The organism is Roseovarius arcticus (genome assembly GCF_006125015.1).
Taxonomy (GTDB): domain Bacteria; phylum Pseudomonadota; class Alphaproteobacteria; order Rhodobacterales; family Rhodobacteraceae; genus Roseovarius; species Roseovarius arcticus.
Map to the genome: position 1 here is coordinate 2,732,678 of NZ_SZZN01000001.1, position 57,499 is coordinate 2,790,176.

50 protein-coding genes, 1 tRNA gene, 1 pseudogene and 1 riboswitch (1 of these 53 only partly in view) are annotated in these 57,499 nt (G+C 60.7%); of the genes and pseudogenes, 25 read left to right on the top strand and 27 right to left on the bottom strand.

All coding sequences use genetic code 11. From position 1 onward, the window contains the following. The first annotated feature begins 656 nt into the window (after positions 1-656). From MK6180000_RS13105 to MK6180000_RS20900, 4 genes and pseudogenes are all read left to right on the top strand, one after another. Positions 657-1,085 carry a precorrin-2 dehydrogenase/sirohydrochlorin ferrochelatase family protein gene (locus MK6180000_RS13105; RefSeq protein WP_425466843.1) on the top strand — a complete coding sequence of 143 codons (429 nt, stop codon included), beginning with the start codon at positions 657-659 and terminating at the stop codon, positions 1,083-1,085. 107 nt (positions 1,086-1,192) lie between these two features. Then, positions 1,193-1,393 (top strand): annotated as a pseudogene (locus MK6180000_RS13110) (tyrosine-type recombinase/integrase); the annotation flags it as partial. Between the two features lie 645 nt (positions 1,394-2,038). Continuing rightward, positions 2,039-2,497: a copper chaperone PCu(A)C gene (locus MK6180000_RS13115; RefSeq protein WP_484335613.1), complete on the top strand. Its 459-nt coding sequence runs from the start codon at positions 2,039-2,041 to the stop codon at positions 2,495-2,497. Between the two features lie 49 nt (positions 2,498-2,546). Beyond that, positions 2,547-2,672: a hypothetical protein gene (locus MK6180000_RS20900; RefSeq protein WP_281284709.1), complete on the top strand. Its 126-nt coding sequence runs from the start codon at positions 2,547-2,549 to the stop codon at positions 2,670-2,672. A 368-nt stretch (positions 2,673-3,040) separates the two neighbouring features. Here the strand turns inward: MK6180000_RS20900 and MK6180000_RS13120 are convergent, their stop codons facing one another. The 10 genes from MK6180000_RS13120 to MK6180000_RS13165 all read right to left on the bottom strand — a co-directional run bounded on the left by MK6180000_RS13120 (position 3,041) and on the right by MK6180000_RS13165 (position 12,640). Next, positions 3,041-3,799 carry an ABC transporter ATP-binding protein gene (locus tag MK6180000_RS13120; RefSeq protein ID WP_171054624.1) on the bottom strand — a complete coding sequence of 253 codons (759 nt, stop codon included), beginning with the start codon at positions 3,797-3,799 and terminating at the stop codon, positions 3,041-3,043. After that, positions 3,796-4,824, bottom strand: a complete 1,029-nt coding sequence (locus MK6180000_RS13125) for a FecCD family ABC transporter permease (protein WP_246040519.1) — start codon at positions 4,822-4,824, stop codon at positions 3,796-3,798. The genes MK6180000_RS13120 and MK6180000_RS13125 overlap by 4 nt, the downstream gene beginning before the upstream one ends. Positions 4,825-4,895: 71 nt before the next feature. Beyond that, complete coding sequence (locus MK6180000_RS13130) at positions 4,896-6,002, bottom strand: ABC transporter substrate-binding protein (protein ID WP_138935137.1); 1,107 nt, start codon at positions 6,000-6,002, stop codon at positions 4,896-4,898. A 79-nt stretch (positions 6,003-6,081) separates the two neighbouring features. Then, on the bottom strand, positions 6,082-6,423 hold the full coding sequence (locus MK6180000_RS13135) for a DUF2946 family protein (RefSeq protein WP_138935138.1): 342 nt from the start codon (positions 6,421-6,423) through the stop codon (positions 6,082-6,084). Between the two features lie 443 nt (positions 6,424-6,866). Then, positions 6,867-7,598 (bottom strand): proteasome-type protease, encoded by a 732-nt coding sequence (locus MK6180000_RS13140; protein WP_138936501.1) that lies wholly within the window; start codon positions 7,596-7,598, stop codon positions 6,867-6,869. 34 nt (positions 7,599-7,632) lie between these two features. Next, positions 7,633-8,430 (bottom strand): transglutaminase family protein, encoded by a 798-nt coding sequence (locus MK6180000_RS13145; RefSeq protein WP_138935139.1) that lies wholly within the window; start codon positions 8,428-8,430, stop codon positions 7,633-7,635. After that, positions 8,430-9,371, bottom strand: a complete 942-nt coding sequence (locus MK6180000_RS13150; protein ID WP_138935140.1) for an alpha-E domain-containing protein — start codon at positions 9,369-9,371, stop codon at positions 8,430-8,432. Before MK6180000_RS13150 ends, MK6180000_RS13145 begins: the two co-directional genes overlap by 1 nt. Position 9,372: 1 nt before the next feature. Further along, positions 9,373-10,797: a circularly permuted type 2 ATP-grasp protein gene (locus MK6180000_RS13155; protein WP_138935141.1), complete on the bottom strand. Its 1,425-nt coding sequence runs from the start codon at positions 10,795-10,797 to the stop codon at positions 9,373-9,375. A gap of 397 nt (positions 10,798-11,194) precedes the next feature. After that, complete coding sequence (locus tag MK6180000_RS13160; RefSeq protein ID WP_138935142.1) at positions 11,195-12,121, bottom strand: MYG1 family protein; 927 nt, start codon at positions 12,119-12,121, stop codon at positions 11,195-11,197. A gap of 207 nt (positions 12,122-12,328) precedes the next feature. Next, positions 12,329-12,640 carry an ETC complex I subunit gene (locus tag MK6180000_RS13165; RefSeq protein WP_138935143.1) on the bottom strand — a complete coding sequence of 104 codons (312 nt, stop codon included), beginning with the start codon at positions 12,638-12,640 and terminating at the stop codon, positions 12,329-12,331. Between the two features lie 150 nt (positions 12,641-12,790). On the opposite strand from MK6180000_RS13165, the gene MK6180000_RS13170 reads away from it, so the two are divergent. From MK6180000_RS13170 to MK6180000_RS13195, 6 genes are all read left to right on the top strand, one after another. Continuing rightward, complete coding sequence (locus tag MK6180000_RS13170; protein WP_138935144.1) at positions 12,791-13,669, top strand: LysR family transcriptional regulator; 879 nt, start codon at positions 12,791-12,793, stop codon at positions 13,667-13,669. A 175-nt stretch (positions 13,670-13,844) separates the two neighbouring features. Beyond that, positions 13,845-15,296, top strand: a complete 1,452-nt coding sequence (locus MK6180000_RS13175; protein WP_138935145.1) for an aldehyde dehydrogenase family protein — start codon at positions 13,845-13,847, stop codon at positions 15,294-15,296. A gap of 2 nt (positions 15,297-15,298) precedes the next feature. After that, positions 15,299-16,312, top strand: a complete 1,014-nt coding sequence (locus tag MK6180000_RS13180) for a membrane dipeptidase (RefSeq protein WP_425466860.1) — start codon at positions 15,299-15,301, stop codon at positions 16,310-16,312. 41 nt (positions 16,313-16,353) lie between these two features. After that, positions 16,354-17,898: a BCCT family transporter gene (locus tag MK6180000_RS13185; RefSeq protein WP_138935147.1), complete on the top strand. Its 1,545-nt coding sequence runs from the start codon at positions 16,354-16,356 to the stop codon at positions 17,896-17,898. Between the two features lie 62 nt (positions 17,899-17,960). Next, positions 17,961-19,652 (top strand): hypothetical protein, encoded by a 1,692-nt coding sequence (locus MK6180000_RS13190; RefSeq protein WP_246040520.1) that lies wholly within the window; start codon positions 17,961-17,963, stop codon positions 19,650-19,652. Next, the gene (locus MK6180000_RS13195) at positions 19,649-20,290 is read left to right on the top strand and encodes a DUF3726 domain-containing protein (protein WP_171054625.1); all 642 of its coding nucleotides are present in this window, start codon (positions 19,649-19,651) and stop codon (positions 20,288-20,290) included. The genes MK6180000_RS13190 and MK6180000_RS13195 overlap by 4 nt, the downstream gene beginning before the upstream one ends. 62 nt (positions 20,291-20,352) lie before the next feature. On the opposite strand, the gene MK6180000_RS13200 is transcribed toward MK6180000_RS13195, so the two are convergent. Then, positions 20,353-20,940, bottom strand: coding sequence for a riboflavin synthase (locus tag MK6180000_RS13200; protein ID WP_138935149.1), 588 nt, complete (start codon positions 20,938-20,940; stop codon positions 20,353-20,355). A gap of 153 nt (positions 20,941-21,093) precedes the next feature. On the opposite strand from MK6180000_RS13200, the gene MK6180000_RS13205 reads away from it, so the two are divergent. The 3 genes from MK6180000_RS13205 (at position 21,094) to MK6180000_RS13215 (ending at position 25,670) form a co-directional block, all read left to right on the top strand. After that, positions 21,094-22,386: a capsule biosynthesis protein gene (locus MK6180000_RS13205; RefSeq protein WP_138935150.1), complete on the top strand. Its 1,293-nt coding sequence runs from the start codon at positions 21,094-21,096 to the stop codon at positions 22,384-22,386. 123 nt (positions 22,387-22,509) lie between these two features. Further along, entirely contained in the window at positions 22,510-23,655 is a 1,146-nt protein-coding gene (locus MK6180000_RS13210; RefSeq protein WP_246040521.1) for a polysaccharide biosynthesis/export family protein, read from the top strand. Further along, positions 23,655-25,670, top strand: coding sequence for a capsular polysaccharide biosynthesis protein (locus tag MK6180000_RS13215; RefSeq protein ID WP_138935151.1), 2,016 nt, complete (start codon positions 23,655-23,657; stop codon positions 25,668-25,670). The genes MK6180000_RS13210 and MK6180000_RS13215 overlap by 1 nt, the downstream gene beginning before the upstream one ends. A 78-nt stretch (positions 25,671-25,748) precedes the next feature. On the opposite strand, the gene efp is transcribed toward MK6180000_RS13215, so the two are convergent. Next, complete coding sequence (gene efp, locus MK6180000_RS13220) at positions 25,749-26,312, bottom strand: elongation factor P (protein ID WP_138935152.1); 564 nt, start codon at positions 26,310-26,312, stop codon at positions 25,749-25,751. Between the two features lie 216 nt (positions 26,313-26,528). Between efp and MK6180000_RS13225 the strand changes: the two genes are divergently transcribed. Next, a complete protein-coding gene (locus tag MK6180000_RS13225; protein ID WP_138935153.1) occupies positions 26,529-26,852 on the top strand; it encodes a DUF6280 family protein in 324 nt (107 codons plus the stop codon). A 121-nt stretch (positions 26,853-26,973) separates the two neighbouring features. Beyond that, positions 26,974-28,428 (top strand): cobyric acid synthase, encoded by a 1,455-nt coding sequence (locus MK6180000_RS13230; RefSeq protein ID WP_138935154.1) that lies wholly within the window; start codon positions 26,974-26,976, stop codon positions 28,426-28,428. Positions 28,429-28,478: 50 nt separating this feature from the next. On the opposite strand, the gene MK6180000_RS13235 is transcribed toward MK6180000_RS13230, so the two are convergent. The 4 genes from MK6180000_RS13235 to MK6180000_RS13250 form a co-directional block, all read right to left on the bottom strand. Beyond that, positions 28,479-29,411: a hypothetical protein gene (locus MK6180000_RS13235; RefSeq protein ID WP_138935155.1), complete on the bottom strand. Its 933-nt coding sequence runs from the start codon at positions 29,409-29,411 to the stop codon at positions 28,479-28,481. A 78-nt stretch (positions 29,412-29,489) separates the two neighbouring features. Beyond that, positions 29,490-30,947, bottom strand: a complete 1,458-nt coding sequence (locus MK6180000_RS13240) for a TolC family outer membrane protein (protein ID WP_138935156.1) — start codon at positions 30,945-30,947, stop codon at positions 29,490-29,492. 52 nt (positions 30,948-30,999) lie between these two features. After that, a complete protein-coding gene (locus MK6180000_RS13245; protein ID WP_138935157.1) occupies positions 31,000-31,653 on the bottom strand; it encodes a protein-L-isoaspartate O-methyltransferase family protein in 654 nt (217 codons plus the stop codon). Between the two features lie 153 nt (positions 31,654-31,806). Further along, positions 31,807-33,771 carry a polysaccharide biosynthesis protein gene (locus MK6180000_RS13250; RefSeq protein WP_138935158.1) on the bottom strand — a complete coding sequence of 655 codons (1,965 nt, stop codon included), beginning with the start codon at positions 33,769-33,771 and terminating at the stop codon, positions 31,807-31,809. 308 nt (positions 33,772-34,079) lie between these two features. Between MK6180000_RS13250 and MK6180000_RS13255 the strand changes: the two genes are divergently transcribed. Both MK6180000_RS13255 and MK6180000_RS13260 read left to right on the top strand, forming a co-directional pair. Then, positions 34,080-35,252, top strand: coding sequence for a lytic murein transglycosylase (locus MK6180000_RS13255; protein WP_138935159.1), 1,173 nt, complete (start codon positions 34,080-34,082; stop codon positions 35,250-35,252). A gap of 482 nt (positions 35,253-35,734) precedes the next feature. After that, a complete protein-coding gene (locus tag MK6180000_RS13260; RefSeq protein ID WP_138935160.1) occupies positions 35,735-36,709 on the top strand; it encodes a DNA topoisomerase IB in 975 nt (324 codons plus the stop codon). A 40-nt stretch (positions 36,710-36,749) separates the two neighbouring features. Here MK6180000_RS13260 and MK6180000_RS13265 read toward each other — a convergent pair. From MK6180000_RS13265 to MK6180000_RS13275, 3 genes are all read right to left on the bottom strand, one after another. Continuing rightward, positions 36,750-36,823 (bottom strand) — tRNA-Cys (locus MK6180000_RS13265). A 103-nt stretch (positions 36,824-36,926) separates the two neighbouring features. Next, a complete protein-coding gene (gene dacB, locus MK6180000_RS13270) occupies positions 36,927-38,354 on the bottom strand; it encodes a D-alanyl-D-alanine carboxypeptidase/D-alanyl-D-alanine endopeptidase (protein WP_342777722.1) in 1,428 nt (475 codons plus the stop codon). A 150-nt stretch (positions 38,355-38,504) separates the two neighbouring features. Beyond that, entirely contained in the window at positions 38,505-39,116 is a 612-nt protein-coding gene (locus MK6180000_RS13275) for a nicotinate-nucleotide adenylyltransferase (protein WP_138935162.1), read from the bottom strand. 196 nt (positions 39,117-39,312) lie between these two features. Between MK6180000_RS13275 and MK6180000_RS13280 the strand changes: the two genes are divergently transcribed. The 4 genes from MK6180000_RS13280 to MK6180000_RS13295 all read left to right on the top strand — a co-directional run bounded on the left by MK6180000_RS13280 (position 39,313) and on the right by MK6180000_RS13295 (position 43,803). Beyond that, on the top strand, positions 39,313-40,233 hold the full coding sequence (locus MK6180000_RS13280) for a GGDEF domain-containing protein (protein ID WP_138935163.1): 921 nt from the start codon (positions 39,313-39,315) through the stop codon (positions 40,231-40,233). Then, a complete protein-coding gene (locus MK6180000_RS13285; RefSeq protein ID WP_138935164.1) occupies positions 40,157-41,188 on the top strand; it encodes an EAL domain-containing protein in 1,032 nt (343 codons plus the stop codon). The genes MK6180000_RS13280 and MK6180000_RS13285 overlap by 77 nt, the downstream gene beginning before the upstream one ends. 82 nt (positions 41,189-41,270) lie before the next feature. After that, the gene (ettA, locus tag MK6180000_RS13290) at positions 41,271-42,938 is read left to right on the top strand and encodes an energy-dependent translational throttle protein EttA (protein WP_138935165.1); all 1,668 of its coding nucleotides are present in this window, start codon (positions 41,271-41,273) and stop codon (positions 42,936-42,938) included. 658 nt (positions 42,939-43,596) lie between these two features. Continuing rightward, positions 43,597-43,803, top strand: coding sequence for a cold-shock protein (locus MK6180000_RS13295; RefSeq protein WP_138935166.1), 207 nt, complete (start codon positions 43,597-43,599; stop codon positions 43,801-43,803). A gap of 69 nt (positions 43,804-43,872) precedes the next feature. On the opposite strand, the gene MK6180000_RS13300 is transcribed toward MK6180000_RS13295, so the two are convergent. Beyond that, positions 43,873-44,601, bottom strand: a complete 729-nt coding sequence (locus MK6180000_RS13300) for an arylesterase (RefSeq protein ID WP_246040522.1) — start codon at positions 44,599-44,601, stop codon at positions 43,873-43,875. Here MK6180000_RS13300 and MK6180000_RS13305 point away from each other — a divergent pair. Both MK6180000_RS13305 and MK6180000_RS13310 read left to right on the top strand, forming a co-directional pair. Then, entirely contained in the window at positions 44,600-45,268 is a 669-nt protein-coding gene (locus tag MK6180000_RS13305) for an ABC transporter ATP-binding protein (RefSeq protein WP_138935167.1), read from the top strand. The genes MK6180000_RS13300 and MK6180000_RS13305 overlap by 2 nt on opposite strands. Beyond that, the gene (locus tag MK6180000_RS13310) at positions 45,265-47,775 is read left to right on the top strand and encodes an ABC transporter permease (protein ID WP_138935168.1); all 2,511 of its coding nucleotides are present in this window, start codon (positions 45,265-45,267) and stop codon (positions 47,773-47,775) included. The genes MK6180000_RS13305 and MK6180000_RS13310 overlap by 4 nt, the downstream gene beginning before the upstream one ends. 65 nt (positions 47,776-47,840) lie before the next feature. Here the strand turns inward: MK6180000_RS13310 and gcvP are convergent, their stop codons facing one another. The 3 genes from gcvP to gcvT form a co-directional block, all read right to left on the bottom strand. Beyond that, the gene (gene gcvP / locus MK6180000_RS13315) at positions 47,841-50,690 is read right to left on the bottom strand and encodes an aminomethyl-transferring glycine dehydrogenase (protein ID WP_138935169.1); all 2,850 of its coding nucleotides are present in this window, start codon (positions 50,688-50,690) and stop codon (positions 47,841-47,843) included. Between the two features lie 104 nt (positions 50,691-50,794). Beyond that, positions 50,795-51,154 carry a glycine cleavage system protein GcvH gene (gene gcvH / locus MK6180000_RS13320; protein ID WP_138935170.1) on the bottom strand — a complete coding sequence of 120 codons (360 nt, stop codon included), beginning with the start codon at positions 51,152-51,154 and terminating at the stop codon, positions 50,795-50,797. Positions 51,155-51,176: 22 nt separating this feature from the next. Next, a complete protein-coding gene (gene gcvT / locus MK6180000_RS13325) occupies positions 51,177-52,301 on the bottom strand; it encodes a glycine cleavage system aminomethyltransferase GcvT (protein ID WP_138935171.1) in 1,125 nt (374 codons plus the stop codon). 164 nt (positions 52,302-52,465) lie between these two features. Beyond that, positions 52,466-52,552: riboswitch (glycine riboswitch) on the bottom strand. Positions 52,553-52,687: 135 nt separating this feature from the next. Between gcvT and MK6180000_RS13330 the strand changes: the two genes are divergently transcribed. After that, entirely contained in the window at positions 52,688-53,263 is a 576-nt protein-coding gene (locus tag MK6180000_RS13330; protein WP_138935172.1) for a gamma-glutamylcyclotransferase family protein, read from the top strand. A gap of 26 nt (positions 53,264-53,289) precedes the next feature. On the opposite strand, the gene gltX is transcribed toward MK6180000_RS13330, so the two are convergent. After that, positions 53,290-54,615: a glutamate--tRNA ligase gene (gltX, locus tag MK6180000_RS13335; protein WP_138935173.1), complete on the bottom strand. Its 1,326-nt coding sequence runs from the start codon at positions 54,613-54,615 to the stop codon at positions 53,290-53,292. Between the two features lie 76 nt (positions 54,616-54,691). Next, complete coding sequence (locus MK6180000_RS13340) at positions 54,692-55,390, bottom strand: NYN domain-containing protein (protein ID WP_138935174.1); 699 nt, start codon at positions 55,388-55,390, stop codon at positions 54,692-54,694. Positions 55,391-55,608: 218 nt separating this feature from the next. On the opposite strand from MK6180000_RS13340, the gene MK6180000_RS13345 reads away from it, so the two are divergent. Then, positions 55,609-56,166: a hypothetical protein gene (locus MK6180000_RS13345; RefSeq protein WP_138935175.1), complete on the top strand. Its 558-nt coding sequence runs from the start codon at positions 55,609-55,611 to the stop codon at positions 56,164-56,166. Positions 56,167-56,169: 3 nt separating this feature from the next. Here the strand turns inward: MK6180000_RS13345 and yghU are convergent, their stop codons facing one another. Both yghU and MK6180000_RS13355 read right to left on the bottom strand, forming a co-directional pair. Continuing rightward, positions 56,170-57,036, bottom strand: a complete 867-nt coding sequence (yghU, locus tag MK6180000_RS13350; RefSeq protein WP_138935176.1) for a glutathione-dependent disulfide-bond oxidoreductase — start codon at positions 57,034-57,036, stop codon at positions 56,170-56,172. Positions 57,037-57,199: 163 nt separating this feature from the next. Then, positions 57,200-57,499: the final stretch of an S-(hydroxymethyl)glutathione dehydrogenase/class III alcohol dehydrogenase gene (locus MK6180000_RS13355; protein ID WP_138935177.1), read on the bottom strand. Its footprint extends 813 nt past the window's final position; the window shows 300 of its 1,113 coding nt (coding positions 814-1,113); the start codon falls outside the window, past its right edge; its stop codon occupies positions 57,200-57,202.

Consider the following 57,499-nt stretch of genomic DNA (forward strand, 5'->3'; position numbering starts at 1 on the left):
TTGTAAATCCGATCATAGTTATCTCGGAAGAGCTCGAAATTACAAGCGAAGACAACGCCTTCACTTAAGCCCCATCAGAATGGGAGCAAGGATCTCGCGAAAATCGGGGCAAGAGTTCGCGAACCCCAAGAAAAGGCAAAAAAAAGCACGCGAAAGCGGGCGGCTTAATTTATACTTTTTGGTCTAGTTCAGGACGCTATTTTCATGTCCATGATGGCGTGCACATCAACATAGATGGACCCGATTTCTAACTTTTTGGGGAGCGCGAAAGCAGGGGATCCTCCCATCCAGAACATCTACGAAAACCTCCTTAAACGGGGCCAGCCCCACACTGGCAGGCGAATGCAATCGGGTGATAGTTCGCGCCTACTCCGGCGGCGCGCTCCGGAATGCATATAACTTTGCGAGGAGGTTATCGAGGTGCTGCCGACCAAAGATGACGTGACGAACCGATCCACGGCCAGTTCTGGGAACAAGCGGGTTCACGACGCCTGCACGATAAAGAACTTTGATCTACCGTTTGCTGGCTCCGAGATATTCGGGAACGTCCTGTAGTGGCATGCAATGCCCCCACTGATGTGGTCCCCCTTTTGGAGAGAATTGTCTCGTTTTGCGGACGACGAAATGGCTGGCAAGCGAGAGAAGCCAGAGGATTGGTGAACGTCGTAGATCAACCAGACCTGTGCGATGCAAATGCGCCGTCAATCGCGGATCGCTCTCCGGTCGTTTTGGCGATTGGCACAGAAGGCACAGAAGGCACAGAAGGCACAGAAGGCACAGAAGGCACAGAAGGCACAGAAGGCAAGGCCCCTGTGTTGGCTCGCCAAATCAAGACACGGCTGGAGGAAACGTTGGAACCTCGTTTGGGGGACCTCCCGGCCCTCGCCGGACGCCTTCGCGACCGCGCCGCGATGCGCCATGGCCCGCGTGAGCAGCGCGATTTGTGGCGGTGGGTTTTTGGCTCGTCACTTCATCACCGCATTGAACATCCGCTCTCGACTGTTTTTCCAGCCATTTGCACCGATCGCAACGTCGTGCGCTTTGGGGTCAAAGCAGCCCTTCGTCGCACCGGCGTTGCATCGTGAGGTGCCGACATTGAGTCGGCGCTGCGGCTGGTTGGGTTGGCGGAGGATCTGTCATGGTTACCGCAAACCTGCCCGCTATCCGGCTCTGTCGCCCCATTCGGAATCGGGTCATCTTGATTGGGCTTGAAGCGACAGCCTACGGCACGCACTCGATGCGCCGAACGAAGGTCACGCAGATCTACAAGAAGACGGGCAACCTGCGAGCCGTGCAACTGCTCTTGGGGCATACGAAAATGGACAGTACCGTCCGGTACCTCGGTATCGAACTGGAGGATGCCTTAGCGATCGCAGAAGCTATCGAGATTTGAAGGGCTGGGTCGCCTCCGCAGGCGACCCTTTGCGGCCATTGACCGGCTCGTCCAGCGCTGCGGTGCAGCTTCACCAGACCAGCCGTTCGCGTGTTAAGCAGCATTTTGTCGACAGAAACGTCGGTGTGCAGGACGTTGCTGCCCTTTGCTACTTTCTGCGTAGATTTTAGCGATCATGGCCGGTATAGCGAAATTATGGTTCCGGCCGAGACCAACGACCCTTACCTCAACTAGATATCATGATAAAAGACGCTTTATAATCCAATGCGTCGCAAGATTGCTTCTCATACTTACAGTGGTAATCGGCATCGTCGCGCCGATGAGTTCTGCCGCGTTGGCTCGGCCTAGCTTTGTAGACAGTCGTGTCATGGTCATTTGCACAGGAGACGGCCTGCGCACGATCACCATGGATGCCGACGGTAAGCCGATAAAGGTATCTGACTAAGATGAGCAATGCGCGCTCGTCCATACGGCGGCAACGGCAGCGTCCACCGTCGTGCCAGCGTATGTGGGGCCTCACTTTCTCGCCGATGCACCCATCTCCGCGAAGCATTTGCGCCTCACGTAGCTTCCCCATTCATCTTCTCTCCTGCGAGCGCCGCCGCAGCTTTGAGGCGTCTTTAATTTTCTGCGAAATCTCCGCCTCTGGCACTTGCGGCCGCACACGACTTCAAAAAGGGCGATTTGCAAATTGACCATCCGATGGCAGTTGAAACCGCCGCAACCGCTAAGTCCACTGGCGGCTATCTAACGATTACCAATCACGGCGACGCGGAGGATGCTCTGGTCGGTACAAAGGCTGATTTTGCAAAGGTGATGCTGCACCAGTCCGAAGAAAAGGACGGTGTGGCCACCATGACCCACGTGGAGCGACTCGTCGTTCCTGCAGGAGAAACCATCAAGCTCGCTCCGTGTGGGTATCACGTGATGTTCATGGGGCTGTCCGATCCCTTCGAGGGAGGTACGGAAGTTCCCGCCACCCTGGCCTTCGAGAAGGCGGGCGATATCGACGTCGTCTTCAACATCGAAGAGCGTGGCGCTGATACGGACCATGGTGACATGGACCATTCGAGCCACGAGCGGATCGCGAGCCGAGACCCATAATCAAATAAAACCGGCACCCTATGGGGGCCGATAAGGAAAGCTATATCCAATGAAGAACTCAATCGTCGCGGCGTCGGCGCTCTGCGCCGGGCTGGCTGCACCTGCGGCATTGGCCGACACCAAGTACGGAAACGACCGAGAACAGGACTACAATCAGCCGCATCGCGCTGGTTGATGACCGTGATCCCCTACATCTCGAAGTCCATGAAATACCGCAAAGAAGATGCCATTCGGCACTATGTGTTCAAGAATCCGCTCAGGGCCGTACCGCGACGAGACGCGTCTCGCTCCGGGCGCGGAGTCGCTTTGGCACGGGACGGACAGTTGCTGGCTCAAAGCCGTCTTCTGCAAGGCAGCAAAACTGCGACCCAGAGTAAATTTTTCCAAAGCGCGGGCGGCCCATAGCCGCCGTTCACCGCTTGCTGATTTTTTGATTGCGTGCCTGCCAACGTGGCCGCTTGTGATGACTGGTTTAGCAATTTAAGCCTTCACAGACGATCGCAGTGCGCCCAGCTGAACTCGGCGTTCCACGTTCAATGAGCGTTAGACTGCTTGGAGTGGTGTCACGTGCAGGTGTCCCAATGGGCCGCGGCTGATGTCAGCTTTGATCCCATACATTGTATGCAAATTCTGTGGAGTCAGCACGTCATCAGCAAGGCCTGAGGCGATGACGCGACCATCCTTGAGGCCGATCATACGATCTGAAAACTGCGCAGCGAGCGTTAAATCATGCATTGCGATTGCAACACAGGCCCCGCTGGTGCGTGCGTAGTTGCGAACGTGTTCCAGAACCAGCAGCTGATGCCGCAGATCGAGCGCTGCCGTCGGTTCGTCGAGGAGCAAGACTTGGGGTTTGCGGAACAACGCCTGAGCGAGGTACACCAGTTGCCTCTGTCCTCCGCTGATTTCGGTTAACGTGCGACCTTCCTTTTCCTCAAGGCCGAAGGCTTCGAGAGCAGCGGTTGCCTCCTCAACCAAGGACGGTGGCAGGCGCATTCCCAGAGATCCGAGGCGACCGAGAACAACAACCTCCAATACGCAAAGAGAAGACGTCGCATCAATGTCTTGCGGCATATATGCAATGTGTTGGCGGCGTTCCCGCGCAGACAAGGGGCGCTCTGCGAGCTTCAGTTGGCCCGCCATTGGCGACAAGCCAGCCATCGCCCTGAAGAGCGTTGATTTCCCCGCGCCATTACAGCCGATCACTGCGGTAACCTGGCCCGCTGGAAACGTCTCGGTGAAATCGCGAACTATAGACGCAGAGCCATAACATACGCCGAGGTTTTCGGTTTGCAGGCTCACCAGTGCCTCCTTTGGCCGCGAAGTATGAGGAAAAACAAGAAAGGCACGCCGATAAGCGCGGTAACGATGCCGATGGGGATCACACCGCCGGGCGATACCAGCTTGGACAGGACTGATGCCCCGGTCATTGTGATCGCTCCGGTTAGCGCGGCCATTGGCAACAGGATACGTTGATCCTCGCCAACCAGCATGCGGGCAATATGAGGCGCGACAAGGCCGACAAAGCCGATGGTGCCGACAGAGGCAACGCCGCTGGCTGTGAGCAAAGCGACAATGGCAAATAGCTTGATGCGCAGTGCTTTTACGTCGACACCAACCGAGGCGGCGCGCGCATCGCCCAACCTCAACGCTGTGAGCTGCCAAAGATTGGGAAGAACCATGAGGCTGCAGAACACAAAGCTAACAGCGACGATTGGCACGTTATTCCAGCTCGCTTTGAGCAGCGAACCGAACAGCCAGAACACGATGGATTGCAGCACTTCCGGCGAGGCCAGATATTGCACCATGGATTGCGCGGATTGGAACATGAAGAGCGTGGCAATGCCTGCGAGCACCATGATCTCGGGGCTCATCCCACGGATATTTGCGAAGGCAAACACGAGCGCTGCCGCCAAGGCACACATTACGAAAGCCGCTAAAGGGACAGTCAGCCATGGTGCGAAGGGCAAGGTAACGCCTGTGAGAATAGCGAGGGCCGCGCCAAACCCTGCTGCGGCCGAGAAGCCGAGCGTGTAAGGGCTGGCCAGAGGGTTTGCGAGAATCGTCTGCATATGAACGCCAGCCGTCCCAAGTGACATGCCGACCAGAATGGCCATCAGTGTCATCGGTAAACGGATGTCATGCACGATCACCTGCACCATCGCACTGGCTTGGGTAGGTGTAAAAAGCGCGCTGAGAACGTCGCCAACTGATAAGAATGCGGGGCCAATGAGAATGTCGGCGACAATGAGCGCCGCGAGGGTTGCAGTTGTCGCAGCGAGATGGACGATGCGCCGCGTCATCAACCGTTTGTAAACTGGCTGCATAGGGGCAGCTTGCGCCGCCCCTTGTGTTGTTATGTCAGGTGCGCAGATCTCGCGCCCTGAAGGCTGCCCGCTCATGGCAGCTGTGTCATGTAGGTGCCTTTGAACTCTACAGGCATATAGGTTGCAAAGAACCGCTCCAACGAGGCCTGTGGGTCAACGTCTGCAAAGGCGTCGGGGTAAAGCCCCTTGGCTACAAACTGCAGAAAAGCGTAGTCATAAAGCGTACGGTTCCCACCGTGGTAGATGCCAAAGACCTTGCCGTTTTTGACCGCATCCAAACCGTCCCAGCCAGGGCGGCCAAGGTAGGCTTTCATGCGCTCATGCGTCAGCGCGCTGTCAACGTTTGGCCCCATGATCACAGCCTCATCACGACCAGACCAGCCAGACCCCGCCAGCAAGATCGCCTGAGGGTTTTGCGCCAACACATATTCCGGGCTAAGCGGGCCCCAGTTGCTGATTTGACCATCAGCAATGTTGATCGCGCCGACTTGGTTGATCACGCTACCCCATTGGGTTCCTGAGTAAGAGTTGTCGACAGTGTCTTTGCCTTTGCGCGCCAACTCGACATAGACTTTGGGCGCATCCCCTTTGGGCAGGGCTGCGAGACGGTCTTCGATTGCGGCAACCTGAGAGGCATACTCATCAGCCAACGTCCTGGCGCGCTCTTGCTCGCCCATGATCTGGCCAAAAAGCTGTGTGGACTGGACGTGCTTTTCAACAGTTTGGGCGTTGTAGTCGAGCACAACAATAGGAATTCCAGCGGCTTCGATGCGGTCTGCAACCTCACCAAGCGCCTGGTATTGCCATGCCGCCAAAATCGCGAGATCAGGCTTGGCTGCAACAACTGCTTCCAGCGAGAAGGTGCCAGAATCAACTTCGCCAACATCGGCCAGTTCCTCTAGACGCGGGATGGCCGCTGCATAGGTCTTCCACTGAAGATTGCGCCATCCGGCCCAAGTGTCTTTGGAGATCGCAACAACGCGGTCGTAGGCATCGGGGCCCGCCACAGCAAGGAAGTCTTCGTAGTAGAAGCCCAGCAGAATGCGCTGTGGATCTTCTGGGATTTCGATTGTGCGATCGAGTGTGTCCGTCACGGTGATGTTTTCTGCCCATGCAGGCAAGGCGAATGAGGCCAAAAAGGCCGCTGCGGCAACGCCGCGAGCGAATGTTTTGAACATAGGGTTTCCTTTGGTTCACAAGGCTGTTCGAACTGCCCACGCAGGGAAATTCGTTTTGTTGGTTAGGTATTGTGAAAGCTCAAAGGAGAGGTGGCGCGCGACTTTGAAAATCCGCGACAAGGCGCATGGGGCCAAACATTGGCGGCAATACGGGCAACCGTCGTGTGTGGTCTCGTTCAAACTCGGACCATGTTACATCATTGCGCGTGGCCATATCGACCATGACGCCAAAAGACTGGCACCAATCGCAGCCGTTGCCGACGGCTTGCTCAACTGGCTCACCCGTTTCAGGGTCAATTGAAATTGTCTGAATTCCAAAGGAGGAGCAAATCTCGACTTGCATCGCATTGGCAGACGATCCGAGCATAACCCCAGCCATGCTGAACTGAATAAACAGCCACGCCAAAGCCGGGAGAAGCATCCAGCCTCTATATCGAGGTGATCTCTTCAATGTGAATTGCGAAATTTGTCCATCGAGAGATACTTGCAGGTTGTGCTCCGAAAGTTCAACGCAATTCTCGGTCACAGCTGAGCCACAAGCGACAGCGAAGTCAGCTTTTCGAGCAAGTCTCGCGCATGCGGCGGATGTCTGCTTTCTGCCCTCCGTGATTGATGCAGCTTCCGGCCCAAAGCTGACCTTCGTTAGAAACACGTCGAATGAGCAGTCCCGCCTCGAAGCGGACCTTAACTCGCATTCGCATTGCTGAGCGTTTTGAGAAACTTGTGGCAGAGAGCGGTATTCCGTTGCACATTCGAATTAATCGAAAATAATTCCCAGAGATGGTCATTTTTACAACAGGGTGGTCCTTACATACTCCGGCATTCATGCGCCAGCACTTGGTGGCGCAAATCTAGCTGCAATGGTCAAAGTTTGTAACTCGGTAGCAGCTGAAATGCTTCGCGCAGGGCATTTCCCCAGCCTTTCGCGATTGCCTCATACACTGCATCGTCTGCATTGATCCGCTTGGTGCGGTCGTAGGAAAAGGAATCGTTCTCGTAAACGTGAAGGTCGAAAGGCAAGCCGACGGATAGGTTCGATTTTACGGTTGAATCGAAAGACACGAGCAGCAATTTGATCGCATCTGCGAAATCCATCCGGCTGTCATAGGCCCGCACAAGGATTGGCTTGCCATACTTGGTTTCACCAATTTGAAAGAACGGGGTGTCATCGGTGATCTCGATAAAGTTCCCTTCGGGGTAGATCATAAAGATCGTCGGTTTACCGCCTTTAATCTGACCGCCCAATATGACTGAAGCGCCAAACTGGTCATCCGAGGTTTGCCCCGTAGGTGAAGAACCAGCAATCACCTCGCGCAATGTAGCCCCAACCAACCGCGCAACCTGAAACATGGTAGGCTGGCGCAGGATGCTTGGATCTCGATCTTCTTCTGAAACGGAGCGTTCCCGCAAGAGGCTGATCAGCGACTGTGTCGTCGCAAGATTACCGGCCGTCATAACGGTGATGGATCGCTCATCCGGCACCTGCCAGTTGAACATTTTCTTACTGACCGCAAAATTGTCAACACCTGCACTGGTGCGTGTGTCCGCCATAAAGACCAGACCGTGATTCAGTCGCATACCGATGCAATACGTCATTTCATTCCATCCGAAAAGAAGCCTCGGTATTCCTTTACTGCTGAACTTGTAAAGACACCATGAGGGTTTCATCTGCATTGCCCAACCGTAATCCTTCGACGGGGGCCGCATCGCGCGCATCCCGGCCAATCGCGATACGCACGTATTTTTCATCGGGCGATACCCCGTTCGAGACGTCAAAGCCGACCCACCCAAGCCCTTCGATACAGACCTCTGCCCAAGCGTGGGTTGCTTCCTGATCCACCTGTTCATTGATCCGCAGATACCCGCTGACATAGCGCGCGGGCAGCCCCGACAGCCGTGCGGCGGCGACAAAAATCTGTGCGTGATCCTGACAAACGCCCGCGTCACCTTGCAACGCTTCCTCGGCTGGGGTGTCCACCGCGGTGCCACCTGTCTTGTAGGGAAGTGCCTCCAGAATGGCGGCAGAGAGTTTGTGCAAATCGGCGAGCTGTGTGCCGGGATCAGATGAAATTTCCGGCAAGGCCTTGATCGCATCACCCGCCATCGTAAGCGCGGTTGGTTGCAGAAAATGCCACAGCGGCGCGCGGCCATACACCGGGCCAAGCACGCCGGTGCCGTTCAACGTTCGCACCTGCCCACTGGCGCGAATGCTCAACACGGTGGCACCCGGTTCAATGCTCACCAAATCGACGTGGTTGCCGTAGTGATCAAAATAGCTGGCTTCAATCTTGCCACCTGTAACGTCAACTTTCCAATCTGTCACATCCTGCATGACCGATGATAAGGGGCGCAGACGCACCTTTTGCAGCGCGTAATTCACCGGGGCGCTATAGGCATATTCGGTTGTATGATTGATGCTGAGGTCCATTATCCCGCGAACCTATAGTCGACTTCGATCTGCCGGGCGAGGTCGGCGGTGGTGTCAATCATTCCGCTCACAAATTCGTGCAGGCCCTCTTCAAAAATCGAATTGATGTCCGGGTTAACCAACCGCGCCCTCAGCGCGTCGGCCATGTCGTGCGAAGCCTGTCTTGTCCCATAATCCTCTGTCAGACGCGACAGGCTGTTCACGATCTGACCTGCGCTGAACGACAGCGACCTAGGCATCCGCCGATCAAGGATCAGAAACTCGGCAATGGCGGGGGCGGTGAAATCCTCGTCAACGGCCCAGCGGAACGACCGATGCGCCGAAACTGAGCGCAGGATCGTTTCCCATTGCACGTTGTCAAGACGGCTGCCCACAAACGATGGTGCAGGCAGCAGCGAATAATATTTGACGTCAATGATCCGCGCTGTGTTGTCCATGCGTTCAACAAATGTGCCAAGGCGACAAAAATCGTAAATGTCATTGCGTAGCATGGTCCCGTGCAAGGCCCCGCGCACCAGAGCGGATTGTTGGCGGATGGTTGCAAGTACGGCAGGCAGTTCAGTTTGGGGGATCTCGTCCTTCAAAAGGTCAGTGAACAGCATCCATGTTTCATTGACGGCGGACCAGACTTCGGTTGTCAACGCCGTCCGAACCAGACGCGCATTGTCTCGCGCAGATTTGATGATCGACAGAACGGAACTTGAATTTGTAGGTTCGCGAAGTAAAAAATTGACCACCTGCGCGCTATCATAGCCATCGCAAATCGCCTCGTAACTTTGCCGTGCGGCAAGTGTCAAAATCACCGACTGCCATTCCGCCTCTGCGGTCGTCGACCGGGTCAGCGCAATCCGAAACCCCGCCTCGATCAGGCGCGCGGTATTCTCGGCCCGCTCAAGCGAGCGGAACATCCAATAAAGACCCCCTGCGGTTTTTCCCAACATATCAGTCTTCCAATACCCAAGTGTCTTTGGTGCCGCCGCCCTGACTTGAATTGACCACCAATGACCCTTCTTTCAACGCAACGCGCGTCAGACCGCCGGGGGTGATTTTCACTCCATTGGGCGACACCAGTGCAAAGGGCCGCAGATCGACATGGCGGGGCGCAAGGCCACTCTCAGTAAAGATAGGGACCGTAGACAGCGACAGTGTCGGCTGTGCGATGTAGTTGGTTGGCTTTGCACGCAGCTTGTCGGCGAAATCCGACAGTTCCTGTTTGGATGCCGCGGGGCCGATCAGCATGCCATACCCGCCCGAACCATGTACCTCTTTCACCACCAGATCAGCGAGATTATCCAGCACATATTTCAACTGCTGCGGCTCAGTGCAACGGTAGGTTTCAACATTCTTGAGGATCGCAGGTTCGCCGGTGTAGAATCGTATAATGTCTGGTATGTAGCTATAGACGGCCTTGTCATCCGCGACACCGGTGCCGGGCGCATTGGCGATCGTGATGTTGCCCGCGCGGTAAACATCCATGATCCCCGGCACACCCAGCATGGAGTTCGGATTGAACGTCAGTGGATCAAGATATTCATCATCGACCCGGCGATAGATCACATCAATCCTCTTGTACCCCTTGGTTGTGCGCATCGCGATATGGCCGTCTACAACCCTCAGGTCGTGCCCTTCGACCAGCTCAACCCCCATCTGATCGGCCAGAAAGCTGTGCTCGTAATAGGCAGAGTTGTGAATGCCCGGCGTCAAAATCACCACGCAAGGCCGACCCTCGCATCCGGACGGGGCTGAGGCTTCCAGCGAGCGACGTAGGTTCTTGGGGTAATCGCTCACGGGCTGCACCGGAATGCTGCTGAACAGCTCCGGGAACATCTGCAACATCGTTTCGCGGTTCTCCAGCATATAGCTGACACCCGATGGCGTACGGGCGTTGTCTTCGAGAACGAAAAAATCATCCTCGCCAGTCCGCACGATGTCGGTGCCGACGATATGCGTATAGACATTACCCGGCGGACTGAAGTCGATCATCTGCGGAAGGAAGGCGTCATTCTGAGCAATCAGATCGATGGGTATGACACCCGCCCGCAGGATCTCCTGACGGTTGTAAATATCGTGCAAAAACGCATTGATGGCACAAACACGCTGTTCAATGCCATTGGACAGCTTGGTCCATTCGCGCGAGGAAATGATCCTTGGCACCAGATCAAAGGGGATCAACCGTTCTTCTGCGTCCTGCTGACCATATACGTTAAAAGTGATCCCGGTCCGCCGGAAAAACGCTTCAGCCTCCTGCGATTTCTTGGCAAACCGCTCATTGTTCTGTTTGGCGAACCAAGCATCATAGCTCTTGTAAGGCGACCTCGGCTGCCCGGCGTCGTGCATTTCGCAAAAGTGCTTTTTGTCTGTTGTCATACGGTGACTCTAGAAGATTACCGCGGCGCAGCAACATAATGCATCATAACAGGAGGCCTAATTCCTCCTATGGCTATAATTTAATCACTTCTGTAGATTTGACGCGCTCTCTTTGAGCGGCTGAAATAAGAAACCCTGACGCGTAAGCTGCACCGCAGAGAATAGCGATCTGGCCAAGGTCGGGGCGGGACCGCTCCCGTGACGTTGCAACGGTCACTCTCTGGGCACTGCATTCATTAGTGCAAACCGCAGCGAACCGCAGTTCTCCGCCCTCCCTGCTCAATCCGGACTTAGCAACTGGCTAACAACCGCTGTGCATTTAGGGATGGCGATGCCCATGCGGCCTCGCTTCACAACAAAGCGCTAGGTTTTCCAAACACAATGGCCCATGCGACAGCTATACAGCCAATGCGTCAGCCACCGCGATATTCGCCATTTTCAATACAGCCTCATGGGAGGCAGCCACCGCGATGAAGCGCCCGTTGTGGCAGAACTTCGCCCCCAAGACACCGCTGGCGGCTTCAAGCGCCTCATCGGTCAATCCGGCCCAGGCGGCCGGGAGATCAGCGCGGTTGTCAAACGTGTCGTCGCCTAACCGGATCGTCGTCAGCGTCCAATCGGTGCCACGCGGGTGGATCACGAACAGCAGGTGATCCGCGCCAGCGTTTTCCACACCCGCGCGAAATGGCATGCCCATCGGCAATTCCAGAACGCGCCCCTCACCGGCGGCCTCGATGGCCGCCACAACCATTGCCTCGGCACGGAATTTCGCGGCCTTGCGTCTGATCTGTGCCTCTACAAATGTCCGCGCCACCGGCAAGGCGGCCATGAAGGCACGATCATCGGCCCCATCATCGCGGTCATCAAACACCGGCTTCAGGCTTTCCAGCAGCACTGGCAAGGTCAGCCCGGCAAATAGCGGTCCAGCCTCGGCCGCATTGACCGCGCCATTATCGAGTAGATCGACGGGCAAAACGAAGCCACGATCAAATGAGCCATGAATCGCCTCGATGTCGTGCTCTGGCACATCCATCGCGCGCAGGAAATCGCGACCGTACTGCGCCCAGATCAAACCGAAAGAGCTATAGGGCTGGCCATCTTCGCGCAGCGGGTTGGGCCGCTGGTGGTGATCGAAAATTTGCGCGGCTGCTTCGAACTGACCGCCGACGTCATAGATAATGCGATCCTCGCCGGGCGTGATCCACGCCTTATCACGGCTGCGGATCAACTCTGCCTCGGGGAACAACCGTGTCAGGATAACAGAGGACAGCAACTCATCGGCATGAAAGCCACCGGAATGGGTGACGAGGTGGGCGATGGTCATAAAAAACAGGCTCCAACCGGGCTTGAAATGAACTAGGCGACCACGATGGCCGCCCCCCTGTGACTGCGATCACAGTTTTGAGTGCGAATTATGGTCGGCCGAAATCCTGTAGCTCAAAGACGATTACTTACAACATATGGATAGCTGAACAGCTTCGCGGGATCTTTACCCCGATTCCGAGACAACTTCGCCCCGATTTACACCGGTTTAGTGGGTCCAGGCGCCCTTGCGATGGGTCGCGAAATTTTCGCCGTAGCCGCCGGCGCGGATGTTGGGCTTGCGTATGTGGGGGTCTTGGACGACCACGTCGATACCATTCTCTTCGGCGTATTCTATCGCTGCTTCCTTGGTCGGAAAGCTGAGGCTTACCTGCGCCTGCGTGTCGGTAGACGATGTCCAGCCCATCAGCGGATCGACCTCGCGCGCGGTGCTTGCCACATACTCCAGCACCCATTTGTGCGTTTTGGCGGTACCTGACGACATGGCGGTACGGGCGGGGCGATAAATACGGGCGGGCATGGGGCGTCTCCTCGGCGGGTAATGCGTGGATACAGATGCACTGTGCGACCGGCTATTGTCAATCTCGGCGGCGCCTGCGCGTGGCGGGCTGACGGCATCGGCGCCTTGCGCTAGACTGGCCGCCCGGAGGCAAAGCAGGACATCCGCAACTTGGCTATCAAGATCGAAATGCTGCGCTGCTTTTCGGCGGTGGCAGACCATGGCAGCCTGATGGGCGCTGCCGAGGCGTTGGGGCGCACTCCCTCGGCCATCTCGATGATGCTGCGCCAATTCGAGGATCACATCGGCGCGCCCCTTTTTGAGACAGCGCGCAAATCGCACCTCACCCCCCTCGGCGTGCTGGTCCGTACAGAGGCCGCCCGCGAGTTGGCCCATTACGCCCGCACCGTCGACGCGATCGAGGCGCTAGCGCGCGCACGCGCGGGTAACGTACGCATATCGTGCACGCCCTCGGTCGCGCAGACGATGATGCCGCCCATCCTGCGCGATTTCATGCACGCGCGCCCTGGCGTGCGCATCGACATGCGCGACACCGACAGCGGCACCGTCCAGCGCGACCTGATTGAGGGGCGCGCCGATATTGGCATCGCGTCCATGCCGCACATGCCGGGCTTTCGCCGGGATTTGCTGTTCTCGGATCCCTACGGCGTGGTCTGCCCCATTGGCCATGCGCTGGCAGAACGCTGGCAGCAACTGTCTTGGGCCGATCTGGACGGGATCGACTTTATCGCCAACGGCCTGTGCGCTCAGATCGACGACGAGGGCTTTCAGCCAATTCTGGCCGCATCACGCCTGATGGTACGCAACACCGCGTCGATCCTTCGCATGGTGCGCGCGGGCGCGGGTGTCACGATACTACCGCAACTTGCTGTTCTGCCCGAATTTCTGGATCTGGAGTTTCTGCCCCTCGTCAATTCGGCCATTCGGCGCGAGGTTTGGATGGTGACCCTGCCAGACACAGGAATCAGCCCCGCAGTACAGGCATTGGCGCAGGTAATCCGCGATGCAGGGACAGACACAGCGGATTGAAATTCAGTTTTTTTGAAAAATCCTTCAATACTTTGCGATTGCGCTGAAGGAGCGACGTGGAGGATCATGGCACATCAAACGACGCGGCCATGCGTGCCCGCAAAGGGGCCAGCATACCGCACGACACATCAGCGCTGGCCCCGCGCGGCACGCCATATGCAAGGGACTGATCGCCATGGGTAATTTGAATAACAACTATATCGCTGGTGAATGGGTCTCTGGCACGTCCGAGATTGAGAATCGCAATCCATCGGACCTAGGCGATCTGGTCGGCCTCTATGCGCAAGCCAGCAGTGACCAGCTGGAGCAGGCGTTGGACGCCGCCCGCTCCGCGCAGGCCGAATGGGCCGCTTATGGCCTTGAACGCAAACAGGCGGTTTTGAACGCCATCGGCACCGAAATGATGGCCCGCGCCGAAGAGCTGGGCCGCCTGCTAAGCAAGGAGGAGGGCAAGCCGCTGGCAGAGGGGCGCGGCGAGGTGTTCCGCGCCGGGCAGTTCTTTACCTACTACGCCGCCGAAGTTTTGCGCCAGCTGGGCGAGACCGCCGATAGCGTGCGCCCCGGCGTCGAGATCGACGTGCGCCGCGAGCCTGTGGGCACAGTCGCCATCATCAGCCCTTGGAATTTTCCGACAGCAACTGCCAGTTGGAAAATCGCGCCCGCGCTCGCCTATGGTAATGCGGTGATCTGGAAGCCGGCGAACATCACGCCCGCATCGGCCCACGCGCTAACCGAGATTATCGCGCGGCAGGACATCCCCAAGGGCCTGTTCAACCTCGTGATGGGCGCAGGGCGGGAAGTGGGCCAGCGTCTGGTCGAAAGCCGCAAGGTGAATGCGATATCCTTTACCGGGTCCGTCCCAGTCGGGCGCGGCATAGCCGCCGCTGCCGTGCAGAACTTTACCCGCGTTCAGATGGAGATGGGCAGCAAGAACGCGCTGCTTGTTACCGATGACGCAGATGTAGAGCTGGCGGTCACACTAGCCCTCGGCGGCGCATTTGGCGGCACCGGGCAGAAATGCACCGCCTCCTCGCGGCTGGTGGTCATGGACGGTGTGCATGATGCCTTTGTCGAAAAACTGGTTGCAGGCGCCAAGGCGATGAAAGTGGGCCACGCACTCACTGAAGGCATCCAGATTGGCCCGGTCGTATCCGAGCAGCAGCTAAGCGAAAACCTCGCATGGGTCGAAAAAGGACGCGCCGAGGGCGCTGAGCTGGCCTGCGGCGGGACGCGCCTGAGCATGGATACCGACGGCTATTACATGTCGCCCGGCGTGTTCCTGAATACGTCTAATAACATGACCATCAACCGAGAGGAAATGTTCGCGCCGCTGGCATCGGTCATCAAGGTGAGCAGCTATGACGAGGGTTTGAGCGTGGTCAACGACACTAATTTCGGCCTGACCTCCGGCATCGTCACCCGCAACCTCGCCCGCGCCACGCATTTCCGCCGTAACGCACGCACTGGCGTGGTGACTGTGAACCTTCCGACGGCAGGCACCGACTATCACGTGCCCTTCGGCGGGCGCGGAGACAGCAGCTATGGCCCGCGCGAGCAGGGCCAGACGGCGCGCGATTTCTATACGATCGTCAAGACGTCCTACATCGCCAGCGGCAGCCCGGAATGAGGATGCGCATCGACGGTCTGCAATACGCCAACTGGTCCGAGACGATCTTTGGCCAGATGCGCGAAGGGGGGCTGGACGCGGTCCATGTCACCATTTCTTATCACGAGAATTTCCGCGAGACGGTGCTAAACATCGAGAAGTGGAACCGCTGGTTCGAGCAGTTTCCAGACCTGATCATCAAGGGCCGCTGGGCGGGCGATGTGCGCCTTGCAAAGGATACGGACCGCACGGCGATCTTCTTTGGCTTCCAAAACCCTAGCCCGATCGAGGATGACATCGGGCTGGTCGAGGTGCTGCACGATCTGGGCGCACGCTTCATGCAACTGAGCTATAACAACCAATCACTACTGGCGACGGGATGTTACGAGGCCCACGATCCCGGCGTCACCCGCATGGGCAAGCAAGTGATCAAGGAAATGAACCGCGTCGGCATGGTGATCGACATGAGCCATTCGGCAGACCGCTCTACCATTGAGGCCGCCGACCTGTCGCAGCGCCCGATCGCCATCACCCACGCCAACTTGCATTCTTGGCAGCCTGCCTTGCGCAACAAGTCCGACGATGTCATTCGCGCGGTCACGCAAAACGGCGGCATGATGGGATTTTCGGCCTATCCTCACCACCTCAAGGGCAAATCGGACTGCACACTCGCCAGCTTTTGCGAAATGATCGCGCGGGCCGCCGACCAATTTGGCGTCCAGCATTTTGGCATCGGCAGCGATCTATGTCAGGACCAGCCCGACAGCGTCGTCGAATGGATGCGCGTGGGCCGCTGGTCCAAGGAAATCGACTATGGCGAAGGCAGTGCTGCCGCGCCGGGATTTCCGCCGCAGCCCGAATGGTTCAAGGACAATCGTGATTTCCCCAACTTTGAGCGCGGTCTGCGCGATGTCGGCTTCGACGCCGCAGAAGTTGCAAGCCTGACGGGCGGCAACTGGTTGCGCTTCTTCGAGGAAAACTTCATCCCGCGCGGTTCGTGCCGCGAATCGGGGGACAAGGAAGTCTCGTCGGCCTGACCTGGTGGCGTAATTAAACTACACTAATAAAGGTGTATCGAATGTCTAACATCAACGCGGCGCCTGCCAAACGGGCGCATATCAATGCGCCATTATTTGCGATCACCGGGGGTTTTATCGCCCTCTTTTGCGTAATCGCACTGGTCAATCTGGACCTGCTTTCGACCATGGTCGATGCCAGCTTTGCCTTCTCGGCCAAGTACTTCGGCCTCTACTGGCAGGTTCTGCTGCTGGCGACCTTCCTGATCGGACTCGTCCTGATCTTTCTGCCCGGCGGGCGCGCCCTGATGGGCGGGATGAGCGTGCCTGAATTCCCGGCGTTCCAGTGGGGTGCCATGATCATGTGCACCCTCCTCGCTGGCGGCGGCGTGTTCTGGGCAGCGGGCGAGCCGATGGCGCATTTCCTGTCGTCGCCGCCCTATTTTGGCGGCGAGTCTGGCACCCCCGAGGCAGTTGGCCCTGCGCTCGCGCAGAGCTTCATGCATTGGGGTTTTCTGGCATGGGCTATTCTGGGCGCGCTCAGCACCATCATGTTAATGCACTACCACTATGAAAAGGGCCTTCCGATGGCCCCGCGCACCCTGCTTTATCCGGTGTTTGGCGATGCGGCGATCAACGGCCCCATCGGCTGGATCGCGGATGCGGCCTGCATTATCGCAGTTGTGGCTGGCACTGTCGGCCCGGTCGGCTTCCTCGGCCTTCAGGTCAGCTATGGCCTAAACGCGCTCTTTGGTATTCCCGATACGTTCATCACCCAAGCCTGCGTGATCGCCGGACTGGTCGCAATCTACACGATCTCGGCCATCACCGGATTATCCAGAGGCATCCAAGTGCTGAGCCGGATCAACGTGATCTTGGCGGCCGCGCTGCTGCTCTTTATGCTGTTCGCAGGGCCGACCGCGTTCATCCTCTCCAGCTTCTTCTCGGGCTTCTCCACCTATATCACCGATTTCTTTGGCATGGCTCTTTATCGCGGGGATGCGGCAGTCTTTGGCGATCCGGGCTGGCTGGGCTGGTGGACCGTGTTTTTCTGGGGCTGGTTCATGGGGTACGGCCCGCTAATGGCGATGTTTATCGCGCGCATCAGCCGGGGGCGGTCCATCCGGTCGATCATCATCATGCTGTCGCTGGTTGCACCCGTCGTGACGACGTTCTGGTTCACCATCGTCGGCGGGTCGGGCATCGCGTTCGAATTGGCCAATCCCGGCTCCGTCTCGACCGCGTTTGAGGGGTTCAACCTGCCCGCCGCGCTGCTGTCGATCACGCAGCAGATGCCGCTGGGCTTTATCGTATCGGTGCTGTTCCTGATCCTGACGACCATCTTTGTGGCCACCACGGGCGATTCAATGACCTACGTCATCTCGGTCGCGATGTCGGATGAGGATCGCAGCGCAACGGGCGTTCGCGTGTTATGGGGCGTGACGATGGGCATCATGGCGCTGATCCTGATCTGGACCGGCTCTGGCGGTATCGGTAAGCTGCAAAGCTTCATCGTGGTGACTGCCGTCCCGGTGTCGCTGATATTGCTGCCATCGCTCTGGGATGCGCTTCGCATCACCATCGCCAAAGGGCGCGGCACCGACTGAGAACGACACATAGGGCGGCCCACACGGGCCGCCCTACTTGTTTCAAAGAGGAGGAGACGCACATGCAAATCGACATGCCCGCGGCCATCGCCGCCATGCGCCAGCCCGATCAGGTCATGCGACTGGACCGCTTGGGGTCCTTTCACCAAACCCGCTTGTCCTTCATGCGTATCCTCTTGCGCCGGATGAAGGATGAGGGATGGCGCGTCGAGCGCCGCCAATTCGATATAGACGCGCGCGGTACCGGCACTGCTGTCTATACCGCACACGGGCCGCAGCGTAGCTATAGCCTGATCGCCTTCGCAAACGATCTGGACCCGGAAAAGCGGTCTGACCGGGTGATTGCCACGGAATGGGACGCGACCTTTACCCTTTTTGACGGCATCCCGGCCGAGGATGATATCACCCGCCTGCGCGCAAACGTTCCGCGCCAGGAGGCAGGCCGCATCAGCCAGAGCGAGCTGTCGCTGAGCCGGGCCAACCGCTCGGTTCGTCTGTGGGATCATGTCGTCGCCGCGCTGGCGGCGGGCGACCAGCCGGACCCGGGCATGATTGAGGACGTAGGATATCTGATGCGCACGACGGCCGTCTATGGCTCGGGCAAGTTCGGCGCGGCAGACCGGGAGGCAACATCTAGCAGACCTGAATTTCAGGCACCTTACCAAGTTGAGATGCTGTCGGTCTATCTCACCCGCGCCTTCGTCATGGATCTGGTCGAGGATATGGCCCGCCAGCGCGCCCCCGCGACCGCAGTGCCGCTGGAGGCGGGATTGCGCCGCAGCTTTGGCATTGGCAATTCCACCGGCCTCGGCATGGCGCCCTATCTGCTGAACCATCCTGCGCTGCTGCACAGCTGGATCGCCGCGCGCGAAACGGCGCTGTCGCGCGTGCGCGGCCTGCCCGTCGCGCAGGCTCGTCATATTGACGCGTTTCGCCAGATTGTAGCGCGCGCGATCCTCCACGCCGAAGGGTGGCGCAGCAGTCATCCCATCCAGATTGCCAAGCTGGCCGATCTGCGCGCCGACCTTGCGCAGCTAAGTGCGCATTTGCAGGATGCGGACCTGACAGGTGCCTGCCCGTGGGACCGCCTATGGCTTTGGGCTGTGGACGCGCTGACGCTGGAGGGGCAGGAGCAGCTGGTGTCCCTGCTGATGGAGCCATATCCCGAGTTGGTCGATGAGCTGGCCGATACAATGGCCTGCGATGAGGACTGTCATTGGCGCATCGCAGGCGACATGACCTGTGCGCGGCTGAGGGATGTGGTGCAGTCCATCTATGGCTGGGCGCTGGATATCGACTGGACCGCGCCAAGCGCAAATGCGCGCGTCTGGTACGTGTCCGAGGCCAAGCTGGAGCCGCGGCTGGGCGAGCGCTATCTAGAGCCTATCGAGCCCTACGAGCAGCCCCTTAGCCCCGGCCGCGACGCCGCGCGCCTGATCGCGGCGCTGGACTGCTTCGACGGCGATACCGTCGCCGACTTTGTTTTGGCCCATCCCGAACATCGCCACATTGTCCGCCGTGTGCAGATCGCCGCGCGTCTGCCCTATGCCGAGATCCGCGGCAACACCATCGGCGAGGGGTTGCTGCCCATCGACATGCTGCGCGCCAAGCTCAGCTTTTTCGGCGCATGCCGGTTTGACCCGCGATCAGATCGCTGGGTGCGCATCACTATGTTCCAGAATGCGCCCTACCCCGATGAGCTGGCAGGCGGCGACGCCGACGACTGGACCTATCCACCGCTGGAGGCATCGTGAGCTGGTCCCTCAGTGAGGTCGAAGGACTTGCGCGCAAGGCCGCACGCGGATCAGGCTTTAGCTGGGGCATGGCCGAGGAAGCAGGCAAGGCGGTGCGCTGGCTGGTCGGGATTGGCCTGCCCGGCCCCGAGGCGCTGGCAGAGTTCTTAGAGGCGCATGACCGCAGCCCACACGCGATGATGCGGCCCGGCGATACGGGCGTGAACACATGGCGCGCAAAAGGCGGTACAATCTGCCCCATCTCGGCCGGCGCCGCGCTATGCGATCTGGCCCAAAACGACGCGCCCAGCCGCAATATTCACATCATCGGCTGCGCCTATCCGCTGCTGCTGCTACCCTTCGTGCGCGGCGCCGCCGAAGATGGTGGCCAGCCCGAGCGCATGATCTGGAATGCCGGAGAGTTCGCCTTTGCGGCGGACGTGCGCGGACACACGGACGCGCCAATGACTGCATGCGCCGATGTTTATATTCAGGCGGGGATGGCAGGCGACCTGCCACTTCGGACATGCCAGATGCGATACAACCTGGCCGAAGGACCAGCCGCCCGCCTCGCCCTGATGGCTGCGCGCACATATGCACCCGACACCGAAGAAAGCCGCACTGCCGGGGCCGGAGCAGGGCTAAGCGACAATGATTAATGCGCCTCTGCACCTTTCGCCTGCTGTTGGGGTATGTAAGCTAAGATGAAGCAGCAAAAGCCTCAGTCAAATTCGCGCAACCGGGCGACGTAGCGGGCCAGCGTGTCGATCTCAAGGTTGACCGCATCCCCAACGGCGGCGCGGCCCCACGTAGTCACGTCTTTGGTGTGCGGAATGAAATTGATGCCAAATTCGCAGCCATTCACCTCGTTCACGGTTAGCGACGTGCCGTTCAGCGCGACCGACCCCTTGGGCGCGACAAATCGGGCCAGCGCATCCGGCGCCGTCAGAGTGACGCGCGTGCTGCTGCCCTCATCGTGCATATCGGTGATCCGCGCGATGCCGTCGACATGGCCCGATACGATGTGGCCCCCCAGCTCGTCCCCGACCTTGAGCGCGCGTTCCAGATTGATCGTACGGCCTTCGCGCCAGTCGACCAAATTGGTCTTGGACACAGTCTCGGCCGAGATCTGCACGTCGAACCAATCCGCGCCCGTCTCGATGACGGTCAGGCATACGCCGTCGCAGGCGATGGACGCGCCCAGATCGATGGTGCCGGTGTCGTATCCACATCCGATGCGCGCGCGCAGATCGCCCTGCTGCTGAAGCGAGCGCAGCGTGCCCTGATCGGTGATTATGCCTGTGAACATGCGTCTGGTATCCCGTAAGGTTCAATCCTGAGGTAACCGCGCATCCGTCGCCCGGCAAGACAGCCGAAGGCAATTGTCTTAATTTTGCCTATAACCGTGGTTATTTTTTTCGGCGGTTAGCCTTTGGTAAGTCTATGCGAGTATGAAGACGCCATGAGCACTGAATCCGGCGCACGCCACGTCTTTTTGTTCCTCCAAGGGCCGCACGGCCCTTTCTATGCTCGGCTGGGGCGGATGTTGCGCCGCGCTGGCGCCGAGGTATGGCGCGTCGGCTTTAATGCTGGCGACAGTGCGTTTTGGCCTGACAGGTCCAGCTATGTGCCCTATCGCGGTGCGCCAGATGACTGGACGGATACGCTGGGCGCCTTGCTAACGGACAAGCGCGTGACCGACATCGTGCTATATGGCGACACCCGCCCCATCCACGCCGAGGCGGTGAGACAGGCGCGCGCGCGCGGCCTGCGCCTACACGTCTTTGAAGAGGGATATATGCGCCCCTACTGGGTTACGTATGAACGCGGCGGCAGCAACGGAAACTCGCGTCTCATGGACCTTAGCGTCGCGCAAATGCGCGTCGATCTGGAACAGTCAGACATGGACAGCGCCCTGCCCCCGGCCAGTTGGGGCGACATGCGCCATCACATATTTTACGGCGCGCTATATCATTTCTGCGTCCTGGCGCTGAACCGCCGGTATCGCAATTTCAAACCGCACCGCGCAATTTCTGTGCGCAAGGAATTCTCGCTTTATCTGCAACGTCTGCTGCTAATGCCCGCGCAGGCGATCGACCGGCGGCTGGCGACGTGGCGTATCCGTCATGGTGGGTTTCCCTATCATCTGGCGCTCTTGCAGTTAGAGCATGACAGCAGCTTTCAGATGCATTCGCCCTTCGCGACGATGGCCGATTTCTTGGAAACGGTCGTGACAGGTTTTGCACACGGTGCCCCGACGCATCACCATCTGGTATTCAAGGCGCATCCGCTGGAGGATGGCCGCGTGCCAGTGCGCCGCGATCTGCGCCGCCTCGCCCACGCGCATGGCGTTGCAGATCGTGTGCATTACGTGCGCGGTGGCAAACTGGCGAGGCTGCTGGACGAGGCACGCAGCGCGGTCACGGTTAATTCTACTGCCGCGCAGCAGGTGCTGTGGCGCGGAATTCCGCTCAAGACGTTCGGCCAAGCCGTCTATGATAAGCCGGAGTTTGTCTCCACCAAGCCTCTGGCAGAATTCTTTGCCGGAGCAGAGCGCCCGGATCGCAAGGCGTACACTGATTATCGCCGCTATCTTCTGGAAACCAGCCAGATCGCAGGCGGATTTTACTCGGCGCGCGGACGGCGCCAACTCTTGCGCCAAGCGGTCGATATGATGCTAAGTGCGGACGATCCCTATGATGCCCTGCATAGTGGCACCGCGGCACCGCGGCAACAGTTACGGGTTGTGACGTGAGGCATATGGCCCGTAGCGCTTTATTTTCATTTCCAAATAGGCTAGCGTAAACGCTGATATACGCCGCGCAGACGGCGATACGACGACGACCGAGGCAGAAAATCAGGTCGAGGAGACCGAGCAGTGAACATCCAGACAAGCCGATGGGCGCGGTCCATCGCCCTCGTGGCCGTTGCCATGATAGTGGCGTCATGCGGTATCCTTCCTCAGGTTGGACCTAATAAACGTCAAATTTATGCCGGTTCCGTTGATCGGGAAGGCGATGCGTTCATCGTGTCGGTCAACGACCGCGTGACGCGCGCGACTGCCGTGCAGCCTGCGCTGGGATTTAGCGACGCGTTCCGTAATGCAGGCCAGCTTGGTTCCGATACGATCCGGCCCGGCGATACGCTAGGCCTGACGATTTGGGAGAACGTCGACGATGGCCTGCTGGCTGGCGAGGCGACAAACCAAACCGTACTGGAAGAAGTGCAGGTTGACGGCAGCGGGTTTATCTTTGTGCCATATGCCGGCCGTATTCGCGCGGCGGGCAACACGCCCGAAGCGATCCGCCGGATTATAACGTCCAAGTTGGACGAGCAGACGCCGGACCCGCAGGTTCAGGTTCGCCGCCTTGCCGGTGACGGTGCGACGGTGTCGCTGGTCGGCTCTGTCGGGGCGCAGGGCGTCTATCCTATCGAGCGGCCTACGCGCACTTTGGCGGCGATGCTCTCGGCTGCGGGGGGTATCGTGATACCGGCTGAAGTGGCGCAGATTACCGTTCTGCGCGGCGGTGAGCGTAGCAAGGTCTGGTTCCAAGACCTCTACAAGCACCCGGAATTTGATATCGCGCTGCGCGGCGGCGACCGTATCTTGGTCGAGCAGGATACCCGCGCCTTTACCGCACTTGGCGCCACTGGCGCGCAATCGCGCGTGACGTTCGAGACGCAGACGCTATCCGCGATCGAGGCAATAGCGACTGTGGGGGGCCTTCAAGCGTCTGCTGCCGATCCCACCGGCGTCTTTATCTTGCGGAATGAGCCTGCGGCGATCGCAAATCAGGTGCTGGGCCGCAGCGATCTCATCGGCGATCAGCGCCTCGTCTATGTGCTGGACCTGACCCGTCCCAATGGCATGTTCATGGCGCGTGATTTTTCGGTCCGCGATCAAGATACGCTTTATGTGACCGAGGCACCCTTCGCACAGTGGAGCAAGGTGATCGGCGCCCTTACAGGCTCGCTAGGCGTCGTTGCAAATGTCGATTCCGCCACGACAGCCTTTGGCGGCTAATGCCTGCGCATGGCGAAAATGATCCCGCCGGGGCCGAGGGGCGCCGGCGGGTTTTCTATTTCAACGCCGGTTTTCTGCGCCAGCGCCGTCTCAGGCGCATCATGGATCTGGCCGGATACGACATGCGCCTCGGCTGGCCCGGCGCGGATGATCTGGTGGCCGTCTGGGGCCACAGCCCCTACGCTCACCGAGGCGAGGCAGCGGCGGCGCGCACGGGTGCGGGTCTGCTCCGGCTAGAGGATGCATGGCTCCGTTCAATCCACCCAGGCCGCTCGGGCAGCCCGCCCCTGGGCCTCTTGATCGACGGGCGCGGCGCGCATTTCGACGCATGCCGACCGTCGGATCTGGAGGTGCTGCTTGGCACGCATCCGCTGGACGACACAGCGCTGATGGACCGTGCCCGCGCCTCAATCTCACGGCTGCAACAGGCACGCCTTAGCAAATACAACGCCCATGATCCCGCCCTGCCCTGCCCCGATCCGGGCTATGTTCTGGTCATCGACCAAACCTATGATGACGCCGCCGTGCGGCTGGGCGGCGCGGATGCGAACACATTTCGCGAGATGCTGTACTATGCGCAGGAGGATAATCCCGGCGCGCGGATCGTGGTGAAAACACATCCCGAGACGGCAGCGGGCCACCGCGCCGGATATTTCAGCACGGCCGATAAGGCGGCCCATATCACCATCCTTGATACACCCGCCTGTCCTTGGTCCCTGCTGGAAGGGGCCACCGCCGTCTATACTGTGTCCAGCCAACTAGGGTTCGAGGCGATTTTTGCCGGACATCGCCCGCGCGTGTTCGGCCAGCCTTTTTATGCCGGCTGGGGCCTGACGGATGACCGCCATCCCTTGGCGCTGCCGCGCCGGGGCCGTACGCTCAGCCGCGCGCAGATCTTTGCGGCGGCGATGATCCTCTATCCAAAATGGTACGACCCCTTTCGCGATCAGCTCTGCGAGATCGAAGACGCTATCGCCGCGCTTGAGGCCGAGGTGCGTAGTTTTCGCGAGGATCGCCTTGGCTGGGCTGCGCATGGCATGCGCCTGTGGAAACGCGGACCGCTACAGCGCGTCTTTGGCCGCCACAAACGGATGGTCTTTCACGGTGGCGCGCCAGAGCGGCGGCATATGGTCTGGGCAGGCAAGGCAGATCAGGCCCCCGAGGGCGCCGTGCGCGTCGAGGACGGCTTTCTGCGCTCGCGCGGTCTGGGCGCGCGGCTGGTGCCGCCACTCAGCTTGGTTCTGGACACGCGCGGCATCTATTATGACCCCAGCCAGCCCAGCGACCTGGAGGCTTGGATTGCCCGCCGCGCACATATGCGCCCCGACCAGACCCGCCGCGCCGAGGCGCTGATGACACAGATCATTGCGCAGGGTGCGACCAAGTATAACTTGGGCGGCGCGGCCCCGGACCTGCCCAAGGGACACCGCATCCTGGTGCCCGGCCAGGTCGAGGATGATGCGTCAATCCGGACCGGCGCAGGGCATATATGCACCAATCTGGCGCTGCTTCAGGCGGTGCGCGCGGCCAATCCGGATGCTGTGATCCTCTACAAACCCCATCCCGACGTCGAAGCGGGCTTGCGGCCCGGCGCTATAACGCCCGGCGCGGCCGAGGAGTTGGCCGATATGGTACTGACCCGCGCCGATCCCGCCGCACTGCTGCGCGATGTGAACCGGGTCTGGACCATGACGTCACTCTTGGGCTTTGAAGCGTTACTGCGCGAAGTTCCTGTCACGACCACGGGCGCACCGTTTTATGCAGGGTGGGGCCTGACTACCGATCTGGGCACGATCCCGGCCCGCCGCAGCGCACGGCCCGCGCTGGCGGGCCTCGTCCATGCCACGCTGATCGATTACCCACGCTATTTCGATCCCGTGACCGGCCTGCCCTGCACCGCAGAACTGGTGTTGGAGCGTTTGGCAACGGGCACGGTGCCCCTGCCCAGCCCCGCAAACAGGGTATTGTCAAAACTACAGGGCCTCTTTGCGTCTCGTGCTGCGCTCTGGCGCTAGAATGGCAAAACGCCGCATACCTATGCAGGCACGCGGCGCTTTTATCGTTAGATAAAACCTAAAATTTAAGCCCTCACTTCAGGCGCGCTCGGAATATTCCATGGTTTCTGTATTCACGATGATAGCCTCGTCCTGCCCAACGAAGGGCGGCACCATCACCTTGACGCCATTGTCCAGAATAGCCGGCTTGAAGCTGTTGGCGGCTGTCTGGCCTTTAACCACCGGCTCAGTCTCGACGACCATGCAGGTCACCTTTTGCGGCAGTGTGGCGTTCAGCGCCTCATCCTCATGATATTCGATATGGATGGTCATTCCGTCCTGCAGAAATGGGCGACGCTCGCCCAGCAGTTCAGCAGGCAACTCCATCTGCTCATAGGTTTCAGTGTCCATGAACACCAGCATGCCATCCAATTCATAGAGGAATTGCTGGTCTTTCTGATCAAGGCGCACGCGCTCAACCTTGTCGGCAGAGCGGAAACGCTCGTTCAGCTTGCTACCGTTGCGCAGGTTGCGCATTTCGACTTGGGCAAAGGCACCGCCCTTGCCAGGCTTGACGTGATCGACTTTTACAGCCGACCACAAACCACCGTTGTGCTCCAGCACGTTACCGGGGCGAATCTCGTTTCCGTTGATCTTGGGCATTGTGGCAAAATCCTGACGAAAGGTTGATAGAATTCAGGCCAACCCTATATCTTGTGATCAGCAAGGGGGCAAGCCAACGATATGTCGTGCTGCAGGTGCAGCAGCCATGCGGTGATCGCATATCAGGTATGCATATCTGCTCTATCCGAATCGGACAGAGTGCTCCATAACGAGGCCTAAGCTGAAAACGCAAGACTAATAAAGCAAGGACGAACCATGAAGGATTTCGTTGACGGTGCCGCCTTCAATAACGAGCAAGGCAACCGGGCACGCAAACTTTTCGCAGCCGTTGTACTGGCCGCGTTAGACGACGCCATTTCTGACGACAAGAAGTACGGCAACGGCCCTGACCAGATCGCACGCTGGGCACGGTCCCGCGACGGACGCGAAGTGTTGTCCTGCGCCGGGATTGACCCGAACGAGCGTGTTGTGTCGGGCCTGATGGACTTTGTGTCCAAGGGTGTTCGCACATCCGTTGCGCTGTCGCGCGAAGAAAGCGAGCGTCGTCATGCCGCCGCCGCACAGGCCGAAGCCGCCTAAACTACGCTGCCTAAACTACGCTAGAGACTGCTGATGTCGAAGCCCTGCCACTGGCGGGGCTTTTTCATTTCATCGCCGCGTAGTGCCGCCCTATAAGCGGGGCATGAATAGGGGGCGCTGGATGGCACGCGCGATAATGATACAGGGCGCAGGCTCCAACGTGGGCAAGTCGATGTTGGTGGCGGGCCTCGCGCGGGCCTGTGTCCGGCGCGGGCTGAACGTCGCACCGTTCAAGCCGCAGAATATGTCGAACAATGCCGCCGTCACAGAAGACGGGGGCGAGATCGGGCGCGCCCAAGCGCTACAGGCACGCGCCGCCGGACGTGCACCGCATACCGACATGAACCCAGTTCTGCTAAAACCAGAGAGCGAGACAGGCGCGCAGATCGTTGTGCAGGGCCACGTCATCGGCAGTTGGCAGGCCCGCGCATACCCCGATCGTAAGGCCGACCTGATGCGCGCCGTCCTAGAGAGCTTCATCCGTCTGGCCGCCACTGCCGATCTGGTGCTGGTCGAGGGTGCGGGCAGCCCGGCAGAAATCAACCTGCGAAAAGGCGACATCGCCAATATGGGCTTTGCCGAAGCGGCAGGCGTGCCGGTCGTTCTAGTCGGCGATATAGACAGGGGCGGCGTCATCGCGCAAATCGTTGGAACGCAGGCCGTGCTGCCACCAGAGGATGCATCCCACATCAAAGCGTTCGCGATCAACAAATTTCGCGGCGATCCGCTTCTGTTTGACGATGGCCTCACCGCGATTGAGAAGCGCACAGGCTGGCCATCTCTCGGTGTGATCCCTTGGTTTCAGGAGGCATGGCGCCTGCCGGCAGAGGATGCGCTAGATATCGTTCAGCGCCCCGGCGGTGCGTTCAAGGTGGTCGTACCGCGTCTTGGCCGCATCGCCAATTTTGACGATCTGGATCCGCTGAGCGCAGAGCCGGGCATCACCGTGCAGATGATTGAGCCGGGGCGCCCCCTGCCTGGCGATGCCGGGCTGGTGCTAATCCCCGGCAGCAAGTCGACCATCGCCGATCTGGCCGAATTTCGCGCCAACGGCTGGGATATTGATCTGGCCGCGCATATTCGGCGCGGCGGTCCGGTGCTGGGGATCTGCGGTGGCTACCAGATGCTGGGCCGCACAATATCAGATCCCGGCGGGGTCGAAGGGCCGGCCTGCACCGTCACCGGGCTGGGGCATCTGGATATCGAGACAGTTATGCAGCCGGAAAAACGGCTGTCGCTAACAAAGGGGAGCCATCCGGCCAGCGGCACAGAGGTGACGGGATACGAAATTCACATGGGCCGCACGACAGGCCCTGATTGCGCCCGCGCATGGCTGAGTATGGATGGTCGGCCTGAGGGGGCAGCCAGCGCAGATGGTCTGGTACAGGGCTGCTATGTGCACGGCCTGCTGGCGTCAGACGCATTTCGCGCGGTTTTCATGGCCGGGCTGGGCACCGCGTCGCAATTGCATTTCGATAGCGGCGTCGACGAGGTGCTGGATGTACTAGCCGATCATCTAGAGGCCCACATGAATATCGATTTACTGCTTTCACTGGCGCGTGAGCCGTCCATTTAGGCGCCATCGCGCGCGCTTTGCAACCTCCACGCCGCCCGCATTTCGCAAAGTTAGTTCAGCTCTTGACTGGCCATCGCACGGTGAATCTCGCGGCGGACCAGCTTACGCACATTGCGGGTAATCCGCTCGCCCAATGCGCCCTGTAATTCTTGCCGGACAATATCAGCGACCAGATCACGCAACGCATCCTCGTCAAGGAAGTCGTCGTTGGCGCCCAAAAACTCTGCATTATCAGCCGCCTGCGATTCCGAGCGCTGCGCGTCGTCTAGGTCTTGCGTGCGATCGTCGACAGCGAAATTTTCAGGAATATCGTCCTCGGGTTGCTCTTGTGCCTGCCGTGATGCAGCCTCCTCCGGCGCGGGATCGTCTGCCTCATCCTCCGCTACGATCGCGGCGTCTTCGACGGCTTGTGCAATATCCTTGGCGCGAAGTTCGTCGGCTTTATCATTATCTTGCTCTGCGTCCGCTTCAGCCGTTTCGCTGTCGCCCAAATCTTCTTCCCACGGAAGCGGTGATCCAGTCTCGCCGGAATTTGCATCCGAGCTGGCGCCATCAGGGTCCCACTGATCACTCTGCCGCGCGACAACCTCTTCGAATTCGGCAACGCGTGCCTTTAGTTCATTAGAACGGTCCAGCGGCGGGCCATTTTCATCAGGTGTTTCTGTGGCCAGATCTGTTTCTGTGGCCAGATCGTCATCCGATAGATTGCTCTCTTGCGGGCTTAGTTCTGAAACCTGATCTGAGGGTTCAGCGACAAAGGGTGCAGGCGAATCGACGCGCAAAGAGGGGGTCAGAACCAGCTTTTCTGGTTCATCCTGAGCTGCCTCAAACTCCTGCGCACCACTCACAGACGGCGCGTTGGCACCAACTGCCACCTCAGCAGGTTTCACCTGCGATTTTGCAGGGCGCTCGTCGCTGGATACAAGCCGCCGGATGGATGACAGCACGTCCTCGATTTCGATATTCGTGACGGGATCGGACATGGTTTTTATCGCCCTCGTTTTTTGCCTCCTGCGCAGCTTACCTACGCGGCGCATTTCGCACAACAGATAGGCGCAGTTTTACTGATTTCCGATTTTGCGCAGCACACGGTCCAGCGACTTGCCACGTTCGCTTAGGGCCGCTGGCGCGTCCTTGACCAAGTTGTAATAGGCTGCTGGATCATAGCTTTGCACTGCCAGTTGCAGGTCGCGCACCGTCAGCTCTCCGGTGGATTCCAGCACGGAATAGGCGGCGATAAAAACATCGGCCTGCGCCGAAATCTGGTTGGCCTGCGCGTCCAGATACTCCTGCTCGGCGTTCAGCACGTCCAATGTGGTGCGTGCGCCCAGCTTGGCCTCCTCATTGACGCCGTCAAAGGCGACGCGGCCGGCGCGCACCGCCTCGGCGGTTGCCGTGGCAGAGGCGCGGGCGGCTTGCAAAATGGCGTAAGCATTGCCGACATTCTGGCGAATCCGGTCGCGCGTGACGTGCAGCGCGCCCAATTGGGCATCGCGCTGGGCAAACGCGCGCCGCTTGGCCGAGGACAGCGCGCCCCCCTGATAGATGGGCCCGCCGATCTGAAGACCGAAGCTACCGCTATCGGCCGAGGTGTTTCCATTCAGGCGCTCGGTCACGCCAAGGCTGCCATTAAGCGAGACGCGCGGCTTCATCGCGGCCTCGGCCACCAAAACATTTAGCTTGGCCGTAGAAACGTCGTGCTGGGCGGCCAGCATATCTGGGTGGCTGCGCAGGGCGACCTGCTTGGCCGTCTCCTCGCTGCGCGTCAGTCTGGGCAGGCTAGGTGGCTGTGAGATGTCACCGGGGCTCTTGCCCACGACAGCGATGTATTCCTCTATCGCGCGCTTCAGATCGCCCTCCGCAGTAGCAAGGTTGCTGCGCGACAGCGACAGGCGCGCCTCGGCCTGCGCGACGTCTGTGCGCGTCACCTCGCCCACGTCAAAGCGATCCTGCGCGGCGCGCAGAGATTCCCCGATAACGCGCACGTTATTGCGGCGTAGTGCCACAAAGCGCGTGTTGCGCTGTACATTCATATAAGCCTGAACAGCGCGCAGCAGCACCTGCTGCTCAATACTGACCAGCGACTGGCGTGTGGACAGCACCAGTTCCTTGGCAGCGTCAATGGTCAGTTGCGTGCGGCCAAAATCATAGAGCAGCCATTCGGCGGTGATACCTGCGTTGAGATTGGTCGAGCCAGAGCTAGAGTTACTGAACGATGCACTAACACTGCTTCCGCTCCGGGTCTTGGAATAGCTGCGCGTCACGTCCGTGGACCAGCTAATGATCGGGCGCAGTCCAGCAACGGTGCCAGCCACATCCTCATCAGCGGCGCGCAGCAGGGCGCGGTTCTGCTCTAGCAGGCCACTGGTGTTGTACGCGCCGGCCAGCGCGTCTGCCAGCGTATCGGCATAGGCGGCAGGCGCTAAGGCGGCCATGACGGCGACGGCGATCCAGCCACGCGCCCGTCCAGCAATTGTGCCCGCCGGTTTGCGCCGTCCCGTGTGTGAGCGGATTGTCATTATATCGTCCTTTCGACAATCGGGCGCCTGGGCCCCGACGAAGATTTAAGCGCTAAAGAATGAAGGCCGCGTGCTTTTCAAAGCCGGGCATCACTGGCGCACCGGCATTGAACGCAAATCGCCAAGTGATCTTACCATTTGATTTGTAGCCAATGCGAACCGCGCCCAGCGCCCCCTCCATAAAGAGACACGCGATACGCCCACCATCCTTCAACTGGTCGGTGATGACATGCGGCAAATGCTGCACGGCGCCTTCAATAGCGATGACGTCATAGGGGCCATGCTCTGGCGCGCCGCCGGCCAACGCTGCGGTGTGGACGATCACATTGTCGGCCCCGTGCTCCCTCAACAAATCCTCGGCCTCAGCGCTCATCGCCTCGTCCTCCTCCAGCGCGACAACAGCCTCGGCCATGAGCGCGATAACAGCGGCGGAATAGCCCAGCGCGCTGCCGACGTCGAGGACAAGATCATCGCCGCGAATATCCAGCGCATCCAGCATCTTGGCCAACGTGCGCGGCTCAAGCATTACCCGGCCTGCACCCAAATCGAGGTTTTCGCCCATATAGGCCGCCTCGCGCAGGGGGCGCGGTACGAACGCCTCACGCGGGACCTGCAGCATAGCGTCGATAATGGGGAATTTGGTCACATCCGACGGGCGGACTTGGGTGTCTACCATCATAGTGCGGCGCTGTGCGTAATCGGTCATGGCTAAACTCGTCCGTTCAGGTGCGTTGGAACGGGTTTTGCCACAGAACATGGGCGTGAGCAACGGTGCAGTGGCCCGAGGGGCCACCCATAGATCGGCCTTGGCTGGGCCGCGCGGCCATCACTGGATCGGCGGTTTGGCGTCACCCTGATATTATCCTATGGCCACGAGTGGCAACGCGTCCTCATCCCCGCTCAAAAGGTCAGCAGTCGGACCAATCGGCGTATAGCCGACCGGCGCCGAGGCAATGATCCGGCGCAGCGCGGCAATATCCTGCCTCTGGCAGGCCGCCAGCAGCGCATCCAGCAGCTGGTCCAGCCGGTCCGGGCCGAGGAATGTCTCACTCGCCGTCATAATGCGCGGATGCTGGGTCTGGCCCGCACTATCGCCGATCAACAGCTCCTCGAACAGCTTTTCTCCGGGGCGCAGCCCGGTAAAGCAGATCTCGATATCGCCCCTGGGCTGGGCCGCCTTCGCGCTGGGTTGGCCGATATCGGGATGCAGCGCGGGCAAGACGCGGTAAGGTGTCAGGCCCGATAGCCGCACGATGCGATCCGCCAGATCCACGATCTTGAGCGGCTCGCCCATATCCAAGAGAAAGACATCGCCCCCGGTCGCCATTGCGCCCGCCTGAATGACCAGCTGTGCTGCCTCGGGGATTGTCATGAAATAGCGTGTCATTTCGGGATGCGTCACTGTGATTGGGCCTCCCTGCTCGACCTGCTGGCGAAACCGGGGAATGACCGACCCCGATGAGCCGAGAACATTGCCGAAACGCACCATCGAAAAAATTGTGCCATTTTGCCTGCGCGCGGCGGCTTGGCAGACCAGCTCGGCCAGCCGCTTGGAGGCGCCCATCATGTTGGTCGGGCGTACCGCCTTGTCGGACGATATCAGAATGACCGACTCAACGCCTGAAGCTATGGCGCTGTCGGCCACTGCCTCGGTGCCGAATACGTTGTTACGCAGCCCCTCAACAACGTTCTGTTCGACCAGCGGGACGTGTTTGTACGCGGCGGCGTGGTAGATAGTCTGCACGCCGAACCGCTTTAGCGCGGCTGACAGGCGCCGTGGATTTTGCACCGACCCCATCAGCGGCACCAGCTGTACATCCAGACCCTGCGCCGTGATCGTATCGTTCAGCTCGTTATTCAGGGTATAAAGCGCCAGTTCCGACAGCTCCCACAGGATCAAAATGCGCGGCCCTTGCAGGACGATCTGGCGGCACAGCTCGGACCCGATCGATCCGCCGGCGCCAGTGACCATCACCACCTTGCCCGCCGTGTTGCCGCGCATTAGCGGCTCCATCGGTGGAACAGGGTCGCGGCCCAGCAAATCCTCAATGGCGACGTCATGCAGATCCTCCAGCCGGGCCTTGCCCGACAGGATCGCGGACATACCGGGGATTGTCTGGACCCGCACCGGCAGCTTCTCCAGCCGCTCAACGATCGCGCGTCTTTCAGCGCGCGATGCGCTTGGAACAGCCAGGAGCACCAACTTGACCCCGTGCATCTGCACCAGACGGGCCAGACGACTGGGATCATGGATACGGATGCCGCCCACTTCGGAATCGTGCAGTTCGGCCGCGTCGTCAACGAATGCGACAGACACGAAATCTGCGTGCTCGCGCAGCGAGCTAAGCAATTGCCGCCCCGCGCGTCCGGCGCCATAGATCAGCACCGGCTTGCGACCCTCAGACGCATGTCGTTGCAGTACCTCCCGCAGGGCCATGCGTAATCCGCCCAATACGCACATCGCGATAAGCAAATAGATCGGCGCGGCGCTCCATGGCAGCGGCACTTGGGTCATGTTAATCGCGCTAATCAGAACTGCCGCCGAGGCGATCACCCCGGCAAAGATCGTCATTAACAACTGCACGGATAGATATCGGACAACCGCCCGGTAAAACCCAAGCCGCACAAAGATCAGCAGACTGACTGGCACGAATATCGCGGCGGCCGCCCAGAAGGATGGCAGCAGCATCGCACTAGCCGCACCGCCAAGCGCAGTCGCACAAACATAGCTAAGCAGCAGCAAACCAGCGTCAGCCGCCAGCTGCAGCAAACGCTTGTGGCTGCGTTTTAGGCTCAGAAGGTGATTTAGGGCGCCGTTCAGCATTCGGGCGTGCTTTCCTCAGCTTGGCGCATGGACTCCATGTTCGTTAGTATTTGCGTCATTTGGGTTATTTTCGCAACCCCTGCGTGTATTTGCTAGCGCAATTTCGCGCTAAGTGCAGCAAGGTATATGGAGGCAGATACTGCTGCGCAGGTGCGCGCCGCGTGGGTCAGTACCGCCTAGGGCGGGCTGGCCAGCAAATATCCCGTCCGCGCCCACCGGCGATAATCCCCACGCGGCGCGCGGACCCGCTTTTGCCTGCGCGCGCAATCCACTATGCTGAGGCAAAACTCAAACAAAACGAGGCAGGCATGAGCGGTAATCCAAGATTAACACGGCGACACTTTGGCATAGGATTGGCGGCACTGGGCGTGTCGGCCTGCGGCGATATGCGCGGCGGCGTGATGGCCGGTGCATCCGAGGCCAGCGGGCCTGCCCCGCTTGCGGACGATCTACGTCCTACCGCGAACAGTGCTTATGACGCGTGGGTCAACTCATTTCGCGCCCGCGCGGGTGGATACGGCATTTCCGATAGCACGCTGAGCGCTGGCTTTCGCGGCGCGGGGTACCTGCCCGGCGTGGTCAAGCGGGATCGCAACCAGACCGAATTCACCCGCACGCTGGAGGATTACCTGTCTATCGCCGCCTCTGACGAACGGATTGCCAAGGGCCGCGCGGCCTTCGCGCGCCATCGCACGACGTTGAGCGCGCTGGAGGCCCGCTATGGTGTCGACGCCCAAATCATCGCCGCGATCTGGGGGCTCGAGAGCTTCTATGGTGAGCGGCGCGGAAACGTGCCGGTCATCTCGGCCACCTCGACACTGGCCTTTGACGGGAGGCGCGGCGCATTTTTCGAAAAGCAGTTGGTTGCGGCGCTGAAGATAATTCAGAACGGCGACATTGACGCCCCCCGCATGCTGGGCAGCTGGGCGGGCGCGATGGGTCACACGCAATTCATTCCGACCTCGTACGAGTTGTTTGCAGTCGACTTCACCGGCGACGGGCGGCGCGATATCTGGTCCGAAGATCCCAGTGACGCGCTTGCTTCGACCGCGGCGTATCTGGCGAAAAGCGGCTGGACGCGCGGCACAAAATGGGGCCGCGAACTTGCCCCCGGCGAGGCCGCAAGTGGCACCGTGATCCAGCCACAGGCAGGCGGTCCGCGCTTTGCCGTGACCGGAAATTTTCGCGCGATCAAGCGCTACAATAACTCCGATGCGTATGCGATTGGCGTCGGACACCTGTCCGACCGGATTGGCGGCGCAGGACCGCTGAAGGGCGATTTCCCGCCTGATGCAACCGGCCTGACGAAAAAGGACCGTATCGCGCTGCAGACCAAGCTGACGGCAAGGGGCTTTGACACAGACGGCACCGATGGCGTCATCGGCCCGAATACGCGGGCCGCGATTAGCGCATATCAGCGCAGTCAGGGCCTACCCGCCAATGGCGAGCCATCGGCGGATCTGCTGCGTAGTTTGCGCTGATGATTTCCTAACGACAACCGCGGGCGGCGGGCAGCGCAGGGGCGCGCCGCCGCGCCCTAAAATTACGCATACCTGGTACCTCGCGCGGTGGTTGCGGGGGCACCTCGTTTGGCGAATTATTCGGCATTTCACTGGGCGGCTGCGGTACACCTTCGGGCGGCAGGTCGTTCGGCATCTCCTTGGGCGGGTTTGGCACACCCTCTGGCGGGAGATCATTCGGCACCTCCGTAGGCGGCGGGGCCGGATCAGGCATTCCCGGGTTCTTGGGCCCCGGATTTGTAGGGTCGGGATTATTGACTGCAACGGGCATGAGTGCCTCCTTGACAAGGGGTGTCTAGACCAGTCGCGCCGGACAATCAGATCCAGCGGGCTGCGCTATTAAAACTCAATTTCGCGCCTGCGGTTCCCCGGCAGCCTATGAATGGGCGGAACCCTGCGGGCCTAAAATCCGTTGCGTCACTACCTTGGTGGAAACGACGCCCATGACCAGCCTGCCGCCCTCTTTGCGATACTACCCTGACGACCGTCCCGGTATCCGGCGCGAGAGGCGCGGGCGTGGATTCTCCTACGTTTCGGCGGACGGCACGCGAATTTCCGCAAAGGCCGAGCGCGCGCGGATTGATGCATTGGCCGTGCCTCCCGCATGGGAGGGGGTCTGGATATCACCTCTGGGAAACAGCCACCTTTTAGCCACCGGGCAGGACGCCCGCGCGCGCAAGCAGTATCGCTATCATCCTGATTGGACTGCGCTACAGGCCGAAAACAAATTCTCGACGCTGCCGGATTTTGCCGCCGCCCTGCCCGCTATCCGCCGCAAAATGCGCCGCGATCTGGCAAAGGAGCCCGGCGAGGAGGCGTTCGCCATCGCCGCCGGAATTGCGATGATCGACAGATTATCCTTGCGCGTTGGAAACCCAGAATACACGCGCGAAAACGGCACTTACGGTGCGCTAACGCTAACCGGTCGCCATGTGCGCCTAAAGGACGGGCGCCTGCATATTTCTTATGTCGGCAAGGGCGGCAAACGCGTGCGACGCCAATTGTCTGATTCGCGCCTGATGAAGGCGCTGGAACGTATTCGCGACCTGCCCGGCGCGGACCTGCTGACGTGGGTGGATGATAGCGGCACAGTGCGCAATGTATCCTCTGCCGGTCTCAATGCCTATCTGTCCGACGCGAGCGGGATGGAGGGGCTGACGGCCAAAACCTTTCGCACATGGGCAGGGACGGTCGCGGCATTTTCCGTGGCCGAAAAGACCGATACTCCGACCATCACCGCCATGGCCGAGGCCGCCGCCGAGCGGCTACACAATACTCCTGCTATTGCGCGAAACAGCTATATCCACCCTCTGGTGTTGGACTTGGCAAAATCGCCCAAGCATGCGCTACCCCAACCCAGCGGAACCCGCGAATTGAGCGTAACCGAGCAACGGCTGCAAGCGTATCTGGAAAAATAGAATTCGTTTCTCGCGACTAAGCGCCGAGAAGAGACCTGAATGGAGGCGAGTACCGGAATCGAACCGGTGTACACGGATTTGCAATCCGTTACGTAACCACTCCGCCAACTCGCCTGCCTTTGTGGTGGCATACGATTAGTGGATGGCGCGAGGCGGTGCAAGAGTGGTTTGCGGCAATCGCCGCATCGGAGGCGGCGAGTGTATGTCAGCCCAAGCCTTATCCGCCGTAGGCTGCATCCCAGCGATCGATTAGGGCTTGCTGCAACCCTTTGGCGCGCCTGTTCCAAGACGCGGCGCCGGGTGGGCGGTCATCGGTCGCGCCTGCCAGCCCTTCGCGCCGAACGGGATCGTGGGCAAATATCGCAAAGGCCAGTGGGCGGCCCGATGGCCCGGTGGCGTAGCCCGCCAGTGCGCTGACGAAATGCAGCGTTCCGGTCTTGGCCTCGACGTGGATGGGATACGCGTCGTCGAAATTACCGCTGGCGCCGCGCATGCGAAACGCCTTGAGCATGGGATGCAACGCGGCATTGCGCCGGGCAATGGTCAGGACCCGCGCCAGCGCAACTGGGCTGACCCGCGAGGCCGAACCAAGACCCGAGTGATCCACCAGATCCGCGCCCTCAAGCCCCAGATCGCCGCGCGCCCATGCCGTCATTTCGCGCGCCGATGCGGCCAGTGACGTCGCGCTGCCAGTGCGCGCCAGCGTGGCAGTCATCCCCACTAGCTCGGCGGTCAGGTTGTTAGAATACTTCAACATCCCCTTCAGGATATCAGGCAACGGCTCGCTTAGGTGGCTCACCAGCGTGTCACCTGCAGGCGCATCCTGCTGCACCTTGGCCGCGCCCAGCGTGATGCCATGGCTGCGCGCGAGGCTTGCAAACACCTCTCCGGCATAGATCGCTGGGCGGCGCACGGGCAACCAGCGGCTGCCGGATTTGCCCAGCGCCGCGCGCGCAACGGTCCATTGGTCGTAATCACCCCCGTCGGTATAGGTATAAAGCGGGCTGTTGCGATCAGAGATGCTCATACGCGCGACCCGCACATCGGGTCTGTAATTGGCCGAGCGGGCGTCCATCGTAACGGTATAGCCATCCGTGGCGCGGACCCATTGAAAATGCACACGGTTGAAATTCAGGTTGAGGCCCGACACGGCAGGATTATAGCCCACCTGATCGGGCTGGGCCGCGTCAATGACACGCGCATAAGGAAGCGCGCCGCCATAGACGCGAAAATCGCCGGTGATGCCACGCACGCCTGCCGCCTTGAGATTTGCGGCCATGGTGGCCAGCGCGTCGGTATCCAAAAGCGGATCGCCGCCGCCGACCAGTATCAGATCGCCCTGAATTTCGCCGTCCTTCACCGGCCCCGTTGCGACCAGCCGGGTGCGAAACCGATAGGTCGGCCCCAGCGCGTCCAGAGCGTAAAGGGCCGTAATCGCCTTGGTCACGCTAGCTGGCGGAAATCCGTCGGCACCGCCGCCCTCCTCCAGAACGTTACCTGTGGTCATGTCAATCACCGCATAACCGACGCGTCCGTCCAGCCGGGCGGCCGCGATCAGATCGGCGGCATCCGGGGGCTGCCCCAGCTTTTGAGGGCGCATCTGCGGGCGCAGGGATACGGCGGGGGCGCCCGCATGGGCACCCACGGCGAGCGCCGATAAGGCACCGCTTAGGAAAAGGCGTCGCGTTGGGCCAGCAGACATGGCGCGGATTAAAGCGCAGAGGGGCGCTGCCCGCAATCGCGTTCTGCTGCGCGGCGCCTCACGCTTTCGTGCGATGGCCGCAGATACCGCATCCTACCAGCTCCCCGACGCGCGCAGGTGGGTCGACGACAGCGACAACATGGGCACGTTTGCAAAACACCAGGCAGGCGCCTGCATCCGCCCCAGATTGCGCGCCTCCCCAAGCGGCACGCGCGCACGTTCATAGACGCGCGCCGCGACCGACGCACGCGCCGCCAGCCGCGCACCGGGGCGTGCCAGAATTCCGACGGGTACGCTCTCCATGATCTCGCGCCAATCCTGCCATTGATGAAATTGCACCATGTTATCGGCGCCCATAAGCCAGACGAAATTCACCCCCGGACACGCAGCGCGCAGTACGGCCAGCGTGCGGGCCGTATAGCGCGCGCCAATTTGTGCCTCGACATCGCTGATATGAACGCGCGGGTGCTGCATGATCGCGCGCGCCGCGTCCATCCGCCGCTCCAGCGGGGCCGGGCCGTGCGCCTTCAGCGGGTTTCCAGGACTGACCAGCCACCATACGGCATCCAGACCAAAGAGCTTGAGCGCCTCGCGTGTGATATGCACATGCCCCGCGTGCGGTGGATCAAACGATCCGCCCAAAAGGCCAATTGATCGGCCCGGTCGCGACAAAGGCAGGCGCAACGGGCCGCCGGTAGGGATCATGGCCTGCAATTCTCCTAAAATTCGTTGATTTTTCTAAACACAAAGCTGGGCGAAGGCCACCCGATATTAAGAGCGTTGCGTGATGGTTGTCGCTTGAACGGGCGCAAGAACGGGTGAGTGGGTGACGCGCGAGACATCGCATGTAGGAAGAGACGGCAGAGGCCGCGCGTGCGCGCAGTCGGGGCTGCGCCTGAGCATGCCTGACGCGTTGCAGGCAGCGGCCGACCTGAGTGATCCCGTCGGCGCGTGGCTGGCCGGCCTCATTCTGGATCATGCGCGTGATGGTATCGTGCTGCTGGATATTCGGGGCCGCGTCCTGTGGATGAACCCCGCGATCCAGCGCATGATGGGCTGGACACTGGATGAGGCGCGCGGACGCAATCCGGCCGAGCTGATCACTCCGCCCGCCACACGCCCCAGCCCAGAGGAGCTGGAGAATTTCCGCTACCAGACTGGCAGCTCAATCTTTGGCAAGTATCGCGTGACGCGGCATATGCGGCGCGACGGCACCCTTTTCTGGAATCAGCAGAGCCATGCGCTGATTGATCTGGGGCCAGACGACGCGCAAAAGATGGTGGTCGTCACCTGCCGCGATATCTCCGATCAGGTGCGCGTGCAGTCTGCCCTGCAGGAGGTCAAAGATGATCTGGAATATGCCGCCCATCATGACGATCTGACCGGCGTCGGCAATCGCAAGGAACTCTCGCGGTTTTTGGCCTCGGACGCGGCCCGTGCCAGCCTGGAATGCGGCGTAATGGGCGTGCTGCAACTGGATCTGGACAAGTTCAAGGCTATTAACGACACGCTCGGCCATGCCGCTGGGGATGCTGTGCTACGCCACGTCGCCGCCGCACTCATCGGCACGGTTGAGGAAGGCGATCTGGTTTGCCGTATGGGGGGCGACGAATTTCTGCTAATATGCCTCGACGCTGGCGACCCGGCCCGCCTGATGCGCCGCGCCAAGGACGTGTTAGCCGCCGCAGCCCGCCCCCTCACGTGGAAGGACCACGCTGCTTCCGGGGGTATCGGTTGGCGCCTCGATGCCCGGTACAGGCGCCGAGGCTGGCAAACCGGACGGCGAGGCCTTGATGCGGCAGGCCGATCAGGCCCTTTATAGCGCCAAAGAGGCCGGGCGCGGACGTGCCGTACTCTACACAGCCGCCTTGGGCCGCCGCCACCGCGCCGAGCAGGATCTGAGCCGCGATTTGCTGGTTGCCGTTGAGCAGCGTCAGTTCTGCGTGCATCTGCAGCCTATCCTGCATATCGGCGAGGGCCGCGTCAGCGGCTGTGAGGCGTTGCTGCGCTGGAGCCATCCCATGCGTGGCCTCTTGGCACCCGGTGCCTTTCTTGCTGCCGCCGAACAGGCCGGGCTGCTAAGTGAGATCGACTACCTCGCCATGAATGCCGCGTTAGATGCATTGGCTACGCTACGCACCAAGGGCTTTGCGAATCTGAGCATGTCCCTGAACGTGTCCAGCTCGATTCTGTCGGATGCCGATTATCCCGCACTGCTGGACTGGGCGCTGCAATCGCGCGACCTGCCGCCAGACGCGATCTGCATCGAGATCCTGGAGACCACGATCATGGATCGGGGCGAGCTGGATGTGACCTCTGCCGTCACACGCCTGCGCGCACTGGGCGTGCGCGTCGCGCTGGACGATTTCGGCACCGGCTATGCCGGGTTGGCGCACATGTCTGCGGTTGAAATAGACGCGATCAAGTTGGACCGCGGCCTGATCTGCCGTCTGCAAACTGATGCGCGCGCACGGGTCATCACCCGCTCAGTCATCCGGCTGTGCGCCCTGTTGGGGGTCGATGTGATTGCCGCCGGGATCGAAACTCAGGACCAGCTTGATATCCTCCGCAGCGCGAATTGCCCGCTAGCACAGGGATATGGCCTAGCGCGCCCTATGCCCCTGCCAGACCTTTGCGAATGGCTACGCGCCCATACACCATTTCCTACGCCGATCAGGATATGCGACGTGCCCGCAGCCCAACAGATGCCTCCAGACAAGTCGTCCCCCGGCGGCGCTGCGGACGCCAATGACGAATGGCGCGATACATCCGTTTGAATTCGCCACTCAGCGCGGTTACATGACAGTCGAACGCAGCGCCGGGGGCGCATCCGCCCGTCCTTAAGGAAAGAGTACCGTCATGTCAGCCAACAAATACGTCTATCATATGCAAGGCGTGTCCAAAGCCTATCCGGGCGGCAAGAAATGCTTTGAGAACATTCATCTCAGCTTCCTTCCCGGGGTAAAAATCGGCGTCGTGGGCGTCAACGGCTCGGGTAAGTCGACCCTGATGAAGATCATGGCCGGCCTCGACAAAGATTATACCGGCGAGGCATGGGCCGCCAAGGATGCGACGGTAGGCTATCTGCCGCAGGAGCCAAAGATGGATCCGACCCTGTCGGTACGCGAGAACGTGATGCTGGGCGTTGCCAAGAAAATGGCCAAGCTGGAGCGCTTCAACGAGATCGCGATGCAGATCGCCGAGGATTATTCGGACGAACTGATGGAGGAGATGACAAACCTTCAGGACCAGATCGACGCTGAGAACCTATGGGATCTGGACAGCCAGATTGACGTGTCGATGGAGGCGCTGGGCTGCCCGCCGGATGGCGCCGACGTCACCAGCCTGTCTGGCGGCGAGGCCCGCCGCGTGGCGTTGTGCAAGCTGCTGCTAGAGGCGCCCGATATGCTGCTTTTGGACGAGCCGACCAACCACCTCGACGCCGAGACGATTGCATGGCTGCAACAGCACCTGATGGACTACGCCGGCACGATCCTGATCGTCACGCATGACCGCTATTTTCTGGACAACATCACCAGTTGGATTCTTGAGTTGGATCGCGGCCGCGGCATCCCCTACGAAGGCAACTATTCCGCGTGGCTGGAGCAGAAGCACAAGCGCCTGATGCAGGAATCGCGTGAGGACAAGTCCAAACAAAAGACGCTGGAGCGAGAGCTGGAATGGATGCGCCAAGGTGCCAAAGCGCGTCAGGCGAAATCCAAGGCGCGGATCAAGTCCTATAACGAGATGGCCGACCAATCCGAGCGCGAGAAGCTCGCCAAGGCGCAGATCGTCATTCCAAACGGCCAGCGCCTTGGCTCGAAGGTGATCGAGGTCGAGGGGCTGCGCAAGGCAATGGGTGACAGGCTGCTGATCGAAGACCTCACGTTTTCGCTGCCACCCGGTGGCATCGTGGGCGTGATCGGGCCGAACGGCGCGGGTAAATCTACCCTCTTCAAGATGCTGACCGGCGAGGAGACGCCCGATGCCGGCACGATCGAGTTGGGAACAACTGTCGATCTGTCATACGTCGATCAGTCGCGCGACGATCTGGACCCGAATGAGAATGTGTGGGAGGCGATTGCCGACGGCCAAGACATCATCAAGCTGGGCGACGCCGAAGTGAACGCACGCGCCTATTGCGGGGCGTTCAACTTTAAGGGCAGCGACCAGCAGAAAAAGGTATCCCTGCTATCGGGCGGTGAGCGGAATCGTGTCCACATGGCGCGCCTCTTGCGCTCGGGTGGTAACGTTCTGCTGCTTGACGAGCCGACAAACGATCTGGACGTCGAGACGCTGCGCGCGCTTGAGGATGCGCTGGTCGATTTTGCAGGCTGCGCCGTAGTCATCAGCCACGACCGCTTTTTCCTTGACCGGATTTGCACGCACATGCTCGCCTTCGAGGGGGACGCGCATGTCGAGTGGTTTGAGGGTAACTTTGAGGACTACGAAGAGGACAAAAAGCGCCGTCTGGGCGAGGATGCCGCACAGCCCAAGCGCATGAAGCACAAGAAGTTCGCCCGCTAAATAGCTACGACCTTTGATATGGTCCCTGCCTACCGAGTAAATCCTCGGCGTCGCGCGCCCGAAAAAACTGGACGCGCGACGACTGAACAGACGGCAGATTGCCTCTTTTTGCAGACCAATCTCTCGCTGTTAGAGCGGAACGCGCGCTTCGTATTCTAAGGAAATGGCGCGCCGCTGGGGAATGATGTGGACAGCCGCCATTCACCTCCCACTGCAGTGGGAATTTGACGCGCATCTGCTGGATCGGGCGCGCGCATCAGGGGCGGCAGCGTTTAATGGTTAGCGAATCGCGCTATTGGACACAGGCGCTCTATCGGTGATACTAAAGGACTGCACGACCGGGTGCAGCCGATTTTTCAGCGTGTCTTCGCCGAATCTGCCGTCTTGAAGGCGGCTGCTCGTGGGACAGACCGACTATCCAGCCGTCATCGCCCCTACCCTGCGGCGCTTGCCCGCTGCACTTTGGCGGCATCGGGGCGGCGGATAGACGCCAACACGATTTGTTTACCACTTGCAAAATGTGCTCGTCAGGCGTATATGATCCCCGCGACGTTACCTCTATCGACCATCTGCTCCTCACGGCACAGGCACTCGATCTTGCACTGACTAGCCGGGCTGCCGCACGACGCGGGCAGCATAAGACTAAGGAGACTACGGTATGGCCAATGGCACCGTGAAATGGTTTAACTCGACAAAAGGCTTCGGCTTCATCGCACCCGATGGTGGCGGCAAGGACGTTTTCGTTCACATCTCCGCTGTTGAGCGCGCTGGCCTGACCGGCCTGGCAGACGACCAGAAAGTTACTTTTGACATCGAAGCAGGCCGTGATGGCCGCGAGTCGGCGTCGAACATCGCTCTGGCCTAAGCCTCTTGCGATAGATGGTAAATCGGGGCCCCGCGGGGCCCCTTTTTCGTGGGCGCGTGATAGCCTCTGTCACTCGCGATCCTGCAAGACCTGAGCGATCAATTCCTGCACCTTCGGCCCGATATCAGCAACGACAAGTGTAATCCCCTTGGCATTTGGGTGCGTGCCGTCATTTTGCAAATAAGGTATCTGATCGGCCTTCTTTTCCGGCAATGCCGCAAAGAAATCCAGCTCCAGCAAGGTGCCATATTTCTTCGCCAGATCGGGGTAAATCGCGTTAAAGGCGGCGCGGAAATCTGGACCGTAATTATCTTTGGCGATCAATCCAACCAACAGAACCTCAATGCCCTCTTGTTTCGCCGTGGCGAGGATTTTGTCCAAGTTAGCGCGCGTCTCGGCGGGGTCGACACCGCGAAGTAGGTCGTTTCCGCCCAACTCTACAATCAACGCATCCGGCGCGTCGTCCAGCGCCCAGTCAAGGCGCCGTGCACCGCCCGCCGTCGTGCTGCCCGAAACCGAACCATTCATCAGCCGTACTGGCACCCCATTCGACGTACCATTTTCGCGCAACCATACACTAAGCTGCGCGACAAAGCCGTCCTGACGCTGTAGTCCGTACCCGGCGGTCAGGCTATCGCCAAATGCCATCACGCGCACCTCGCCGGGCACCGCGGTATCTTGCGCAAGGGCGGGCGCACCGACCAGAGACGCTGCTACAAGAGCAGTGATAATCGCCTTGCCACGCAGGCCTTTAACACCATATTCGAATAAATTCTTTATACACAGGCGCATATTCATGTCTTCTCCGATTGTCTCGTTAAAAAATACTGGCCTTACACTTAGATCAGGCGCAGGTGCGATCGAGATACTCAAGGGAATTTCATTGGATGTGAACGAGGGTGAGGCGCTCGCGCTGGTCGGTCCGTCCGGGTCGGGAAAGTCGTCCCTGTTGATGCTGATGGGCGGGCTCGAGCGGGCGACGACGGGGCAGGTCAGCGCGCTTGGGCAGGACCTTGGCGCGCTGGGCGAGGATGCGCTGGCGCGGTTGCGGCGCGGGAATATGGGCGTTGTTTTTCAATCGTTCCACCTGATCCCCACGCTTACCGCGCTAGAGAATGTGGCCGTACCGCTAGAGCTTGCTGGTGCGCCCGATGCCATGGGCCGTGCAACCGAGCAGTTGGAGGCTGTCGGTCTGGCCGCGCGCGCCAAGCATTACCCATCGCAAATGTCGGGCGGCGAACAGCAGCGCACCGCGCTGGCCCGCGCCACTGCGCCGCGCCCCAGACTGATATTGGCGGATGAGCCGACCGGTAATCTGGACAGTGCCACCGGCGCCGCAATCATTGATCTGCTCTTTGATCTTAGCGCCCAGCACGGCGCGACGCTGGTGCTGGTGACGCATGATGCCGCTCTGGCGGAGCGCTGCGACCGGACTGTAACGCTTCAGGACGGGCGCATCGCATGAATCTGCGCATCGCCGCTAAGCTGGCCGGGCGCGAATTACGCGGGGGCCTGGCTGGATTTCGCATCCTCTTGGCCTGCATCGTGCTGGGCGTTGCGGCCATCGCAGCCGTCGGCACGATCCGCACCAGCATCGAGGCAGGGCTCAGCGAAAAGGGCGCTGAGCTGCTCGGCGGTGACGCCGAAATAGGGCTGACCTATCGCTTTGCATCCGAGGCCGAGCGCGCATGGATGGACAGCCGCGCAGAGGCGGTATCCGAAATCGTTGATTTCCGCTCGCTCGCAGTGGCCGGTGACGATCGTGCTTTGACGCAGGTCAAGGCGGTCGATGCCGCCTATCCGCTGCTGGGCGCGGTCGGCCTTGATCCGGCAATGCCATTGGAGGCAGCGCTGAACGGAGGCGGCGACATGCCCGGCGCGGTGATGGCCCCCGCCCTAATCGCGCGGTTGGCGCTGGAAATCGGCGATACTTTTCGCCTCGGCACGCAGGACTTTATCCTGATGGCCGCGCTGGTAGACGAGCCTGACGGCGCCGCCGCAGGCTTTGCCCTTGGGCCGCGCACATTGGTGCGAACGGGCGCATTGCAGGCGTCGGGCCTTTTGCGCGAGGGTACGCTCTTTTCCACGCGCTACCGCTTGGATCTGCCGTCGGGCGCTGACTTGGCGACACTCGAGGCAGAGGCGAAAGCGTCGCTAGGCACCAATGGGATCGAGTGGCAAGACGCCCGCAAGGGCGCACCCGGTATCTCAAAGTTCGTGGAGAGGTTGGGCGCGTTCCTGATCCTCGTCGGGCTTAGCGGGCTCGCGGTGGGCGGCGTCGGCATATCTTCGGCCGTGCGCAGCTATCTGGCGCGCAAGACCGCCACCATCGCCACGCTGCGCACGCTGGGCGCGGATCGCGGTACGGTGCTTGCAACGTATTTCATACAGATCGGCGTGATCGGGGGGCTGGGCCTTTTGCTGGGGATATTGCTTGGCGCGGGCGTACCTGTTGCGCTGGGCCCGGTGATTGAGGCGCGATTGCCGGTTCCGGCCAGCTTTGCGTTCTACGCTCGGCCCATGGCCGAGGCGGCGATCTATGGCGCGCTCGCCGTGCTGATATTTACCCTCGCGCCGCTATCACGGATCGAAGATATTCGCGCCGCCAGCCTCTTTCGCGATGGCGGCGCAGGTGGGCGCCGCCTGCCGCGCTGGCCGATGCTGGCGCTGATCGCAGCGCTGGTCGCGGCCTTACTGGCGGTGGCGGCGGCATTTTCGGGCAATCTGCGCCTCACGCTTTGGACGGCGGGCGGCATCATTGGCGCGCTTGCATTGCTGTGGATGGCCGCATGGGGTGTGCAGGGCCTCGCGCGTCTGATGCGGCCATTGGCGCGCGGGCGTCCGGCACTGGGCTGGGCATTGGCGGCAATTGGCGGGCCGGGTAGCACGGCGGTGCCTGCGATGCTGTCGCTGGGCCTTGGCCTGACGGTCCTTGCCGCGGTAGGCCAGATCGACGGCACGCTGCGCGGCGCGATCACCGGGAACCTTCCGGACCGTGCGCCGTCCTTCTTTTTTGTCGACTTGCAGGCCGATCAGATGGACGGTTTTCGCGCGATGACGGACGGCGATCCTGCCGTAACTCGCGTGGATAGCGCGCCAATGCTGCGCGGCATAATCACCGCAATCAATGGCCAAGATGCCACAGAGGTCGCGGGCGACCACTGGGTGGTTCAAGGCGACCGGGGCATCACCTACGCCGCCAAGGCAGACGGCACCGTGACGTCCGGCGAATGGTGGCCCGAGGACTATGACGGCCCACCGCAGATCAGTTTTGCCGCCGAGGAGGCGCTTGAGATGGGGCTGAAAATCGGTGACGAGATTACGGTTAACGTTCTTGGCCGCGACATCACTGCGACGATCACCAGCCTGCGGGACGTGGATTTCTCAACCGCCGGCATTGGCTTTATCATGGTGATGAACCCCGCCGCGCTGGAGGCCGCGCCGCACAGTGTTATCGCGACCGTCTATGCCGAGGGCGGCGCTGAGGCGCGCATCCTGCGCGAGGTTTCGACCACCTATCCCAACGTCACCGGCATTGCTGTCAGGGACGCCATCGACCGGGTGGCGCAACTGCTCAAGGGGCTGGCAGCGGCCACGTCTTGGGGGGCGTCGGCGACGCTGCTGACGGGTTTTCTGGTGCTCATCGGCGCGGCGGCGGCGGATCAAAATGCGCGCATCTTTGAGGCTGCAGTGCTGAAAACACTAGGTGCATCGCGCGCGCGGATACTGGCCAGCCTCGCGCTGCGCGCGGTTCTCTTGGGTGCGGCGGCCGGTGTTATCGCCATTGGCGTGGGCGCGATTGGCGGCTGGGCGGTCAGCCATTACGTGCTGGAGATTGAGTACCGCGTCCTCTGGCCCTCGGCGCTGGTGATCGTCTGCGGCGGCGTGCTTGTCACTCTGCTGACCGCACTTGCATTCTCGCTGCGTCCCCTTGCCGCGCGTCCCGCGCAGGTGCTGAGGGCGCGGGAGTAGCCGAACGAAATGCCATAAAAAAGCGGGCCGCCAAGCCCGCTTTTCCATGTTTCTTAACGGCAATCCTACTCTGCCGCTTCGGCATACGCCTCCATCGGTGGGCAAGTACAGACGAGGTTCCGGTCGCCATAAACGTTGTCGACGCGGTTTACCGAAGGCCAATATTTATCCACGCGAAACGCGCCCGGCGGGAAGCAGCCCTGCTCGCGGCTGTAGGGGCGATCCCAGTCGCGAACCAGATCCTCCATAGTGTGCGGAGCGTTCTTCAGCGGGTTATTCTCTGCGTCAATCTTGCCCTCTTCGACGTCACGAATTTCTTGACGTATCGCCAGCATCGCGTCGCAAAAGCGGTCCAACTCGGCCTTTGTCTCACTCTCGGTCGGCTCGACCATCAGTGTGCCAGCAACCGGCCAGCTCATCGTCGGCGCGTGAAAGCCGCAATCGATCAGACGCTTGGCAATATCATCTACCGTGATGTGCGCCGAGTCGGCAAAGGGCCTGGTATCAAGGATGCACTCATGCGCCACGCGACCGTTTTCACCCTTATACAGAACGTCATACGACCCCTCCAGACGCTTGGCGATGTAGTTGGCGTTCAAGATTGCCACCCGCGTCGCCTGTGTCAGTCCCTCGCCGCCCATCATCAGGATATAGGCCCAGCTGATCGGCAGCAGCGAGGGCGAGCCAAACGGCGCGGCGGAAACCGGGCCCTCAGTGCCGCCCGTATGCGGATGGCCCGGCAGATGCGGGATCAGGTGCGATTTGACGCCAATAGGCCCCATACCCGGCCCGCCGCCACCGTGCGGAATACAGAATGTCTTGTGCAGGTTCAGGTGGCTCACGTCACCGCCCAAATCGCCGGGACGCGACAGACCCACCATCGCATTCATGTTAGCCCCGTCGATATAGACCTGCCCACCATGCTCGTGCGTGATCTTGCACACGTCGATCACCGTCTCCTCGAATACGCCGTGCGTACTGGGGTACGTGATCATGCAGGCCGCCAACGTGTCTGAATGTTTGTCCGCTTTGGCGCGGAAATCGTCCAGATCGATATCGCCGCGTTCGTTGCATTTGACTGGCACGACCTTCCAGCCGACCATCTGCGCACTGGCCGGATTGGTGCCATGCGCATTGGTGGGGATAAGGCAGACGTTACGCCCGTCTTGGCCGTTCTCGCGGTGATAGGCAGCGATTGACAGCAGGCCCGCATATTCACCCTGCGCGCCCGAATTGGGCTGCATCGAAATTGCGTCATAGCCGGTAATATCACATAGCTTTGCGCTCAGATCGTCGATCAGCTCGTGATATCCCTCGGCCTGATCGCGCGGCACGAATGGGTGCATCCGCGAAAACTCACGCCAGCTGACCGGCATCATTTCGGCGGCAGAGTTCAGCTTCATCGTGCAGCTACCCAGGGGGATCATCGCGCGGTCCAGTGCCAGATCGCGGTCGGCGAGACGGCGCATGTAGCGCATCATTTCCGTTTCCGCGCGGTTCATGTGGAATACCGGATGCGTCAGATACTCGGACGTGCGGTGCATATTTTCGGGCACGCGGTATTCGGGCGTGAAGTCATCGTCGGCGTCCGTGATCCCGAAGGCGCGCCAAACGCTCTCGATATTCTCGGGCCGCGTGCATTCGTCCAACGAGATGCCAACGCGCGTGTCGCCCACGCGGCGCAGGTTGATGCCCTCGTCCAGTGCCGATTTCATAACGGCGGCCTGCAAGGGGCCGACATCGACGGTGATCGTGTCAAAGAACGCTTGCGGATCTACCTGAAATCCTGCGGCCTCTAGACCCTTGGCCAGACGAACGGTCTTGCGGTGGATACGCTGCGCGATGGCTTGCAAGCCCTTCGGCCCGTGGAAAACTGCATACATTGACGCCATGACGGCCAGCAGCGCCTGTGCGGTGCACACGTTGCTGGTCGCCTTCTCGCGGCGGATATGCTGCTCGCGGGTTTGCAGGCTCAGGCGGTAGGCCCGGTTGCCGTGGCTGTCGATGCTGACGCCCACGATCCGGCCCGGCATCGCGCGTTTGTAGTCATCCCGGCAGGCCATGTAGGCGGCGTGCGGCCCGCCATAGCCTAGCGGCACGCCAAAGCGCTGCGTGCTGCCTACGGCGATATCGGCGTCCATTGCGCCCGGCTCTTTCAGCAGGCACAGGGCCAGCGGATCGGCCGAGACGATGCCAATAGCACCCTCGGCGTGCAGCTGTGCGATGTGATCGGTAAAATCACGCACATGGCCATAGGTGCCGGGGTACTGAAACAGCGCGCCGAACACTTTGCTCGCGTCCATTTTGTCCGGATTGCCGACGATCACCTCAATGCCCAGCGGGGCTGCGCGTGTCTGCACCAGCGCAATGTTCTGCGGGTGGCAGTCGCGGTCGACAAAGAACGCCTTGGCCTTGGATTTCGCCACGCGCTGCGCCGTCGTCATCGCCTCGGCGCAGGCCGTTGCCTCGTCCAAGAGCGACGCGTTGGCGATCTCAAGCCCAGTCAGATCGCTGATCATAGTCTGGAAGTTCAGCAGCGCCTCTAGCCGGCCTTGCGAAATCTCGGGCTGGTACGGCGTATAGGCCGTGTACCACGCCGGGTTTTCAAAGATGTTCCGCTGGATCGCCGGCGGCGTCACCGTGCCATGATAGCCTTGGCCGATCAACGACACCAAAACCTTGTTCTTGCCTGCCACCTGCCGCATGTGGTGCAGCAGCTCGCGCTCTGACTTGGCCTTGCCAAAATCCAGCGGCTCCTTCTGGCGGATCGCCTTTGGCACAGTCTCGTCGATCAGAGCGTTCAGGCTGCTCGCCCCCAAGACTTTGAGCATCTCGGTCATCTCGTCGGGCGAGGGGCCGATATGGCGGCGGTTGGCGAAATCATAAGGCAGATAATCGGTGGGCTCGAACGCCATGTCACACTCCATCAGATGTGGGGGATAGGGGGTGGGCCACCGCAGCAGCCCGCCCGTGCTTCATCTTGGCAAAAATACGCATGCCCGCTGCCGCAGATCAGGCGTTAGCCAATGAATTTTTTGTAGGCCGCCTCGTCCATCATGTCGTCTAGCTGGCTCATATCGCTGGCCTTGATCTTGAAGAACCAGCCATTACCGATGGCATCCTCGTTCACCGTGCTAGGCGCGCCGTTCAGCACGTCGTTGACCTCGGTGATCTCGCCGTCGATGGGGGCCAGAATGTCACTGGCCGCCTTGACGCTTTCGATCACAACGACCTCGTCATCCTTGACGACCTCGGTGCCGACCTCGGGCAGCTCGACAAAGACGATGTCGCCCAATTGCTCGGCCGCGTGTTCGGTAATGCCGACCACGATTACGTCATCCTCGACGCGCAGCCACTCGTGTTCTTCTGTGTATTTCATGCCTGGGATCTCCCTTGGATTATCAGCGTTTGAAGTTTGCGGGTTTAAACGGCAGCGCCACGACGGTGGCGGCCATGCGTTTGCCGCGCACCTCGCCATAAACGGTGGTGCCGGGCCTTGCCAGATCGGCGGGAACGTAGCCCATCGACATCGGCGCCTCAATACTGGGGCCAAATGCGCCAGATGTGACGGCTCCGATCGACTCGCCGCCTGTCTCGTCGGCAAAAAGGGCGGTGCCCTCGCGCATCGGCGCGCGCCCCTCTGGCGACAGGCCGACGCGGCGGCGATCCGCGCCCGATACCAGCTGCGGCAGGATTATATCGGCACCGGGAAAGCCGCCCTTGCGCTTGCCACCTGAGCGGCGCACCTTTTGAATGGCCCAGCCCAGATTTGCCTCGACCGGGGTGGTATCGGCGTCAATGTCGTGACCATAGAGGCACAGACCCGCCTCTAGTCGCAGGCTGTCGCGCGCACCTAGGCCGATAGGCTCCACGGCATCTTGGTCCAACAGCGCGCGGGCAAATGCCTCTGCGCGGCCTTCTTCGACCGAAATCTCATATCCGTCCTCGCCGGTGTAGCCCGAACGCGAGAGCCACAGATCACCCCAGTCCGATGGCAGAATGGCAATATCCATAAAGCGCATTGCAGCCGCGCCGGGCACCAGCGCCTCCAGCACCGTCTCGGCTTCCGGCCCTTGCAGGGCCAGCAGCGCGCGGTCCGTGACGGGCAAAACCTCGCAGCCGGGCATCAGTTCGATCATACGCTGAATATCGGCATCCTTGCAGCCCGCGTTGACGACGACGAACAGCTCCTCGTCGCGGTGGGCCAGCATTAGATCATCCTCGATCCCGCCTGCATCATTGGTAAACATCGCATAGCGCTGGCGCCCTTCATGCAGCCCCTCCACGTCGACGGGCACCAATGCCTCCATCGCGTTGGCCACCTCGGCGTAGCCGCCGGGCGCGCGGACGATGACCTGCCCCATATGACTGACGTCAAAGAGGCCCGCACGGGCACGGCAATGCAGATGCTCCTTCATCACGCCAAGGGGGTATTGCACGGGCATGTCGTAGCCCGCGAACGGGACCATCTTGGCCCCCAGTTCGCGATGCAGCGCGTTCAGCACCGTCATCTTTAGATCGCTCATTCCGGCCTCCTGCCATGGCTGCCGGGTTGATGGAAATCAACGTCGGCATCGCAAAGACGCAATGGCCTGCAATGCAAGCCGCGCCACGATGCCCCCTCTGTCCTTTCGCCTGAGATCGCTATCCCTTCGGCGGCACCAAAACGGGTGCACTCTCCAGAGTTCTGATGATTGAAAAGGTCCTGTCGCCTGAGAGTTTCCGGGGCGGTTGCTCCTTCGGCACTGGCGTCAGCCAGTTCTCCCGATCCAATCATTGTCGACGCTAGTATACCGCCGCGCGGGCGGCAAGGGAAATTGAGAATAGGCGCACACGCACGGGCGCGCGCTACCCGCTTGATTTCGGGCGCAAACTGCGCGACCTCTGTCGGGGACAAAATTGAAAGCCGCCAATGATCGCCCCGTCACATGCCTATTTCTTTGGCTACGGAAGCCTCGTCAATCGCGACACGCATACATTCAAGGACGCGCATCCTGCGCGCTTGAACGGTTGGCGCCGCACATGGCGGCCGACAAATCTGCGCGAGGTCGCGTTTCTGTCAGTCGTCAGGGACGATGGCGCTTGGATTCATGGCCTGATCGCGCCAGTGCCTAATGATGATTGGCACGCGCTGGATATTCGCGAGGGCGCGTATAATCGTCTGCCAGCCGAGCATATGATTGAGCATCCCCTGCCCCACACCCCGCAAATCGCGGTCTATTCGGTGCCAGAGGGCCCGCGCGGAGCGGCCACAAACGGCCACTACCTGCTGCTCAGCTATATCGACGTGGTTATCCAAGGCTACCTGCGCGAATTCGGCGAGGACGGCGCGCAGCATTTCTTTGACACGACAGATGGGTGGGACGCGCCAATACTGGATGACCGGGCAGAGCCGCATTATCCGCGCGCCTGCCGTCTCAGCCGTAGCGAGACTGATGTCGTCGATGCAGCCCTTGCGCGACTGCAGGTCGAAATGCGCCGCGCTTAACCGCGCCGCGCTTAACCGCGCCGCGCTTAACCGCGCGCGCGAATTACTTGTAGCAGCGGCAGCACTTGTGCCATTTCCGGCCCATGCGCCTGCCCCGTTAGCGCCTTGCGCAGCGGCATGAACAGCGCCTTGCCCCTGCGGCCTGTCGCTTCTTTGACCGCCGTGGTCCAGCTGGCCCAACTGCCCTCATCCAGCGGCCCCTCGGGAAGCAGCGTCATGGCCTCGGCGATGAATTCGGCGTCGCCCTCCTCGATCACAGGCTCAGCGCCGTCGCGGAACATAATCCACCATGCGTCCAGATCGGCCAGCGTGGTGATATTGCCGCGGGTGACCGCCCAGAACTGGGTGGCCAGATCATCGGGCACGCCCAGCGCGGCGATGCGCGCCTTCACCTCGGCGTAGTCTAGCCCTTGCAGGTAATGCGCCGTCAGCGGAAACAGGTCCTGCACATCGAATTTCGTCGGGGCCGAGCCAAAGCGCGTGATGTCAAAGCCGCCCAGCAGCGTCTCCATATCGGTGCGCAGCTCGATCGGGTCGGCGGACCCCAGACGCGCCATCAGGCTAAGCAGCGCGGCGGGCTGGATGCCTTGTTCGCGCAGATCGCGCAAGGACAGCGTGCCAAGACGCTTGGACAGCGATTCGCCCTGCGGGCCGGTCAGCAGCGAGTGATGCGCAAAGTTCGGCGCATGCCCGCCCAGCGCCTCTATGATCTGGATCTGGGTTGCGGTGTTGGTCACATGGTCCGAGCCGCGAACGATGTCGGTCACGCCCATTTCGGTGTCATCGACGACCGACGCGAGGGTGTATAGCACCTGCCCGTCGCCGCGGATCAGCACCGGATCGCTGACCGAGGCGGCGTCGATGCTGATATCGCCCAGAATACCATCGGGCCACTCAATCCGCTCCTGCCGCAGCTTGAACCGCCAGACACCTGGCCCGCGTTCGGCGCGCAAGCGGTCCTTTTCGGCATCGTCCAGCGCCAATGCGGCGCGGTCATAAACCGGTGGGCGGCCCATGTTCAGTTGCTTTTTGCGCTTCAAGTCCAGCTCGGTCGGCGACTCGAACGCCTCGTAAAAGCGGTCCATTTCGCGTAGCTTGCCCGCAGCCTCATGATAGCGGTCCAGCCGCTCGGACTGACGCTCGACACGGTCCCAGTGTAGGCCCAGCCACTCCAGATCCTGCTTTAGGCCGTCGACGTACTCCTCCTTGGAGCGGACCGGATCGGTATCGTCGATGCGCAGGATAAAAGTGCCCCCCGCCTTGCGTGCGATGAGCCAGTTCATCAGCGCAGTGCGCAGGTTGCCGACATGGATATAGCCGGTGGGCGATGGGGCGAAACGAGTGATGGTCATGGGACGCAGATCCTTGAGCCTCGGAGGTTGCGCAGGATGTGTCACAGGGCGGGGGCCTTGTCCAGATTAGCCCGCCTCAGTCCATCCGGCGCACCATCAGTTGATTGCCCTCACGGCGCGTCTCTAGGACCTTGATCGCGGCAATGAGATCGCTCAGCTTTTTATGTCCATAACTGCGAGTGTCAAAATCGGGATTGGCGGCGGTGATTTGCTGGCCAAGGCGGCCCAGCGCGTACCATTCGCTATCCTGATCGATGCTATCCATCGCCTTGAACAACAAATCGCGCGCCTCGTTGATGTTCTGGCCGCTGGGGCGCGCCGGGGCGTCCTCGGGGGCGCCGCCAAGGTTTTCCAGATAGATAAACCGCTTGCAGGCCTGACGAAACGCCTCGGGCGTCTTTTTGGCGCCGATGCCGAAAACGTCGAGGCCCTGTTCGCGGATACGGCTGGCCAGACGGGTAAAGTCACTGTCGGAGGACACCAGCACAAAGCCGTCAAAGCGGCCCGAATGCATCAGGTCCATCGCGTCGATCACCAGCGCAATGTCGCTTGCGTTCTTGCCCACCGTATTGGCGGGCTGGTGATGTGGCACGAGGCCAAACTCGGCCTGTACTTTGTTCCATCCGGTCATCTGCTGCGACGAAAAATCACCGTAGCAGCGGCGCACCGATGCCTCGCCAATGCCCGCGATCTCGTCGAAAATAGCCTTGGTCCACTTGGGCGATGTGTTATCGGCGTCGATGAGGACGGCCAGTAGAGGGGTGCTGTCGCGCATGGTGTCGGCTCCTTTTTAATCGTCCCTACATGCCCTATCGGCGCGCATGGGGGAAGCCGTCCTGCGACATTAGGGGACGCAGTGCCTAGCGACAAAATATTTCTTATAGGCGGAAGTTGCGAACCGGATTGAGAGGGGCTAGCCCCCGCAGGCGCACGGCGCTAGTTTGCGCACTATCGGGCAAAATTTACGAGGCGGCTATGACGACAAGACGGGCAATGATCCTGGGCGCAGGCGCGATGGGGCTACTGGCGGGCTGCGGCGGAACGCGTAGCACATTGGGCACCCAGAGCGGCACTGCCGGGCTAGAGGCGGCCATGCTGGCCCTGGGTCCGAATGTCGACCCGGCAGAGGCGGCGCGCGCCGCGCGTCTGGCCTATTCGGTCTCATCCGATCTGGCGCGGGAATACGAGATCACCGATCTGCCACTGGTTCATAACGCCAAAGTCAATCTCGGCGTGAAAAAGCGGGGCCTCTGCTATCACTGGGCGCGCGATGTTCAGACACGCATGGTCCATGCGCGCTTTGCCACGTTGCAGTTCGACCGGCTGGTGGCGAATGCTGAGAATCCATTTTTGCTGGAGCATTCAACCGCTGTGGTTATGGCGCGCGGGGGCAACTGGCGCGATGGTATCGTGCTGGACCCATGGCGCACGGGCGGCACGCTGCACTGGGATCACGTGCTGAGCGATACCAAGTACAAGTGGAAACTGCGCGCCGACGTGCCCATCCGCAAGCGGGGCGCGGGCGTGTCGCTTGCCCGCGCCGAAGGTTAAAGCCTAGCTGCCGATCTTGTCTTGCGTCTGCGTGTCGAAATCAGCGGCGTCATGGCGCTCGTGCAGCTGCATTTCAGGCTCGCCAAAGCTGCGGTTAACCATGCGGCCACGCTGGACAGCCGGGCGCGCGTCGATGGCCTTTGCCCAGCGCTGGACATGCTCGTAGCTGCCGACATCCAGAAACGTGCCCGCATCATCATAGGTGCGGCCCAGCGCCAGTTGGCCATACCAAGGCCATATCGCCATATCGGCAATGGTATAGTTTTCCCCGGCGATAAAGTCGCGCGTCGCAAGTTGGCGATCCAGCACGTCCAGTTGCCGCTTCACCTCCATCGCGAAGCGGCTGATGGGGTATTCGTATTTTTCAGGTGCATAAACGTAGAAGTGCCCAAAGCCGCCGCCCAGATATGGCGCGCTGCCCATCTGCCAGAACAGCCAGTTCAGCGTCTCAGTCCGCGCCGCACCCGAGGCAGGCAGGAACGCGCCGTATTTCTCCGCCAGATGCATCAGGATCGAGCCGCTCTCGAACACGCGCACCGGCGTTTCGCGTGAGCGGTCAAGCAGGGCTGGTATCTTGGAGTTCGGATTGATCTCGACGAACCCGCTGCCGAACTGGTCACCCTCACCAATGTCGATCAGCCATGCGTCGTATTCGGCGTCATGGCCCGCGGCCAGCAGCTCCTCGAACATGATCGTGACCTTAACGCCGTTCGGCGTGGCCAGCGAGTAGAGCTGGAATGGGTGCTTGCCTACGGGCAGCTCCTTGTCATGGGTCGCGCCGGCAATGGGGCGGTTGGTGCTGGCGAACTTGCCGCCGCTCTCTGCGTCCCATGTCCAGACCTTGGGCGGGGTGTAGGTGGTATCGGCCATTTAATGGCTCCTTTGCGGGAAATGCGTTGGGGCAGAACTTATTCTGCGTGGGGCTGGGCGCAAGGGGCGCGGTGCACATCAGCTGTGCAGCTTTGTAAATGCGGGATAAAAAAGGGCGGCCCGACAAGACCGCCCCACCCACTCCCTGACCTATCGAAGCCGGCTAGTAGACTACCACGCTCCGGATGCTCTCGCCTGCGTGCATCATCTCAAAGCCTTTGTTGATGTCCTCCAACTTGAGGATATGCGTGATCATGGGGTCGATCTCGATCTTGCCGTCCATGTACCAGTCGACAATCTTGGGCACATCCGTGCGGCCCCGTGCGCCGCCAAACGCTGTGCCTTTCCACGTACGGCCGGTGACCAGCTGGAAGGGGCGCGTGGCGATTTCGGCGCCAGCAGGGGCGACGCCAATGATGACGCTTTCGCCCCAGCCTTTGTGCGACGCCTCAAGGGCGGTGCG

What these genes read in the sequence shown, in the direction of transcription:
- MK6180000_RS20900 (WP_281284709.1), top strand. Translation starts at nt 2,547, where the DNA reads ATGAAGAACTCAATCGTCGCGGCGTCGGCGCTCTGCGCCGGGCTGGCT.
- MK6180000_RS13125 (WP_246040519.1), bottom strand. Translation starts at nt 4,824, where the DNA reads ATGCAGCCAGTTTACAAACGGTTGATGACGCGGCGCATCGTCCATCTC.
- MK6180000_RS13130 (WP_138935137.1), bottom strand. Translation starts at nt 6,002, where the DNA reads ATGTTCAAAACATTCGCTCGCGGCGTTGCCGCAGCGGCCTTTTTGGCC.
- MK6180000_RS13135 (WP_138935138.1), bottom strand. Translation starts at nt 6,423, where the DNA reads ATGCTTCTCCCGGCTTTGGCGTGGCTGTTTATTCAGTTCAGCATGGCT.
- MK6180000_RS13140 (WP_138936501.1), bottom strand. Translation starts at nt 7,598, where the DNA reads ATGACGTATTGCATCGGTATGCGACTGAATCACGGTCTGGTCTTTATG.
- MK6180000_RS13145 (WP_138935139.1), bottom strand. Translation starts at nt 8,430, where the DNA reads ATGGACCTCAGCATCAATCATACAACCGAATATGCCTATAGCGCCCCG.
- MK6180000_RS13150 (WP_138935140.1), bottom strand. Translation starts at nt 9,371, where the DNA reads ATGTTGGGAAAAACCGCAGGGGGTCTTTATTGGATGTTCCGCTCGCTT.
- MK6180000_RS13155 (WP_138935141.1), bottom strand. Translation starts at nt 10,797, where the DNA reads ATGACAACAGACAAAAAGCACTTTTGCGAAATGCACGACGCCGGGCAG.
- MK6180000_RS13160 (WP_138935142.1), bottom strand. Translation starts at nt 12,121, where the DNA reads ATGACCATCGCCCACCTCGTCACCCATTCCGGTGGCTTTCATGCCGAT.
- MK6180000_RS13165 (WP_138935143.1), bottom strand. Translation starts at nt 12,640, where the DNA reads ATGCCCGCCCGTATTTATCGCCCCGCCCGTACCGCCATGTCGTCAGGT.
- MK6180000_RS13175 (WP_138935145.1), top strand. Translation starts at nt 13,845, where the DNA reads ATGGGTAATTTGAATAACAACTATATCGCTGGTGAATGGGTCTCTGGC.
- MK6180000_RS13180 (WP_425466860.1), top strand. Translation starts at nt 15,299, where the DNA reads ATGCGCATCGACGGTCTGCAATACGCCAACTGGTCCGAGACGATCTTT.
- MK6180000_RS13185 (WP_138935147.1), top strand. Translation starts at nt 16,354, where the DNA reads ATGTCTAACATCAACGCGGCGCCTGCCAAACGGGCGCATATCAATGCG.
- MK6180000_RS13190 (WP_246040520.1), top strand. Translation starts at nt 17,961, where the DNA reads ATGCAAATCGACATGCCCGCGGCCATCGCCGCCATGCGCCAGCCCGAT.
- MK6180000_RS13200 (WP_138935149.1), bottom strand. Translation starts at nt 20,940, where the DNA reads ATGTTCACAGGCATAATCACCGATCAGGGCACGCTGCGCTCGCTTCAG.
- MK6180000_RS13205 (WP_138935150.1), top strand. Translation starts at nt 21,094, where the DNA reads ATGAGCACTGAATCCGGCGCACGCCACGTCTTTTTGTTCCTCCAAGGG.
- MK6180000_RS13215 (WP_138935151.1), top strand. Translation starts at nt 23,655, where the DNA reads ATGCCTGCGCATGGCGAAAATGATCCCGCCGGGGCCGAGGGGCGCCGG.
- efp (WP_138935152.1), bottom strand. Translation starts at nt 26,312, where the DNA reads ATGCCCAAGATCAACGGAAACGAGATTCGCCCCGGTAACGTGCTGGAG.
- MK6180000_RS13225 (WP_138935153.1), top strand. Translation starts at nt 26,529, where the DNA reads ATGAAGGATTTCGTTGACGGTGCCGCCTTCAATAACGAGCAAGGCAAC.
- MK6180000_RS13230 (WP_138935154.1), top strand. Translation starts at nt 26,974, where the DNA reads ATGGCACGCGCGATAATGATACAGGGCGCAGGCTCCAACGTGGGCAAG.
- MK6180000_RS13235 (WP_138935155.1), bottom strand. Translation starts at nt 29,411, where the DNA reads ATGTCCGATCCCGTCACGAATATCGAAATCGAGGACGTGCTGTCATCC.
- MK6180000_RS13240 (WP_138935156.1), bottom strand. Translation starts at nt 30,947, where the DNA reads ATGACAATCCGCTCACACACGGGACGGCGCAAACCGGCGGGCACAATT.
- MK6180000_RS13245 (WP_138935157.1), bottom strand. Translation starts at nt 31,653, where the DNA reads ATGACCGATTACGCACAGCGCCGCACTATGATGGTAGACACCCAAGTC.
- MK6180000_RS13250 (WP_138935158.1), bottom strand. Translation starts at nt 33,771, where the DNA reads ATGCTGAACGGCGCCCTAAATCACCTTCTGAGCCTAAAACGCAGCCAC.
- MK6180000_RS13255 (WP_138935159.1), top strand. Translation starts at nt 34,080, where the DNA reads ATGAGCGGTAATCCAAGATTAACACGGCGACACTTTGGCATAGGATTG.
- MK6180000_RS13260 (WP_138935160.1), top strand. Translation starts at nt 35,735, where the DNA reads ATGACCAGCCTGCCGCCCTCTTTGCGATACTACCCTGACGACCGTCCC.
- MK6180000_RS13275 (WP_138935162.1), bottom strand. Translation starts at nt 39,116, where the DNA reads ATGATCCCTACCGGCGGCCCGTTGCGCCTGCCTTTGTCGCGACCGGGC.
- MK6180000_RS13280 (WP_138935163.1), top strand. Translation starts at nt 39,313, where the DNA reads ATGCCTGACGCGTTGCAGGCAGCGGCCGACCTGAGTGATCCCGTCGGC.
- MK6180000_RS13285 (WP_138935164.1), top strand. Translation starts at nt 40,157, where the DNA reads ATGCCCGGTACAGGCGCCGAGGCTGGCAAACCGGACGGCGAGGCCTTG.
- ettA (WP_138935165.1), top strand. Translation starts at nt 41,271, where the DNA reads ATGTCAGCCAACAAATACGTCTATCATATGCAAGGCGTGTCCAAAGCC.
- MK6180000_RS13295 (WP_138935166.1), top strand. Translation starts at nt 43,597, where the DNA reads ATGGCCAATGGCACCGTGAAATGGTTTAACTCGACAAAAGGCTTCGGC.
- MK6180000_RS13305 (WP_138935167.1), top strand. Translation starts at nt 44,600, where the DNA reads ATGTCTTCTCCGATTGTCTCGTTAAAAAATACTGGCCTTACACTTAGA.
- MK6180000_RS13300 (WP_246040522.1), bottom strand. Translation starts at nt 44,601, where the DNA reads ATGAATATGCGCCTGTGTATAAAGAATTTATTCGAATATGGTGTTAAA.
- MK6180000_RS13310 (WP_138935168.1), top strand. Translation starts at nt 45,265, where the DNA reads ATGAATCTGCGCATCGCCGCTAAGCTGGCCGGGCGCGAATTACGCGGG.
- gcvP (WP_138935169.1), bottom strand. Translation starts at nt 50,690, where the DNA reads ATGGCGTTCGAGCCCACCGATTATCTGCCTTATGATTTCGCCAACCGC.
- gcvH (WP_138935170.1), bottom strand. Translation starts at nt 51,154, where the DNA reads ATGAAATACACAGAAGAACACGAGTGGCTGCGCGTCGAGGATGACGTA.
- gcvT (WP_138935171.1), bottom strand. Translation starts at nt 52,301, where the DNA reads ATGAGCGATCTAAAGATGACGGTGCTGAACGCGCTGCATCGCGAACTG.
- MK6180000_RS13330 (WP_138935172.1), top strand. Translation starts at nt 52,688, where the DNA reads ATGATCGCCCCGTCACATGCCTATTTCTTTGGCTACGGAAGCCTCGTC.
- gltX (WP_138935173.1), bottom strand. Translation starts at nt 54,615, where the DNA reads ATGACCATCACTCGTTTCGCCCCATCGCCCACCGGCTATATCCATGTC.
- MK6180000_RS13340 (WP_138935174.1), bottom strand. Translation starts at nt 55,390, where the DNA reads ATGCGCGACAGCACCCCTCTACTGGCCGTCCTCATCGACGCCGATAAC.
- MK6180000_RS13345 (WP_138935175.1), top strand. Translation starts at nt 55,609, where the DNA reads ATGATCCTGGGCGCAGGCGCGATGGGGCTACTGGCGGGCTGCGGCGGA.
- yghU (WP_138935176.1), bottom strand. Translation starts at nt 57,036, where the DNA reads ATGGCCGATACCACCTACACCCCGCCCAAGGTCTGGACATGGGACGCA.